53 protein-coding genes and 3 riboswitches (1 of these 56 cut by a window edge) are annotated in these 55,618 nt (G+C 73.0%); of the genes, 31 read left to right on the forward strand and 22 right to left on the reverse strand.

Features of this window, described 5'->3' with window-relative positions; genetic code table 11:
- Positions 1 to 120: 120 nt before the first annotated feature.
- Positions 121 to 819: a hypothetical protein gene (locus tag AC07AL_RS05025; RefSeq protein WP_363583018.1), complete on the reverse strand. Its 699-nt coding sequence runs from the start codon at positions 817 to 819 to the stop codon at positions 121 to 123.
- A gap of 124 nt (positions 820 to 943) precedes the next feature.
- On the reverse strand, positions 944 to 1,153 hold the full coding sequence (locus tag AC07AL_RS05030) for a hypothetical protein (RefSeq protein ID WP_350886337.1): 210 nt from the start codon (positions 1,151 to 1,153) through the stop codon (positions 944 to 946).
- Between the two features lie 280 nt (positions 1,154 to 1,433).
- Between AC07AL_RS05030 and AC07AL_RS05035 the strand changes: the two genes are divergently transcribed.
- Positions 1,434 to 2,411 carry a carbohydrate kinase family protein gene (locus AC07AL_RS05035; protein WP_363583016.1) on the forward strand — a complete coding sequence of 326 codons (978 nt, stop codon included), beginning with the start codon at positions 1,434 to 1,436 and terminating at the stop codon, positions 2,409 to 2,411.
- On the opposite strand, the gene AC07AL_RS05040 is transcribed toward AC07AL_RS05035, so the two are convergent.
- On the reverse strand, positions 2,404 to 3,804 hold the full coding sequence (locus AC07AL_RS05040; protein ID WP_363583014.1) for a cysteine desulfurase/sulfurtransferase TusA family protein: 1,401 nt from the start codon (positions 3,802 to 3,804) through the stop codon (positions 2,404 to 2,406). The genes AC07AL_RS05035 and AC07AL_RS05040 overlap by 8 nt on opposite strands.
- A gap of 368 nt (positions 3,805 to 4,172) precedes the next feature.
- On the opposite strand from AC07AL_RS05040, the gene ctaC reads away from it, so the two are divergent.
- The 4 genes from ctaC (at position 4,173) to AC07AL_RS05060 (ending at position 8,657) form a co-directional block, all read left to right on the forward strand.
- A complete protein-coding gene (gene ctaC / locus AC07AL_RS05045) occupies positions 4,173 to 5,027 on the forward strand; it encodes an aa3-type cytochrome oxidase subunit II (RefSeq protein WP_363583012.1) in 855 nt (284 codons plus the stop codon).
- Positions 5,024 to 6,799 (forward strand): aa3-type cytochrome oxidase subunit I, encoded by a 1,776-nt coding sequence (ctaD, locus tag AC07AL_RS05050; RefSeq protein ID WP_063347291.1) that lies wholly within the window; start codon positions 5,024 to 5,026, stop codon positions 6,797 to 6,799. The genes ctaC and ctaD overlap by 4 nt, the downstream gene beginning before the upstream one ends.
- A complete protein-coding gene (locus tag AC07AL_RS05055) occupies positions 6,799 to 7,215 on the forward strand; it encodes a cytochrome c oxidase subunit 4 (RefSeq protein ID WP_063347290.1) in 417 nt (138 codons plus the stop codon). The genes ctaD and AC07AL_RS05055 overlap by 1 nt, the downstream gene beginning before the upstream one ends.
- A gap of 179 nt (positions 7,216 to 7,394) precedes the next feature.
- Positions 7,395 to 8,657, forward strand: a complete 1,263-nt coding sequence (locus AC07AL_RS05060) for a L,D-transpeptidase (RefSeq protein ID WP_363583010.1) — start codon at positions 7,395 to 7,397, stop codon at positions 8,655 to 8,657.
- Between the two features lie 19 nt (positions 8,658 to 8,676).
- Here the strand turns inward: AC07AL_RS05060 and AC07AL_RS05065 are convergent, their stop codons facing one another.
- From AC07AL_RS05065 to ctaE, 5 genes are all read right to left on the reverse strand, one after another.
- Entirely contained in the window at positions 8,677 to 9,048 is a 372-nt protein-coding gene (locus tag AC07AL_RS05065) for a GntR family transcriptional regulator (RefSeq protein WP_063347288.1), read from the reverse strand.
- A gap of 106 nt (positions 9,049 to 9,154) precedes the next feature.
- Positions 9,155 to 10,807 carry a cytochrome bc1 complex cytochrome b subunit gene (gene qcrB, locus AC07AL_RS05070; protein WP_363628800.1) on the reverse strand — a complete coding sequence of 551 codons (1,653 nt, stop codon included), beginning with the start codon at positions 10,805 to 10,807 and terminating at the stop codon, positions 9,155 to 9,157.
- Positions 10,804 to 11,856, reverse strand: a complete 1,053-nt coding sequence (gene qcrA / locus AC07AL_RS05075; protein WP_363583006.1) for a cytochrome bc1 complex Rieske iron-sulfur subunit — start codon at positions 11,854 to 11,856, stop codon at positions 10,804 to 10,806. Before qcrA ends, qcrB begins: the two co-directional genes overlap by 4 nt.
- 8 nt (positions 11,857 to 11,864) lie before the next feature.
- Complete coding sequence (gene qcrC / locus AC07AL_RS05080) at positions 11,865 to 12,674, reverse strand: cytochrome bc1 complex diheme cytochrome c subunit (RefSeq protein WP_063347285.1); 810 nt, start codon at positions 12,672 to 12,674, stop codon at positions 11,865 to 11,867.
- A 187-nt stretch (positions 12,675 to 12,861) separates the two neighbouring features.
- Positions 12,862 to 13,482 (reverse strand): aa3-type cytochrome oxidase subunit III, encoded by a 621-nt coding sequence (ctaE, locus tag AC07AL_RS05085; RefSeq protein WP_063347284.1) that lies wholly within the window; start codon positions 13,480 to 13,482, stop codon positions 12,862 to 12,864.
- Positions 13,483 to 13,876: 394 nt separating this feature from the next.
- Here ctaE and AC07AL_RS05090 point away from each other — a divergent pair, with 394 nt between their 5' ends.
- The 3 genes from AC07AL_RS05090 (at position 13,877) to AC07AL_RS05100 (ending at position 17,157) form a co-directional block, all read left to right on the forward strand.
- Positions 13,877 to 14,302, forward strand: coding sequence for a response regulator (locus AC07AL_RS05090; RefSeq protein ID WP_350886353.1), 426 nt, complete (start codon positions 13,877 to 13,879; stop codon positions 14,300 to 14,302).
- A gap of 120 nt (positions 14,303 to 14,422) precedes the next feature.
- Positions 14,423 to 15,499, forward strand: coding sequence for an anthranilate phosphoribosyltransferase (gene trpD / locus AC07AL_RS05095; protein ID WP_363583004.1), 1,077 nt, complete (start codon positions 14,423 to 14,425; stop codon positions 15,497 to 15,499).
- Between the two features lie 107 nt (positions 15,500 to 15,606).
- Positions 15,607 to 15,724, forward strand: a riboswitch (SAM riboswitch).
- Between the two features lie 53 nt (positions 15,725 to 15,777).
- Entirely contained in the window at positions 15,778 to 17,157 is a 1,380-nt protein-coding gene (locus AC07AL_RS05100; protein WP_478316880.1) for an aminotransferase class V-fold PLP-dependent enzyme, read from the forward strand.
- Between the two features lie 27 nt (positions 17,158 to 17,184).
- Here AC07AL_RS05100 and AC07AL_RS05105 read toward each other — a convergent pair whose 3' ends face one another.
- Together AC07AL_RS05105 and AC07AL_RS05110 are read right to left on the reverse strand one after the other, a co-directional pair.
- Positions 17,185 to 17,466, reverse strand: coding sequence for an Lrp/AsnC ligand binding domain-containing protein (locus AC07AL_RS05105; protein ID WP_063347281.1), 282 nt, complete (start codon positions 17,464 to 17,466; stop codon positions 17,185 to 17,187).
- Between the two features lie 41 nt (positions 17,467 to 17,507).
- Positions 17,508 to 18,290, reverse strand: a complete 783-nt coding sequence (locus tag AC07AL_RS05110) for a rhomboid family intramembrane serine protease (protein ID WP_363618850.1) — start codon at positions 18,288 to 18,290, stop codon at positions 17,508 to 17,510.
- Positions 18,291 to 18,491: 201 nt separating this feature from the next.
- Here AC07AL_RS05110 and AC07AL_RS05115 point away from each other — a divergent pair, with 201 nt between their 5' ends.
- From AC07AL_RS05115 to AC07AL_RS05140, 6 genes are all read left to right on the forward strand, one after another.
- Complete coding sequence (locus AC07AL_RS05115) at positions 18,492 to 18,755, forward strand: hypothetical protein (protein WP_363582998.1); 264 nt, start codon at positions 18,492 to 18,494, stop codon at positions 18,753 to 18,755.
- Between the two features lie 194 nt (positions 18,756 to 18,949).
- Positions 18,950 to 20,350, forward strand: coding sequence for an NYN domain-containing protein (locus tag AC07AL_RS05120; RefSeq protein ID WP_478317019.1), 1,401 nt, complete (start codon positions 18,950 to 18,952; stop codon positions 20,348 to 20,350).
- A 200-nt stretch (positions 20,351 to 20,550) separates the two neighbouring features.
- The gene (locus tag AC07AL_RS05125; RefSeq protein ID WP_478316882.1) at positions 20,551 to 21,585 is read left to right on the forward strand and encodes a C40 family peptidase; all 1,035 of its coding nucleotides are present in this window, start codon (positions 20,551 to 20,553) and stop codon (positions 21,583 to 21,585) included.
- A 338-nt stretch (positions 21,586 to 21,923) separates the two neighbouring features.
- Positions 21,924 to 22,073: riboswitch (cyclic di-AMP (ydaO/yuaA leader) on the forward strand.
- A 10-nt stretch (positions 22,074 to 22,083) separates the two neighbouring features.
- Complete coding sequence (locus tag AC07AL_RS05130; protein ID WP_400987838.1) at positions 22,084 to 23,229, forward strand: C40 family peptidase; 1,146 nt, start codon at positions 22,084 to 22,086, stop codon at positions 23,227 to 23,229.
- Between the two features lie 226 nt (positions 23,230 to 23,455).
- Complete coding sequence (locus AC07AL_RS05135) at positions 23,456 to 24,502, forward strand: C40 family peptidase (RefSeq protein WP_363582992.1); 1,047 nt, start codon at positions 23,456 to 23,458, stop codon at positions 24,500 to 24,502.
- A gap of 188 nt (positions 24,503 to 24,690) precedes the next feature.
- Positions 24,691 to 25,722 (forward strand): hypothetical protein, encoded by a 1,032-nt coding sequence (locus AC07AL_RS05140; protein WP_478316884.1) that lies wholly within the window; start codon positions 24,691 to 24,693, stop codon positions 25,720 to 25,722.
- A gap of 64 nt (positions 25,723 to 25,786) precedes the next feature.
- Here the strand turns inward: AC07AL_RS05140 and AC07AL_RS05145 are convergent, their stop codons facing one another.
- The gene (locus AC07AL_RS05145) at positions 25,787 to 27,226 is read right to left on the reverse strand and encodes a glycosyltransferase 87 family protein (protein WP_400805624.1); all 1,440 of its coding nucleotides are present in this window, start codon (positions 27,224 to 27,226) and stop codon (positions 25,787 to 25,789) included.
- 244 nt (positions 27,227 to 27,470) lie between these two features.
- On the opposite strand from AC07AL_RS05145, the gene AC07AL_RS05150 reads away from it, so the two are divergent.
- Complete coding sequence (locus tag AC07AL_RS05150; protein ID WP_363582986.1) at positions 27,471 to 28,607, forward strand: glycosyltransferase family 4 protein; 1,137 nt, start codon at positions 27,471 to 27,473, stop codon at positions 28,605 to 28,607.
- 61 nt (positions 28,608 to 28,668) lie between these two features.
- Here AC07AL_RS05150 and AC07AL_RS05155 read toward each other — a convergent pair whose 3' ends face one another.
- Positions 28,669 to 30,462, reverse strand: coding sequence for an AMP-dependent synthetase/ligase (locus AC07AL_RS05155; RefSeq protein ID WP_363582984.1), 1,794 nt, complete (start codon positions 30,460 to 30,462; stop codon positions 28,669 to 28,671).
- Between the two features lie 325 nt (positions 30,463 to 30,787).
- Between AC07AL_RS05155 and AC07AL_RS05160 the strand changes: the two genes are divergently transcribed.
- From AC07AL_RS05160 to AC07AL_RS05180, 5 genes are all read left to right on the forward strand, one after another.
- A complete protein-coding gene (locus AC07AL_RS05160) occupies positions 30,788 to 31,249 on the forward strand; it encodes an SRPBCC family protein (protein ID WP_350884431.1) in 462 nt (153 codons plus the stop codon).
- Positions 31,250 to 31,273: 24 nt separating this feature from the next.
- Entirely contained in the window at positions 31,274 to 32,446 is a 1,173-nt protein-coding gene (locus tag AC07AL_RS05165) for an ArsA family ATPase (protein ID WP_363628796.1), read from the forward strand.
- 85 nt (positions 32,447 to 32,531) lie between these two features.
- The gene (locus tag AC07AL_RS05170) at positions 32,532 to 32,909 is read left to right on the forward strand and encodes a DUF5304 family protein (protein WP_363582980.1); all 378 of its coding nucleotides are present in this window, start codon (positions 32,532 to 32,534) and stop codon (positions 32,907 to 32,909) included.
- A 193-nt stretch (positions 32,910 to 33,102) separates the two neighbouring features.
- Positions 33,103 to 34,047, forward strand: coding sequence for an ROK family glucokinase (locus tag AC07AL_RS05175; RefSeq protein ID WP_478316887.1), 945 nt, complete (start codon positions 33,103 to 33,105; stop codon positions 34,045 to 34,047).
- A gap of 133 nt (positions 34,048 to 34,180) precedes the next feature.
- Positions 34,181 to 34,936: an endonuclease/exonuclease/phosphatase family protein gene (locus AC07AL_RS05180; protein WP_363582976.1), complete on the forward strand. Its 756-nt coding sequence runs from the start codon at positions 34,181 to 34,183 to the stop codon at positions 34,934 to 34,936.
- Here the strand turns inward: AC07AL_RS05180 and AC07AL_RS05185 are convergent.
- Both AC07AL_RS05185 and AC07AL_RS05190 read right to left on the reverse strand, forming a co-directional pair.
- Complete coding sequence (locus AC07AL_RS05185) at positions 34,933 to 35,691, reverse strand: hypothetical protein (protein ID WP_478316889.1); 759 nt, start codon at positions 35,689 to 35,691, stop codon at positions 34,933 to 34,935. The genes AC07AL_RS05180 and AC07AL_RS05185 overlap by 4 nt on opposite strands.
- A gap of 10 nt (positions 35,692 to 35,701) precedes the next feature.
- Positions 35,702 to 36,496: an alpha/beta hydrolase gene (locus AC07AL_RS05190; RefSeq protein WP_363582972.1), complete on the reverse strand. Its 795-nt coding sequence runs from the start codon at positions 36,494 to 36,496 to the stop codon at positions 35,702 to 35,704.
- A gap of 256 nt (positions 36,497 to 36,752) precedes the next feature.
- On the opposite strand from AC07AL_RS05190, the gene AC07AL_RS05195 reads away from it, so the two are divergent.
- The 3 genes from AC07AL_RS05195 to AC07AL_RS05205 are packed head-to-tail and all read left to right on the forward strand — an operon-like array spanning position 36,753 to position 39,539.
- Positions 36,753 to 37,586 carry a lysophospholipid acyltransferase family protein gene (locus tag AC07AL_RS05195; protein ID WP_363582970.1) on the forward strand — a complete coding sequence of 278 codons (834 nt, stop codon included), beginning with the start codon at positions 36,753 to 36,755 and terminating at the stop codon, positions 37,584 to 37,586.
- A 35-nt stretch (positions 37,587 to 37,621) separates the two neighbouring features.
- A complete protein-coding gene (gene macS / locus AC07AL_RS05200) occupies positions 37,622 to 38,881 on the forward strand; it encodes a MacS family sensor histidine kinase (protein ID WP_400805632.1) in 1,260 nt (419 codons plus the stop codon).
- Entirely contained in the window at positions 38,859 to 39,539 is a 681-nt protein-coding gene (locus AC07AL_RS05205; RefSeq protein ID WP_478316891.1) for a response regulator, read from the forward strand. Before macS ends, AC07AL_RS05205 begins: the two co-directional genes overlap by 23 nt.
- Positions 39,540 to 39,622: 83 nt before the next feature.
- On the opposite strand, the gene AC07AL_RS05210 is transcribed toward AC07AL_RS05205, so the two are convergent.
- A complete protein-coding gene (locus AC07AL_RS05210) occupies positions 39,623 to 41,557 on the reverse strand; it encodes an anthranilate synthase family protein (RefSeq protein WP_400805634.1) in 1,935 nt (644 codons plus the stop codon).
- Between the two features lie 241 nt (positions 41,558 to 41,798).
- Between AC07AL_RS05210 and AC07AL_RS05215 the strand changes: the two genes are divergently transcribed.
- A complete protein-coding gene (locus AC07AL_RS05215; RefSeq protein ID WP_380336515.1) occupies positions 41,799 to 43,208 on the forward strand; it encodes a class II 3-deoxy-7-phosphoheptulonate synthase in 1,410 nt (469 codons plus the stop codon).
- 209 nt (positions 43,209 to 43,417) lie between these two features.
- Positions 43,418 to 43,711: a (2Fe-2S)-binding protein gene (locus AC07AL_RS05220; protein ID WP_363582964.1), complete on the forward strand. Its 294-nt coding sequence runs from the start codon at positions 43,418 to 43,420 to the stop codon at positions 43,709 to 43,711.
- 4 nt (positions 43,712 to 43,715) lie between these two features.
- On the opposite strand, the gene bfr is transcribed toward AC07AL_RS05220, so the two are convergent.
- The gene (gene bfr / locus AC07AL_RS05225; protein ID WP_363582962.1) at positions 43,716 to 44,195 is read right to left on the reverse strand and encodes a bacterioferritin; all 480 of its coding nucleotides are present in this window, start codon (positions 44,193 to 44,195) and stop codon (positions 43,716 to 43,718) included.
- A 221-nt stretch (positions 44,196 to 44,416) separates the two neighbouring features.
- Here bfr and AC07AL_RS05230 point away from each other — a divergent pair, with 221 nt between their 5' ends.
- A complete protein-coding gene (locus AC07AL_RS05230; RefSeq protein ID WP_063347259.1) occupies positions 44,417 to 45,046 on the forward strand; it encodes a molybdopterin-dependent oxidoreductase in 630 nt (209 codons plus the stop codon).
- A 28-nt stretch (positions 45,047 to 45,074) separates the two neighbouring features.
- On the opposite strand, the gene pknB is transcribed toward AC07AL_RS05230, so the two are convergent.
- The 4 genes from pknB to thiO all read right to left on the reverse strand — a co-directional run bounded on the left by pknB (position 45,075) and on the right by thiO (position 49,207).
- Positions 45,075 to 46,862 carry a Stk1 family PASTA domain-containing Ser/Thr kinase gene (pknB, locus tag AC07AL_RS05235; protein WP_400805700.1) on the reverse strand — a complete coding sequence of 596 codons (1,788 nt, stop codon included), beginning with the start codon at positions 46,860 to 46,862 and terminating at the stop codon, positions 45,075 to 45,077.
- Between the two features lie 119 nt (positions 46,863 to 46,981).
- A complete protein-coding gene (locus tag AC07AL_RS05240) occupies positions 46,982 to 47,779 on the reverse strand; it encodes a thiazole synthase (protein ID WP_478316894.1) in 798 nt (265 codons plus the stop codon).
- Between the two features lies 1 nt (position 47,780).
- Positions 47,781 to 48,035 carry a sulfur carrier protein ThiS gene (gene thiS, locus AC07AL_RS05245; RefSeq protein WP_400805637.1) on the reverse strand — a complete coding sequence of 85 codons (255 nt, stop codon included), beginning with the start codon at positions 48,033 to 48,035 and terminating at the stop codon, positions 47,781 to 47,783.
- The gene (thiO, locus tag AC07AL_RS05250; RefSeq protein WP_400805639.1) at positions 48,032 to 49,207 is read right to left on the reverse strand and encodes a glycine oxidase ThiO; all 1,176 of its coding nucleotides are present in this window, start codon (positions 49,205 to 49,207) and stop codon (positions 48,032 to 48,034) included. The genes thiS and thiO overlap by 4 nt, the downstream gene beginning before the upstream one ends.
- 3 nt (positions 49,208 to 49,210) lie before the next feature.
- Positions 49,211 to 49,323: riboswitch (TPP riboswitch) on the reverse strand.
- A gap of 84 nt (positions 49,324 to 49,407) precedes the next feature.
- Between thiO and AC07AL_RS05255 the strand changes: the two genes are divergently transcribed.
- Genes AC07AL_RS05255 through thiE form a run of 3 tightly spaced genes read left to right on the forward strand, consistent with a single transcriptional unit; the run spans position 49,408 to position 51,674 of the window.
- Complete coding sequence (locus AC07AL_RS05255) at positions 49,408 to 50,616, forward strand: NAD(P)/FAD-dependent oxidoreductase (RefSeq protein WP_478316896.1); 1,209 nt, start codon at positions 49,408 to 49,410, stop codon at positions 50,614 to 50,616.
- Between the two features lie 42 nt (positions 50,617 to 50,658).
- Positions 50,659 to 51,024, forward strand: coding sequence for an Rv2175c family DNA-binding protein (locus AC07AL_RS05260; RefSeq protein ID WP_350884398.1), 366 nt, complete (start codon positions 50,659 to 50,661; stop codon positions 51,022 to 51,024).
- Positions 51,024 to 51,674, forward strand: a complete 651-nt coding sequence (gene thiE, locus AC07AL_RS05265; RefSeq protein WP_363628785.1) for a thiamine phosphate synthase — start codon at positions 51,024 to 51,026, stop codon at positions 51,672 to 51,674. The genes AC07AL_RS05260 and thiE overlap by 1 nt, the downstream gene beginning before the upstream one ends.
- 56 nt (positions 51,675 to 51,730) lie before the next feature.
- Here thiE and AC07AL_RS05270 read toward each other — a convergent pair whose 3' ends face one another.
- Positions 51,731 to 52,837, reverse strand: a complete 1,107-nt coding sequence (locus tag AC07AL_RS05270; protein ID WP_363582948.1) for a polyprenyl synthetase family protein — start codon at positions 52,835 to 52,837, stop codon at positions 51,731 to 51,733.
- A 220-nt stretch (positions 52,838 to 53,057) separates the two neighbouring features.
- On the opposite strand from AC07AL_RS05270, the gene metF reads away from it, so the two are divergent.
- On the forward strand, positions 53,058 to 53,978 hold the full coding sequence (gene metF / locus AC07AL_RS05275; protein WP_363582946.1) for a methylenetetrahydrofolate reductase [NAD(P)H]: 921 nt from the start codon (positions 53,058 to 53,060) through the stop codon (positions 53,976 to 53,978).
- A gap of 218 nt (positions 53,979 to 54,196) precedes the next feature.
- Positions 54,197 to 55,087: a hypothetical protein gene (locus AC07AL_RS05280; protein ID WP_478316900.1), complete on the forward strand. Its 891-nt coding sequence runs from the start codon at positions 54,197 to 54,199 to the stop codon at positions 55,085 to 55,087.
- 18 nt (positions 55,088 to 55,105) lie between these two features.
- Here AC07AL_RS05280 and AC07AL_RS05285 read toward each other — a convergent pair whose 3' ends face one another.
- A protein-coding gene (locus AC07AL_RS05285) for a phytoene desaturase family protein (RefSeq protein ID WP_478316902.1) crosses the window boundary here: on the reverse strand, positions 55,106 to 55,618 show its 3' end. The gene runs 984 nt beyond the window's last position; 513 of the gene's 1,497 nt are visible here — the last part of the coding sequence; its start codon lies beyond the right edge, outside the window; it ends in the stop codon at positions 55,106 to 55,108.

Here is a 55,618-nt window from a genome sequence, read left to right on the forward strand (position 1 = left end):
CCCCCCCCCCCCCCCTCCCCCCCCCCCCCCCCCCCCCCCCCCCCCCCCCCCCCCCCCCCCCCCCCCCCCCCCCCCCCCCCCCCCCCCCCCCCCCCTCCGCGTTCCGCACCGTTGTCGCGGCTACTGGCCGGCGACGTCCGGAGTGACCGGGTCCGGGCCCATGTGCGGATCGGCCTCCAGCGGCACGTTCTGGCCGCTCGACTGGTCGGTCACCGTCCGCCCGGCCAGCGGCGAGCGCAGATCGGCGGACACCGACTGCCGCTTGGCCAGCGCGTTGCAGACCTGCCCGGGCTGCACCGGCGCCGCCACCACGATCCTGACGTCCACCCGGCCGGGGTGCGACTCGTCCGCCTTCAGCGCGTACTTCTGGCAGACCCCGCCGAAGAAGTAGACGGTCAGCCCGTTGCTGCCGTCCACCCGGTAGGAGACCGCCGGGCGCGCCCCGGACCCGGCCGGGTCGGGCTCGCCCACCGCGATCCCGGGGCCCGGGGGAGTGCCCCCGGAACCGGCCGTCGACGGCTGCCCCGGGGCGGGCGAGGCCGCGGTGGGGGCCCACTTGGTCGGCGGCGTCTGGCCGGGCTGGTCCGACGTGGCCGACGGGCTCGCCGTCGGAGCCGGCGCGGACGGGGCGCCGGAGGACGCCGGGGCCTCCGGGGAGGCGCTCGCGCCCGCCGAGGTCGTGGCCGCACCGCCCGCCGCCGAGTCCGACGAGGTCTTGCCGTCCCCGTTGCACCCGGCCACCGTCACCACCGCCGCCAGCGCCAGGCCCGCCAGGGCCACCGCCCGCCGACCGCGCCGGGGCATCGTCTCCAGGTCCATCTGCACATCCTCCCGAGGGCTCAGCGGTGCCGCCCGCTCGGCCGCTCCGCGCGGATGTGACGTGACCCGGTCGGATCCGGTTCCACTTCGGTTCCACCCGCCCCGGGCCGGGGCGGGCGCCGGGTCACATGCCGTACTCGGCCATCCCGGCGACCAGCCGCTGCGCGTCGGACGGCACCCGGAACCCCTCCCGGGCGGGCGCGGCCGGCTCGGGACCGGTCGCCAGCAGCGGCCAGAACCGGCGCAGCCGCCGGGACGAACTCACCAGCGCGTCGAGGCTCTCGCCGTCGGCTTCGGTCCGGAGGGCGGGCAGCGGGGCGTGGCTGGGCATCATCGGGCATCGCTCCGATCCATGGCCGTGGCCGCACTGCCACGGTCGACGACGGGGCCCGCCCGGCTCGGCGGGGCCCCTGCTGCCGACCCTAGGCCGGGGTTCGGCCCACCCACCAGTGCTACCCGGAGGTAGTACACGTTCGACGGTGACGGGTGCCACGATGGCACTGCGGGCCGGCGGATTGCGGCGGTCTTGCTGCCGCCCGCCCCGAGCCCGGTACCGTGTGTGGGTTCACCCGTGCTTGCCCGTTGGCCCCGCAGCCATCCTGAGGAGACCTCCCGTGCGTATCGCCGTCGCCGGCTCGATCGCCACCGACCATCTGATGACGTTCCCCGGTCGGTTCGCCGACCAGCTCGTCGCCGAGCAGCTGCACACCGTGTCGCTGTCCTTCCTGGTCGACACCCTGGACATCCGCCGCGGCGGAGTCGCGCCGAACATCGCGTTCGGCATGGGCGTGCTCGGGCTGCGCCCGATCCTGGTCGGCGCGGCCGGCGCGGACTTCGCCGAGTACCGCAGCTGGCTGGAGCGCAACAACGTGGACTGCAACTCCGTCCACATCTCCGAGACCCGGCACACCGCCCGCTTCATGTGCACCACGGACGAGGACCACAACCAGATCGCCTCGTTCTACACCGGCGCCATGGCGGAGGCCCGCAACATCGAGCTCAAGCCGATCGCCGACCGCGTCGGCGGCCTCGACCTCGTCCTGATCGGCGCCGACGACCCGCAGGGCATGGTCCGCCACACCCAGGAGTGCCGCACCCGCGGCTTCGCCTTCGCCGCCGACCCCTCCCAGCAGCTGGCCCGCCTGGAGGGCGACGACATCCGCGACATCGTCGACGGCGCCGCGTACCTCTTCACCAACGAGTACGAGGCCGCGCTGATCGAGAGCAAGACCGGCTGGGACGCCGAGGAGATCCTCACCCGGGTCGGCACCCGGATCACCACCCTGGGCAGCAAGGGCGTGCGGATCGAGCGCAAGGGCGAGGCGGCGATCCTGGTCGGCTGCGCCGCCGAGGAGGCGAAGGTCGACCCGACCGGCGTCGGCGACGCCTTCCGGGCCGGCTTCCTGACCGGCCTGTCCTGGCAGCTCGACCTGGAGCGCGCCGCCCAGCTCGGCTGCATGCTCGCCACCCTGGTGATCGAGACCGTCGGCACCCAGGAGTACGAGCTGCGCCCGACCGCCTTCCTGAAGCGCTTCGAGGGCGCCTACGGCGCCGAGGCCGCCGCGGACATCCGCGCGCACCTGGTCAAGTAGTCCGCCGGACGACGAGGTAGGCCGAGCCCCGGTCGCCGCCGTAGTCGGCGGCCGGGGCCTCGCCCGCGTACTCCTGGCCGCGCATCCCGCACCAGGCCGGGATGTCCAGCCGGGCCGCCTCGTCGTCCGCGAGCACGGCGACCGTGCCGCCCTCCGGCACCTCGCCGATCCGCTTCGCCAGCTCGATGACCGGCAGCGGGCAGCGCTTGCCCAGCGCGTCGATCACCAGCAGGGGCCCGGCCGCCGGCTCCGGCTCCGGGGCCGACAGGTCCAGCCCGAACGGCGCCCGGACGCCCGCCACCAGCTCCGGCAGCACGGTGAGGAAGCGTTCGACGTCGGCCTCGGCCGTCCCGGGCGGCAGCGAGACCCGGACGTTCCCCTCGGTGAGCACCCCCATCGCGGCCAGCACATGGCTCGGCGTCAGGGTGGAGGAGGTGCAGGAGGAGCCGGAGGAGACCGCGAAGCCCGCCCGGTCCAGTTCGGTGAGCAGCACCTCGCCGTCCACGTACAGGCAGGAGAAGGTGACGATGTGCGGCAGCCGCCGCACCGGGTCGCCGACCACCTCCACCTCGGGCACCAGCTGCGGCACCCGGGCCCGGATGCGTTCCACCAGCGCGTGGAGCCGGGCGTTCTCCCGCGCGGCCTCGGCCCGGACGGCCCGCAGCGAGGCGGCCGCGGCGACGATCGCCGGGACGTTGACGTAGCCGGGCACCCGCCCGCCCTCGCGTTCGTCGGCCGGCAGCGGCGAGGCGTACCGGACGCCCTTGCGCACCGCCAGCACCCCGACGCCGGGCGGCCCGCCCCACTTGTGCGCGCTGGCGGTCAGCAGCGACCAGCCGGCCGGGACGTCCACCCGCCCGACGCTCTGCGCGGCGTCGACCAGCAGCGGGACACCGGCCTCGCGGCAGTGTCCGGCGACCTCGCCGACCGGCTGGACCGTCCCCACCTCGTGGTTGGCGCTCTGCAGGACGGCCAGCGCGGTGTCCGCGCGCAGCAGCGCGGCGAACACGTCCGGGTCGACCCGGCCGGCGCGGTCCACCGGCGCCACCGAGACGGTGCCGCCGCCCGCCTCCTGACGTTCGGCGACGTGCAGCACGCTGGAGTGCTCGACCGCCGAGTGCACCAGGTGGCCGCCGCGCCGCCGGTGGCCGGCCAGCGCGCCCAGCATGCCCAGGTGCACCGCCTGCGTCCCGCTCGCGGTGAAGGCGATCTCGTCCGCCCGGGCTCCCAGGGCCTCGGCCACCGTCTCGCGGGCGGCGTCCAGCAGCATCCGGGCCTGCCGGCCGGAGCGGTACAGCCGGGCCGGATCGGCCCAGCCCTCGTCCAGGGCGGCGGTCAGCGCCTGTCGTGCGACGGGGTGCAGAGGGGCCGTCGAGGCCGCATCGAAGTACACGGTCACATTTAACGACACACCCGGAGGCTTTCCGGTCCGACGACGTCGCTTACCGGCCGTCAGTCGATCACCCCGAATGTCCGCTTCGTCCGCGTCCGACGGACCGTCACCCGCGTGGTTCGAGGTCATCCCCCGATCGGGCGTAAGGACCTCGAATGCCTACGATGACCTGCGGCGCAGCCCCTGCCGGGCCTGATCGGGCGACCGGGCGGCGCGTTACCGGGGGCTGCCCGTCAGGAGCGCATAAGGCTGGAGTAGGGTTTGGCCCGCATAAGCATTCAAACCGTGCCCGTGGACGGGTCGCCGGGGAGGCTCACAATCCTCCGCGGGGCGACGCGAAGGCGGGCGAGACTTCGGGAAGGCGCTACGTGAGTCCCAACGGCTCCGACCGCTCGCCGCGGCGCACGATGCGGCGGAAGCTGCCTCAGGCGCTGGCACTGGGCCTCGTCATCGCGACCGCCACCGGCTGCTCGGCCAACGACCTCCCCAGGCTTGGCCTCCCGAGCCCCGTCACCAAGGAAGGGCCGATGGTCCTCCAGATGTGGCAGGGCTCCTGGATCGCGGCTCTGGTGGTCGGCGTACTGATGTGGGGTCTGATCATCTGGAGCGTGATCTTCCACCGGCGCAGCCGCACCGGCGTGGAGGTCCCCCCGCAGACCCGGTACAACGTGCCCATCGAGGCGCTCTACACCGCGGTCCCCATCATCATCGTGTCGGTGCTCTTCTACTTCGTCGCCCGCGACGAGTCGAAGCTGATCGCCGTCTCCGAGAAGCCGCAGCACACGGTCAACGTGGTCGGCTTCCAGTGGAGCTGGGCGTTCAACTACGAGAACACCGAGAACCCCGACCCGGCCAACAAGGACGCCGCGTACGACGTCGGTACGCCCAAGGAGGTTCCGACCCTCTGGCTGCCGGTCGACGAGTCGGTGCAGTTCCGGCTGACCTCGCGTGACGTCATCCACGACTTCTGGCCCGTCAACTTCATGATGAAGATGGACGTCGTGCCGGGCGTGGTGAACCGGTTCGAGGTCACCCCCACCGTCAAGGGCGAGTACATGGGCAAGTGCGCGGAGCTCTGCGGCACCGACCACTCGCGCATGCTGTTCAACGTCAAGGTCGTCGACCGCGCCGACTACGACAAGCACCTGGCGGACCTCCGGGCCAAGGGCCAGACCGGCGCGTTGCCCTCCGGCATCACGACCATGGGAAGTGAAGAGAAGTGACCATCCTCAACGAGCCCGCCGCGGCCGGCGGGGGCGCCGGGGCCGTCACGGTCGGGGCGCAGCGGACCCGCAAGCCGGGTTCGACCATCATCAAGTGGCTGACCACCACCGACCACAAGACGATCGGCACCCTGTACCTGGGCACGTCGTTCGCCTTCTTCCTGATCGGCGGCATCCTCGCGCTGGTCATGCGCGCCGAGCTGGCTCGTCCCGGGACCCAGATCCTGTCGAACGAGCAGTTCAACCAGGCGTTCACGATGCACGGCACGATCATGCTGCTGATGTTCGCGACGCCGCTGTTCGCCGGCTTCGCGAACTGGATCATGCCGCTCCAGATCGGCGCCCCGGACGTGGCGTTCCCGCGTCTGAACATGTTCGCGTACTGGCTGTACCTCTTCGGTTCGACCATCGCGGTGGCGGGCTTCCTGACCCCGAACGGCGCGGCCAACTTCGGCTGGTTCGCCTACTCCCCGCTGTCGGACGCGGTCCGTTCGCCGGGCGTCGGCGCCGACATGTGGATCATGGGTCTGGCCTTCTCCGGCTTCGGCACGATCCTCGGTGCGGTCAACTTCATCACCACGATCATCTGCATGCGCGCCCCCGGCATGACGATGTTCCGGATGTCGATCTTCGTCTGGAACGTCCTGCTGACCGCCGTGCTGGTCCTGCTGGCCTTCCCGGTCCTGGCCGCCGCGCTGTTCGCCCTGGAGGCGGACCGAAAATTCGGGGCCCACGTATTCGATCCCGCCAACGGCGGGGCGATGCTGTGGCAACACCTGTTCTGGTTCTTCGGCCACCCCGAGGTGTACATCATCGCGCTGCCGTTCTTCGGCATCGTGTCGGAGATCATCCCGGTCTTCAGCCGCAAGCCGATGTTCGGCTACTCCGGCCTGATCGCGGCCACCATCGCGATCGCCGGTCTGTCGGTGACGGTGTGGGCGCACCACATGTACGTCACCGGGCAGGTGCTGCTGCCGTTCTTCTCCTTCATGACCTTCCTGATCGCGGTCCCGACCGGTGTGAAGTTCTTCAACTGGGTCGGCACCATGTGGAAGGGCTCGCTGAGCTTCGAGACGCCGATGCTCTGGACGGTCGGCTTCCTGGTCACCTTCCTCTTCGGTGGTCTGACCGGTGTGCTGCTGGCCTCCCCGCCGATCGACTTCCACGTCTCGGACTCGTACTTCGTCGTCGCCCACTTCCACTACGTGGTCTTCGGCACCGTCGTCTTCGCGATGTTCGCCGGCTTCCACTTCTGGTGGCCGAAGATGACCGGCAAGATGCTGGACGAGCGCCTCGGCAAGATCACCTTCTGGACGCTGTTCTTCGGCTTCCACACCACCTTCCTGGTCCAGCACTGGCTCGGCGCGGAGGGCATGCCCCGCCGCTACGCCGACTACCTGGCCTCGGACGGCTTCACCACGCTGAACACCGTCTCGACCATCGGGTCGTTCGTGCTCGGCGCCTCGATGCTGCCGTTCCTCTACAACGTGTGGAAGACGGCCAAGTACGGCGAGAAGGTCGAGGTCGACGACCCGTGGGGTTACGGCCGTTCGCTGGAGTGGGCGACCTCCTGCCCGCCGCCGCGGCACAACTTCCTCACCCTGCCCCGGATCCGCTCCGAATCCCCGGCCTTCGACCTCCACCACCCGGAGATCGCCGCGCTGGACTACCTGGAGAACCACGGTGAGCCGGCCAAGCACCTCGCCGGCGTGACCCCGGCGAAGTACGACGCCCCGAAGCTGGACAAGGGCAAGAAGGAGGGCGACGTCTGATGAAGGAACAGGGAAAGATCTTCCTCGGCCTGGCCGTCTTCGTCCTCGCGATGGCCGTCACCTACGGCCTGTGGACCAACCACTCGGAGCACGGGATCGAGGCGGCCGGCACCACGGCGCTGTTCCTCGCCTTCGCGCTCTGCGCCTTCATCGGGTACTACCTCGCCTTCACCGCCCGCCGGGTGGACAGCGGCGCGGGGGACAACCCCGAGGCCGAGGTGGCGGACGACGCCGGCGAGCTGGGCTTCTTCGCCCCGCACAGCTGGCAGCCGCTCTCCCTGGCGATCGGCGGTTCGCTGGCGTTCCTCGGAGTGATCTTCGGCTGGTGGCTGCTGTTCTGGTCGATCCCGATCATCCTGATCGGCCTCTTCGGCTGGGTCTTCGAGTTCTACCGGGGCGAGAACCAGAACCAGTAGGTTCCCGGGTTCCGCCGACGACGACAGGGCCGGTCCTCCCGCACGGGGAGGACCGGCCCCGTTGCGTCTCCAGGGTGACGAAACCACTCACCCGGGTGAACGCGGGGTCGCTCCGATGTCGCTTCGGCCAGCCTCGTTCCTACGATCTGAGCAATCGTGCGGACCCTCGGAGGCGTTTCATGGCCGACAGGCGCGGAATCGCAGGTATCGGCGGCATCTCGCTGACCCTCGCAGTACTGGCCCCGCTGGCCGCCTGCTCGTCCGGCGGCGGCGAGGCGGTCGGCCCCCACCGGATCGACGCGGCCGCGTTCGTCCACCTCTCGGCCGAGGGCGGGGGCAAGGTCGACCCCTCCAAGCCGCTCACGGTGACGTCCGTGCCCGGCAGCCGGCTCACCGACGTCACCGTGACCGGCCCGGACGGCCGGGTGGTGGCCGGTCAGCTCGCCGAGGACCAGCACAGCTGGCAGACCACCGGCCGGCTGAAGGCCGACACCGACTACTCGGTGCGGATCGCCGCCGACGACGGCAAGGGCGGCCGCGGCGACACCACGGCGGACTTCAGCACCCTCGCCGCCCAACGCCTGCTCACCGCCAAGCTGGGCCCGGACTCCTCCGGCAGCGGCATCTACGGCGTCGGCCAGCCGCTCACCGTGCAGCTCTCCGAGGCGGTGCAGGACCCGCAGGCCCGCCAGGAGGTCGAGCGCGTCCTGACCGTCAGCTCCCAGCCCGCCGTCACCGGCGCCTGGTACTGGGTGGGCGACAAGGAACTGCACTTCCGCCCGCAGGAGTACTGGCCGGCCGGCACCACCGTCTCGCTGGCCTTCGACGGCACCGGCGTCCGGATCGAGGACGGCCTCTACGGCGGCGACCGCAGCACGCTGGGCCTGCGGATCGGTGCCCGGGTCGAGACGGTGGTCGACGCGGCCGCCCACGTGCTCACCCTCAGCCGTGACGGCGAGCTGGTGCGGAGCATCCCGGTGACCACCGGCAAGCCCGGCTTCGACACCCGCAACGGCGTCAAGGTGGTGCTCGGCCAGGAGCGGTCCGTCCGGATGAACGGCGAGACGATCGGGATAAAGGCCGGGAGCTCGGAGTTCTACGACCTCAACGTGGAGTGGGCCACCCGCGTCACCTGGAGCGGCGAGTACGTCCACGCGGCGCCCTGGTCGGTCCGCTCGCAGGGCCTGGAGAACGTCAGCCACGGCTGTACCGGCATGAGCACCGAGAACGCCAAGTGGTTCTTCCAGAACACCAGGGTGGGGGACCTGGTGACGGTGGTGAACAGCCGCGGCGCCACCATGGAGCCGTTCGGCAACGGCTTCGGGGACTGGAACATCTCCTGGACGGACTGGGTCAAGCACAGCGCCCTCGGAGAGCCCGTCAGCACCACCGCGCCGGCCTCCCAGGCCCACGCCTCGGGGATGATCCGCCCGGAGGCCTGAGGGCCCCTGGAGCGCCTTCTCAGGCCTCCTGGTAGGCCAGCCGCAGGGCGGCGTCCACCGCGGCCAGCGCGTCCGCCCGCGGGAGCCCGAGCCGGGTCGCCCGCTCGGCGTACTCGGCGGCGGCCGCGGCGGCCAGCCGGTGCGCGGTGTCGCCGGTGGCCGCGATCAGCGTGCCGCGCCGGCCGTGGGTCTCCACCACGCCGTCCGCCTCCAGCTCCCGGTACGCCCGGGCGACCGTCCCGGCGGCCAGCCCCAGCTCCTCGGCCAGGGCCCGGACGGTGGGCAGCCGCAGCCCGGTCGGCAGCTCGCCGGAACGGGCCCGCTCGGCGATCTGGGCCCGGATCTGCTCGTACGGGGGAGTGGCGGCGGCGGGGTCGACGGACAGCTGCACGGGAGCTCCTGGAGGGTGCGGACGGGGGACGGGAAAGCCCGAGGGCCGCTGACCAGAAGAACTCTGGTCAGCGGCCCTCGGGTGTGACGCTGCGGGGCGTACGGGATCAGTGGTGGCCGTGGCCGCTGGTGATCTCGTGGTGCTCCTCGGAGGTCGGCTTGGGGATCTGGGCGCCGCCGCCGTAGAAGCCGCGGGACAGCTTGGCCCGGGTGCGGCCGAGCAGGCCGGCCTTGCTGGCCACGCCGTTCTCGTCCGTCTGGGCCGGCAGCTCGACCGGCTGGACCTGCTCGTGCGCGGTGAGCTTGTACAGGTCCTTCTGCGGCAGCTGGGCGTGCACCTCGACGAACTCGCCGTGCGGCAGGCGCTTGATGACGCCCGTCTCGCGGCCGTGCAGCACCTTCTCCTTGTCCCGGCGCTGGAGGCCGAGGCACCAGCGCTTGGTGACGATGAAGGTGATGACCGGCACCGCGAAGAAGCCGACGCGGACGAAGTAGGTGATCGAGTTGATCGACAGGTGCAGGTGGGTGGCGAACAGGTCGTTGCCACCACCGACCAGCAGCACCAGGTACAGGCTGATCCAGGCGGCGCCGAGCGCGGTGCGGACGGGCGCGTTGCGCGGGCGGTCCAGGATGTGGTGCTCGCGCTTGTCGCCGGTGATCCAGCCCTCGATGAACGGGTAGACCGCGATCGAGACCAGGACCAGCGGGAAGATCATCAGCGGGATGAAGACACCCAGGTTCAGGGTGTGGCCCCACAGGCCGACCTCCCAGCCCGGCATGACGCGGATCAGGCCTTCGGAGAAGCCCATGTACCAGTCGGGCTGGGCGTCCGTGGACACCTGGTCCGGGCGGTACGGGCCGTACGCCCAGATCGGGTTGATGGTGGCGATCGCCGAGATGGCGGCGATCAGACCGAACACCAGGAAGAAGAAGCCACCGGCCTTGGCCATGTAGACCGGCATCAGCGGCATGCCGACGACGTTCTTCTCGGTCTTGCCCGGGCCGGCCCACTGGGTGTGCTTGTGGTAGAAGACCAGGATCAGGTGCGCCACCAGCAGGCCGAGCATGATGCCCGGGATCAGCAGCACGTGGATCGTGAAGAAGCGCGGCACGATGTCGTGGCCGGGGAACTCGCCCCCGAACAGGAACATCTGGATGTAGGTGCCGACCAGCGGGACGGCGAGGATCGCGCCTTCCATGAACCGGATACCGGTACCCGACAGCAGGTCGTCCGGCAGCGAGTAGCCGAAGAAGCCGTCGAACATGCCCAGGATCAGCAGCAGGAAGCCGAAGACCCAGTTGATCTCACGCGGCTTGCGGAACGCGCCGGTGAAGAACACGCGCATCATGTGCACGAGCATCGCGGCCACGAAGACCAGGGCGGCCCAGTGGTGGATCTGCCGGATCAGCAGACCGCCGCGGACCTCGAAGCTGATGTCCACCGTCGAGGCGTACGCCTCGGACATCCCGATGCCCTTGAGCGGCACGTACGAGCCGTTGTAGACGACCTCGGCCATCGACGGCTTGAAGAACAGCGTCAGGTAGACACCGGTCAGGATGATGATGACGAACGTGTAGAGGCAGATCTCGCCCAGCATGAAGGACCAGTGGTCCGGGAAGATCTTGCGCAGGTTGGCCTTGGCGAGGGAGTAGATCCCCACCCGGCCGTCCGTCCAGTCAGCAGCGGCCTCCCACTTGTTGGCGGGCTTGGCGCGCGTGCTGGCGGGCTTGGCGGCACCGGTGGTGCTGCTCGTACTCATCGAGCACGCTCCCAGTAGCTCGGGCCGACGGGCTCGTCGAAGTCGCCGGTGGCGACCAGGTAGCCCTTCTCGTCAGTGATGATCTTCAGCTGCGGCAGCGGGTGGCCGGCCGGGCCGAAGATCACGCGCGCGCCGTCCGCCAGGTCGAAGGTCGACTGGTGGCAGGGGCAGAGCGCGTGGTGGGTCTGCTGCTCGTACAGGCTGATCGGGCAGCCGACGTGGGTGCAGATCTTGGAGTAGGCGAGGATGCCCTCGAAGGCCTTCTCCCGCGACCGGTCGTCCTTGATGTCGTCCGGCGCGATGCGCACCAGCATCAGGGCGTCCTTGGCGATCGCCTGCTGGAAGTCCTCGTCGTGGACGTGCAGACCCTCGGGCATGGCGAAGGTCAGCGAGCCGATGACGATGTCCTCGGCCTTCATCGGCAGGTTGGTGCTCATGTTGATGAGCTGCAGGGGCTTGGCCGGGGTCGCCTCGTTCCAGCCCGTCTCCTTCAGCTTCTTCTCGGGCAGCGGCCCGAGGTCGCGGAGCAGGACCACGCCGGAGAGCGGGACCAGCGCCATGGAGCCGATGAGGGTGTTGCGGATCATCTTGCGGCGGCCGAAGCCGGACTCGGCGGCACCGGTCTTGAACTGCTCGATGACGTCCGCGCGGACCTCGTCGTCAGCCTCGATCGGGTGGCGCTCGGCCGGCAGCTCGACGTCCGACATCAGCGTGCGGGCCCAGTGGACCGCACCCGCGCCGATCATGAACAGCGCGACGCCCAGGGTCAGGCCGAGCGCGAAGTTCAGCGCGCTGACGTGACCGAGCGGGAAGATGTAGACGATCTTGTCCGGGTCGATGGCCACGTACGAGGCGATGAAGCCGATGGTGGCGAGCATCGAGACCACGAACATCAGCGAGACCTGGCGCTCGGCCCGCTGGGCGGCCCGCTCGTCGATGTCGGTGCGGCGGGGCTCGTGGGCCGGAAGGCCCGGGTCGGCGAACGGGTCACCGTGCGCGGCGACGTCACCGGCGGAGCCGTGTGACTCCGGAAGCTTCTCTTCTGACATGTCGTGGCTCATGACTTCTTGGCCTTGGTGGTGTGGGCGGCGACCCAGATCGCGACCGCGATGAGCGTGCCGAGACCGAAGATCCAGCCGAACAGACCCTCGGTCACCGGACCGAGGCTGCCGAGCGTGAGACCACCGGGGTTGGGCTCATCGGAGGTGGTGTGGCGGACGAAGGCCACGATCTGCTTCTTCTGCTCCTCGGGCATGGTGGTGTCCGGGAACGACGGCATGTTCTGCGGGCCGGTCTGCATGGCCTCGTAGATGTGCTTGGCGTCCACGCCCTCCAGCGACGGGGCGTACTTGCCCTTGGTCAGGGCACCGCCCTGGCCGGCGAAGTTGTGGCACTGGGCGCAGTTGGTGCGGAACAGCTCGCCACCCTTGGAGATGTCGTCCGGGTTGGTCGAGGTGTACTGCTCCGGGGTCGGCGTCACCGGGCCGGGGCCGAGCGAGGCGACGAAGGCGGCGAGCTGGTCGATCTCCGCCTGCGAGTAGATGTTCTTCTTGCGCGGCACCTGGGCGCCGGGCTGCTGGGCCGGCATGCGGCCGGTACCGACCTGGAAGTCGACAGAGGCGGAGCCGACGCCGACCAGGCTCGGACCGTCGCTGCTGCCCTGGCCGTTCAGGCCGTGGCACGAGGAGCAGCCCACGGCGAAGAGCTTCTTGCCCTCATCGATCGCGAGCGACTGCGCGGCGACGTCGGCCTGCGCCTTGTCGGCGGGCGCGAACGCGGCGTACAGCCCCCCGGTTGCCGCCAGGGCGAGAAGTAGGACGACCAGCGCCGCCAATGGGTGGCGCCGTCGTGCGGAGAGCTTTTTCACGGAATAACCCCGGTGTCAGGATCTGGTCGACTGGTGGGTGCACCCGGCGGCCGGTCTGGCCGGCACGAGGCTGCCTGTCTAGGGCTGCGCGCGCGGTCGGTCGGTGGGAGCGTCGCCACCGGCAGAATCGGCCCGACGCCGGTGAGGGCGGGGACCGAAGCCGGTGGCCAGCGACCTGATCAGCTGGTTACTTGATCAGGTAGATGGTCGCGAACAGGCCGATCCACACGACGTCGACGAAGTGCCAGTAGTACGACACGACGATCGCGGCGGTGGCCTGCTCGTGCGTGAAGCGCTTGGCTGCGTACGTCCGTCCCAGGACCAGCAGGAAGGCGATCAGACCACCCGTCACGTGCAGACCGTGGAAGCCGGTGGTCAGGTAGAACACCGTGCCGTACGGGTCGGAGGACAGCGAGAGGCCGTCCTTCTTGACCAGCTCGGTGTACTCGAAGATCTGGCCGCCGATGAAGATCGCGCCCATCACGAAGGTGATGACGAACCACGAGCGGAGCTTCTTCACGTCCCCGCGCTCGGCAGCGAACACGCCGAGCTGGCAGGTCAGCGAGGAGAGCACCAGGATCGTGGTGTTGACCGAGGAGAAGGGCACGTTGAGGGCGTGCGCCTTCTCGGTCCAGAACTCGGCTCCCTTGACGGAGCGGAGCGTGAAGTACATCGCGAAGAGGGCCGCGAAGAACATCAACTCGGAACTGAGCCAGACGATCGTTCCGACGCTGACCATGTTCGGCCGGTTGACCGATCCGTGCGCGTGCCCGGTTTCTACTGCTGTTGCTGTCGCCACGACGGACATTATGTCGGTCCCTTATTCCGTCTTCACGCCGGGGGGTGTCCCTCGGAGTGTCCGGTGCGTGCGGTATGCCCCCCTGGAGGGCGGTGGGGGGCCCCAATGGCGGCTGAGCAGCGGCGTGTCCCTTTTCTGACGGTTCCTCGAAGGGGCCCGCGACCCCGTTGCCCAGCGCGTCGTTGCACGCTTGGCGGAGCCTCCGGGGGTAATGCGCGGGCCCCTTATCGGCCGTACGGGTGGTCTGGACGGGTCCGGGTGACGGGCCGTCCTCCGGGCGGGTGAGTCGCGGGCGCGGCGGCTGAGGAGGAAGGTCCGCGAGGGGGACTCGGCGACGGGTGATCGGGAGTAGCATCCGGATCAGGCGAACGTGGTCCGGATCACACTTGAGGGAGCAGGGCCCATGGCGTACACGACCGACGAGACGCTCACCGTCCTCGTCTACAGCGATGACCGCAACACCCGCGAGCAGGTGCTGACGGCACTCGGCCGCCGGCCCGTCGAGGACCTTCCGGAACTGTCCTACCTGGAGTGCGCGACCACCCCCGCGGTGCTGAAGGCACTGGAGAAGGGCGGCGTGGACCTCTGCATCCTGGACGGCGAGGCGGTGCCGGCCGGCGGGCTCGGGCTCGGCCGCCAGCTCAAGGACGAGATCTACGGCTGCCCGCCGGTGCTGGTGCTGATCGGCCGGCCGCAGGACTCCTGGCTGGCCGCCTGGAGCCGGGCCGACGCCGCGATCTCGCGCCCGGTGGACCCGGTGGCGCTGGCCGAGGCGGTCGCCACCCTGCTGCGGGCGCGGCTGGCCAAGCGGGCGCCCGTCAGCCGCTGAGCGGTGCCGTCTCAGAACTAGAGAAGACGCCGCCGGGGGAACCCCGCCGGTCGATAGGCTGACTCCATCCGTACGGACGTCCCCCCGCCGCGGGGAACCCGACAACAGCTGGAGTCAGCCATGGTGAACGTGAACCCTGCGAACGGTGGTACCGCACCCGCGCAGGTGGTCCGCACCTGGCCGGACGTCCTGGCGGCGCTGTTGAAGGGGGAGGACCTCGACCGCTCGGCCACCGCGTGGGCGATGGACCGGATCATGAGCGGCGAGGCGTCCCCCGTCCAGGTGGCCGGGTTCATGGTGGCGCTGCGGGCCAAGGGTGAGACGGTCGACGAGATCACCGGCCTGGTGGACGCGATGTACGCGCACGCCGAGCCGCTGGACATCCCCGGCCCGGCCGTGGACATCGTCGGCACCGGCGGCGACCGGGCCAAGACCGTCAACATCTCCACCATGTCGGCGATCGTCGCGGCCGCGGCCGGCGCCAAGGTGGTCAAGCACGGCAACCGGGCCTCCTCCTCGGCCAGCGGCTCCTCGGACGTGCTGGAGAAGCTCGGCGTCCGCCTCGACCTGTCGGCCCGGCGGGTCGCCGAGATCGCCGAGGAGGTCGGGCTGACCTTCTGCTTCGCGGCCAAGTTCCACCCGTCGATGCGGCACGCCGCCACCGCCCGGCGCGACCTCGGGGTGCCGACCGCGTTCAACATCCTCGGCCCGCTGACCAACCCGGCCAAGGTCACCTCGCACGCGATCGGCTGCTTCGACACCCGGCTCGCCGGACTGATCGCCGGCGTGCTCGCCCGGCGCGGCTCGACCGGCCTGGTCTTCCGGGGCGACGACGGCCTGGACGAGCTGACCATCACCACCACCTCGCAGGTGTGGATCGTGCGGGACGGGACCGTCACCGAGACCGCCTTCGACCCGCGGGACGTCGGCGTCGAGCTGGTCGGCATCGAGGCGCTGCGCGGGGCGGACCCCTCGTACAACGCCGAGGTCGCGCGGCGGCTGCTGGCCGGCGAGCGCGGGGCGGTGAGGGACGCCGTCCTGATGAACACGGCGGCGGCGCTGGTCGCGCTCGACCTGGGTGAGGCGCCGCTCACCGAACAGCTCGCGGCGGGCATGGCGCGGGCCGAGCGGGCCATCGACTCGGGCGCGGCGCAGGAGCTGCTGCGGCGTTGGTCGGAGGCCACCAGCCGGGTGTGAGGCGGTACTTGGGAGCCCGTGCCGGAACGCCGGCGCGGGCTCCTCGGCTGTCCGGATGGTGGATGCCTGTTTGACCACTCGCTGGGCGCGACCTAGAGTCTTGGCCAGGTCATGAGTGACAGCGTCAAGCCCCAGCTTGCTGTCCGGCAACCCTCCGTCCGTGGCGGGGTGCCCTGGGTGAGGACCGGGTCGCTCGGCGAATCGTCCGTGCGGCAAGCGCGGACGCCCGACGACTTAGCACTCCCGGGGTCCCACACCCCCAGAAGGAGTGCATCCTCATGTCGATCGCCACCGAAATCTGCGCCCCCCTCGCCGTCCTCGGCCACGACGTCCAGGTCCCGCTCGCCAGCGGCGAGAAGGTCGGGTACGCGGCCCTCGACTACGCGGCCAGCTCCCCGGCGCTCCAGCGGGTCTGGGACGACGTCTCCGCCTACGCCCCCTACTACGGCAGCGTGCACCGCGGCGCGGGGTACCTCTCCCAGCTGTCCACCGACCTGTTCGAGCAGAGCCGCCGCACCGTCGCCGAGTTCCTCGACCTGCGCGAGGGCGACCAGGTGGTCTTCACCCGGGCCACCACCGACTCGCTGAACCTGCTCGCCTCGGCCGTCCCGGCCGGGACCCGGGTGTTCGCCTTCGAGACCGAGCACCACGCCTCGCTGCTGCCCTGGGCGCACGCCGGGCTCGACGTCCACTACCTGCGCGCGCCGCGCTCGCACGCCGAGGCGGTCGCCGCCCTGGACGCCGCGCTCGCCGAGGCGCCCGAGGGCCCCAAGCTGCTCTGCGTCACCGGAGCCTCCAACGTGACCGGCGAGCTGTGGCCGGTCGCCGAGCTGACCGGGACCGCGCACCGGCACGGCGCCCGGGTGGTGCTGGACGCCGCCCAGCTGGCTCCGCACCACCGGGTCTCGGTGCGCGAGCTGGACGTCGACTGGATCGCCTTCTCCGGCCACAAGATCTACGCGCCCTTCGGCGCCGGCGTGCTGGCCGGCCGGGCGGACTGGCTGGACGCGGCCGACCCGTACCTGGCCGGCGGCGGGGCGACCCGGACGGTGGCCCGGGAGACCGACGGCTCGGTGGCCGTCCAGTGGCACTCCGGTCCGGCCCGGCACGAGGCCGGCTCGCCGAACGTCATCGGCGCCTACGCGATCGCCTCGGCCTGCCGGGCGCTGAGCGAGGCGGGCTTCGACGCGCTGGAGGCCCGGGAGCGGCAGCTGATCGCCCGGCTGACCGCCGGGCTGGCGGAGATCCCGCAGGTCAAGGTGCTGACCCTGTTCGGCGCCGAGGCGGCCCGGGTGGGCGTGCTGTCCTTCGTCGTCCAGGGCTGGAACAGCTCGCACTTCTCGGCCGCGCTGTCCGCCGAGTACGGCATCGGGGTCCGCGACGGCCTGTTCTGCGCGCACCCGCTGCTGCGCACCCTGCTCGGGGACGAAGAGGTCTCCCCCTCCGAGTGCGGGGCGCCCGAGCCGTCGCTGCCCGGCGAGCGCAGCCTGAACGCGATCCGGGTGAGCTTCGGGGCCGGGACCCCGGACGAGCACGTCGACCGCTTCCTGACCGCCGTGCGCGAGCTGGTCACGGACGGTGCCGCGTGGAACTACCGCAACGAGGGCGGGCGCTGCGTCGCCACCGTGCAGGTCGACCGGGGGCGTCAGCAGGGCTGAGGGGCCCGGTCGGCGGGGCCGAGGGGCCTACTCGTCCAGGCCGAGGGCGAAGGCGGCCTCGAGGTCGTGCTGGGAGTAGGTGCGGAAGGCGATCTGGGTCTCGGTGTGGGCCACGCCCGGGACCTTGTTCAGCCGGCCCGGGATGACCGCGGCCAGATCGTCGTGCCGGCGCACCCGGACCATCGCCACCAGGTCGTAGCCACCGGTCACCGAGTACACCTCGCTGACGCCCTCGATGGCCGCGATGGCTTCGGCGATCTCCGGGATGCGGTCGACACTGGTCTTGATCAGGACGATGGCGGTGATCACTGTTCGGGCTCCTTTGTGGGGTGCCGCCAGCGTATCGGGCGTCAGCCGGGTCGTCTCGGGGGGTGGCTGACCGCCGTGCAGGCGTAGAGGAAGCCCGCCGAGAAGCCGATCACGTGAACCAGATAGGCCACCCCGGGCCCGGCCGAGTGGACCGACCACCACTGCAGGGCGAACCAGAGGCCGAGCACCAGCCAGGCCGGGAAGCGCAGCGGCAGGAACAGCAGCAGCGGGACGAGCGTCGTCACCCGGGCGCGCGGATGGAAGCGCAGGTAGGCGCCGAGGACGGCGGAGATCGCGCCGGAGGCGCCGATCAGCACCCGGGTGGAGCCCGGGGAGTGCGCCTCGGCGAGGGCGAAGCCGTACGTGGCCAGGCTGCCGGCGGCCAGGTAGAAGACGGCGAACCGGGCCCGGCCCAGCCGCCGTTCGACGGTGGGGCCGAAGACGTGGAGGAAGAGCAGGTTGCCCAGCAGGTGCAGCCAGCCGGCGTGCACGAAGAGCCCGGTGAGGACGGACAGCGCCGGGTGCTTGCCCGGGGTGGGCGCGGCCGGGCAGCCCGGGGCCGGGTCGGGGGCCTGGGCCAGCTGCTCGGCGGTCAGCGGGCGGCCGGCCAGCACCTCGGCGGGGATGACGCCCCAGCGCTGCTCGTACCGCTGCTCCGCGCAGAGCCGGGACTGGCCGGTGCCGTACAGCGGGTTGAGCCCGGCGGCCGGGCCCAGCAGGAACACCAGGGTGTTGACCGCGATCAGGGCGTAGGTGACCGCCGGGGCGGGCACGGACGGGTGCTCGCCCCGCGCGTCGGTGTGCCCGGGGGCCGTCAGTGCCATGGGGCCAAGCATCCCTCCGTGTCGGGCGTGTGACACGGCCTTGTACGGCAGGTGGACTAGCCCGCTCGTTCTCCTGACTGGTGGCCGGGATGGTTGCCTCAGGCAATAGGCTTGGGGCGGGCAATCCCGCCTCCCGCCGCCGACGCCGGGGCTCCGGGGGGAGCGCCTAGCCCACCCAGGGACCACCCGAGAGGACCCCCGATGACCGTCCCCGCCCTGACCGCCGAGACGCGCTGGCGCTGCACCCTGTGCGGAAACCTCACCCGCTTCGACGTGACCCGCACCGCGCGGGTCACCGAGTTCCTGCACTTCGACCTGGCCGGCGAGTCCAAGGTCGAGGAGACCGAGGTGCTGAGCGAGACGATCGAGTCGGTGCGCTGCCGCTGGTGCAACGCCGTGGACCAGGTTGAGCTGGTGGCCCGTCCGGGCGCCGAGAACGCGGAGGCCTCCGCCGACCAGGGCTGACGCCCGACGGCGCGGGGGCGGGTGCGCGGCGCGCCTGCCCGCCGCGCTGGGACAATACAGACAGGACGCACGGAGCGTGACGACAGGGCGGCGGCCGCGGGCCGTGACCCCGTAGGACCAGGATCGGAGCCGAGGACGTGGTGGACGCAGCGAGGGAGCCCGCCGAAGCGCAGGGGCTTCAGCCCGCTGCGGCCGTGCAGGCGCGGGCCGCCGACGCGGCTCCGTCCGAGCCCGCGGCCGTCGGCGGGGCGGCGGGTTCCGGCGAGGTGGCGCCGGAGCGTGGTGCCGAGAAGCTGGACCGGCCGCTGCCCGAGGGCGTGCGCCGGCGTGTGGTCGGCCTGGCCTCGGACGCGCTCGGCGGGCTGCCGCCCGGCGAGCTGCCGCAGAGCCTGCGCCAGTACGTCAAGTTCACCCCGGCCCGGCGGGCCAAGTACGCGGCCACGGCGCTGGCCGCGGCGCTGGAGTCGGAGCCGGCGTTCCGGGTGCGGATAGCGGAGCGGCTGAGGCTGGGCCAGCCGGACCTGGTGAAGGCGTTGGAGTCGGGCAGCGTTCCGGGCGCCGCCGATCCGATGGACGTCGCGGCCGCCGCCTACCTGGTGCGGTCGGCCGGCTGGAGCCGGCTGGTGGCCGAGGCCGGGGAGGAGGCCGAGCGGGCCGGCGCCGAGGGCGCGGCCGCCGAGGCCACCCGGCTGGCGGAGAAGTTGCAGGCGGAGCTCGCCGAGCTGCGGTCCGCCGCCCGGGCGGACCTGGAGCGGCAGCGCGCGGAGTCCGAGGACGTCCGCCGGGAGGCCGAGTCGCTGCGGAAGAAGGTGCGCTCGCTGGAGAGCGACACCCGCCGGGCGCAGGCCGAGACCAGGCGGCTGACCGCCGAGCTGGAGGCCGCGAGGGCGCAGGCGGCCGCCGAGCGTGGCGCCGCGGAGTCCGAGGCGCGGCGGCTGCGGCACCGGGTCGGCGAGCTGGAGACGGCGGCCGAGCAGGGCCGCCGGTCGGCCCGCGAGGGCCGCAGCGTCGAGGACATGCGGCTGCGGCTGCTGCTGGACACGGTGCTGCAGTCGGCGCAGGGGCTCCAGCGGGAGCTGGCGCTGCCGGTCTCCCAGATCCGGCCGGGGGACCTGGTGGAGGCGGTGGTGCCGGGTGCGGCCTCGCCGCACGACGTGGCCCGGCGCGGTCTGGCCGACGACGATCCGGCGCTGCTGGACCAGCTGCTGGCGATCCCGCAGGTGCACCTGGTGGTGGACGGCTACAACGTGACCAAGACGGGCTATCCGACGCTGCCGCTGGAGCAGCAGCGGATCCGGCTGCTGGGCGGGCTGGCGATGCTGGCCCAGCGCACGCAGGCGGAGGTCACCTGCGTGTTCGACGGGCAGGACCTGGACGTTCCGGTGATCATGGCGCCACCGCGCGGGGTGCGGGTGCGGTTCAGCCGGACCGGCGAGACCGCGGACGAGCTGATCCGCCGTCTGGTGCGGGCCGAGCCGCAGGGTCGTCCGGTGGTGGTGGTGTCCACCGACCGGGAGGTCGCGGAGGGCGTGCGGAAGGCCGGCGCGCGCCCCGTGGCTTCCGTTCTGCTGCTGAACCGGCTGGCGCGGCCCTGACGGCTGCCGCGGCGGGATGAGGCCTGGTCAGCGCCCGGTTTGCGGCGGTGTGCACATCCAGTGAAGCCTGCGGGGGAAGTGGAGTTCACGCCTTCGGGGGAGTGGCAAAACCCGTGGATCTTCCCTAGGGTGTGGCGTCAAACCTATTTTCCGGATTCTCACCTGATCGGGTGAGGCCGATGGAAGAAGGAGCAATTCCCTTGGCCTCCCACCGCCGTCCCAAGCAGCCGAGCCGCGCCCGGGTCTCCGTGCTCACCGCTGCCGCGGCGACCGCGGTCGCCCTCTCCGCGCAGGTCGCCGCGCACGCCGCGCCCCAGCCGAGCAAGACCGACGTCAAGGCGCAGATCGACCAGCTCCAGCAGGATCAGGAGCAGGCGGCGGAGAAGTACAACGGCGCCAAGGAGCGGGCCGACCAGCTCCGCAAGCAGTCCGACCAGCTGCAGGACAAGGTGGCCCGCAGCCAGGACGAGATGACCCAGCTCCAGACCGGCCTGGCCGGCGTGGCGGGCGAGCAGTACCGCACCGGCGGCATCGACCCGTCCGTCCAGCTGATGCTCTCCTCGGACCCGTCGGGCTACCTGGAGAAGGCGTCCAGCGCCCAGCAGGCCAGCGCCAGCGAGTCGGAGGCGCTCAAGGGACTGCTGGACCAGCAGCGCCGGCTGGACCAGGAGAAGTCCGAGGCCGCCGCCGTCCTGGCCTCGCTCGACTCCACCACCAAGGACCTGAACCAGGCCAAGACGGACGTCAACCAGAAGCTGAAGGCCGCGCAGGACCTGCTGAACTCGCTCAGCGCCTCCGACCGCGCCGCGCTGCGGGCCCAGCAGCAGCAGGACGACCGCGCCTCGCGCGGCAGTGACCGTGCCGACCTCGGCAGCCTCCCGCAGGCCGGCGGCTACGCGGGCGTGGCCGTGGCCAAGGCGATGAGCAAGCAGGGCTCGCCGTACGTGTGGGGCGCCACCGGCTCGACCACCTTCGACTGCTCGGGCCTGATGGTCTGGGCGTACGGCCAGGCCGGCGTCTCGCTGCCGCGCACCTCGCAGGAGCAGGGCAACGTCGGCACCAGGGTCTCGCTGGACCAGGCCCAGCCGGGCGACCTGGTCATCTACGGCGCCGACCGGCACCACGTCGGGATGTACATCGGCAACGGCATGGTGGTGCACGCGCCGCACACCGGCGACGTGGTGAAGGTGATGAAGGTCGACGCGATGCCGATCAACACGATCCGCCGGGTCTGACGGCCCGACACGCCCGAAGGGCCCCGTCCGGGCCTGTGATCCACGCCACCCTCCGACCGGGGGTGGCGTTCGGGTTTTGTCCGCAGCGCGAGTCCCCGGTGAAGAGTGATCAGCTTTGCGTACGACGGTGATCACTATGTGTCATATTCACAAAAGAACTTTGGTCTTCTTCCGTCTTTTTTCTGACAAGGATTTGAACGGATCACGGTTCAGTTACTAGGGTCGTGCCCCGAACCACCGCACTCCCGATCGCCCAGCCAGGGTGACGGCGGTGGTTTCCGTCGAGTTCGTGACGCAGCGGGGCGGGCCCAGTGCCTGCCCGACGGGGAACCCAGCAGTCGGGGGTGCTGTCGAACGGAGCCGGGGAACCACGTTCCTCCGGGGTGAATCGGCGCCAGGTCGGCCGGTGGAACGGCCGTGAGGCGTCGTAGGGCACGCTTCCGGCCCGAACCCGTCAGCTCACCCGGTAGACGGCGTAGGAAGAAGGAGTCCGCCTTCGTGGCGTCCCATCGTCGTCCCAAGCCCGCCAGTCGCACCCGGGTCTCGATCCTGACCGGCTTCGCCGCGGCGGCCGTCGCGCTGTCCGCGCAGTCCGGCGCCCACGCCGACCCGCAGCCGACCAAGGACCAGGTCAAGGAGCAGGTCGACCAGCTCAACGAGCAGGCCGAGGTCGCGACCGAGAAGCTCAACGCCGCCCAGGAGAAGCAGCAGCAGCTGCAGAAGCAGGTCACCGACCTGCAGGACCAGGTGGCGCGGCAGCAGGGGCAGGTGACCGACCTCCAGGGCGGCCTGGCCGAGATCGCCGGCGAGCAGTACCGCAACGGCGGCATATCCCAGACCGTCCAGCTGATGTTCTCCGCCAGCCCGGACACCTTCCTGAGCCAGGCCGACACGCTGAACCAGGCCGGCGGCACCCAGAAGGGCCAGCTCAAGCAGCTCCAGGACGAGCAGCGCAAGCTCGACCAGGTGCGCTCCGAGGCCCAGGGCAAGCTCGCCGAGATGGAGACCACCACCCAGCAGCTGAAGAGCGCCAAGGACGAGGTCCAGGGCAAGCTCAAGGCCGCGCAGGACCTCTTCAACACCCTGTCCGAGCAGGAGCGCCAGGCGATCCGCGCGGCCGAGGAGAAGGCCGCCGCCGAGGCCAAGTCGAAGGCCGACGCCGCCGCGAAGGCCGCCCAGCAGCAGGCGGCGGCCCAGCAGGCCGCCGACCGCTCCTCCCGCGACAACAGCCGCACCGACCTGAGCGCGTCGCAGGCCCCCGCCGCGCCGGTCACCAAGCCGAGCGCCGGCAGCTCGCGCGGCGCCGCGGCGCTGTCCATCGCCGCCTCCAAGATCGGCAGCCCGTACGTCTACGGCGCCTCCGGCCCCGGCTCCTTCGACTGCTCGGGCCTGATGGTCTGGGCGTTCAACCAGGTCGACGTCTCGCTGCCGCGCACCTCGCAGGAGCAGGCCCACGCCGGTACCCGGATCGGCACCGACCTCTCCCAGGCCCAGCCCGGCGACCTGCTGATCTTCTACGGGGACGCCCACCACGTCGGCATCTACGCGGGCAACGGCCAGGTGCTGCACGCGCCCAAGCCGGGCGCGTCGGTCCGCTACGAGGCCGTCGGCAACATGCCGCTGACCTCCATCGTGCGGGTCTGATCCCCGCTCAGGCCCTCCCAGGCCCGGCCTTCCACCACGGAAGGCCGGGCCTGCGGCTTTTCCGGCGCATCGGACTGATGTCCGATTGCGGGTCAAATATTCGGGTTGGCAGGGGTTTGGACTCGGTTGCCCGGACTCGCTAACGTCTGCCACCGGACTCCGCTTCCAGGGCCGCCCGCGTTGGGGCGGCGGCGGGGCCCACCGCCGGATCGGAGCCGCTGCCGCCATGCCCGTGCACCGTCGTTCCCAACTGCTCGCCCGTGCGCTGGTGCTGACCGCGGCCGCCGCCACCGCCCTGGGTGTGACGACGGGCGGCAGCGCCCAGGCCGCCCCCGCCGCGCCGGACACGCCCACCCGCAAGGACGTCAAGGCGCAGGTGGAGCAGCTCTACGGCGAGGCCGAGCAGGCGTCCGAGAAGTACAACGCCGCCCAGGAGGCGCAGCAGCGGCTCCAGGGCGAGACGACCGTCCTCCAGGGCGAGATCGCCGTCGCCCAGGACCAGCTCAACCAGCTGCGCGGCGACCTCGCCACCGTGGCCGGCGCCGAGTACCGCGGCGGCGGCATGGCCCAGACCGTCCAGCTGATGCTCTCCACCGACCCGGAGGGCTACCTGTCCCGGGCCCGCACTCTCGACCAGGCCGCCGAGCGGCAGCAGGAGACCCTGCACGAACTGGCCACCCGCCAGCGCCGGCTCGACCAGCGCCGCACCGAGACCGCCGGCAAGCTCGCCGAACTCGACCAGGCCCGTCGCTCGCTCGCCGACAGCAAGCAGCAGATCCAGCAGCGGCTCACCGAGGCCCAGCGGCTGCTCAACAGCCTGGGCGTCGCCGAGCGGGCCCGGATGGCCGCCCAGGACGCCCGGGAGGCCGAGCAGCGCGCCACCCGGGGCACCGACCGGCTGGACCTCGGCACGGCCCCGCCCGCCTCCGAGCGCGGGGCGGCCGCGCTGGCGGCCGCGGTGCGGATGATCGGCTCGCCCTACCTCTACGGATCCACCGGGCCCCGCGCCTTCGACTGCTCCGGTCTGATGTACTACAGCTGGCGGCAGGCCGGAGTGACCCTGCCGCGCACCTCGCAGGCCCAGGCGTACGCCGGGCAGCGGGTCAGCCTCTCCGAAGCGCGGCCGGGAGACCTGGTGATCTTCTACCGGGACATGCACCACGTCGGGATGTACGCCGGCGGCGGGGTGATCGTGCACGCCCCCTACCCGGGCGCCAAGGTCCGCTACGAGAGCGTCAACGCGATGCCGGTCGCGGGGGTGGTCCGGCTCTGAGCCCGGCACCGTCCGACCCCGACGCCCCCCACCCGATAGACGGCGCCCGCCGGACGCTGTCCCGGCGCGGTGCGCTGCTGCTCGCGGCCGGCGGGCTGGCCCAGCTGTCGCTGCCGCCGGCGGCCCCGGCGGACCCCTCCGCGGCCGGGCGGGCGTCGGACCGGTGGGCGTCGGACCGGCGGGCCGAGGTGGCCGCGCTGCTGGACGCGCGGGCCCGGGCGCTGCCCTCCTGGTCCGGACCGGCGGCGATCGAGGCCGGCTACCGCAACCTGGTGCTCGGCGCGGACGCCGGACCGGAGCGGCTCACGGCCGCCGCCGACCTGGCGGTCCGGATCACCGGGTACGACGACTACCCGGTGGTGTACCCGCGCCGGATCGACCTGGTCCTGGCCGGCGGCGGCTGGCGGGTCGACCGGGAGGAGAGCGCGAGCGGGCCCCCGGCGCTCTGGGACCTCGGCTCCGCCCGGTCCGCGGCGGGCGCGCACTGCCTGGTGCTCGGACTGGCCGACGGGCCCGACCCGGCCGGTCTGGTCGCGGTGGCCGACCGGGCCGCACCCGCCGTGAGCGAGGTCTGGGGCACCGGCTGGGCGGGCCGCCTGCTGCTCGAAGTACCCGCCACCGCCGAGCAGTTCGCCCGGCTGCTGGAGGTCGACCCGGCGGGCTGGGCGGGCATGGCGGCGGTCACCTCGGCCGCCCCCGGCGCGCCCTGGCACACCCCCGCCGACCGGGTGCTGGTCAACCCCGGCACGTTCGGGCGGCTCAGCGACTTCGGCCGGCAGGTGGTCGTCACCCACGAGGCCACCCACGTCGCGACCAGGGCCGACACCCGGGCCTGGACACCGCTCTGGCTCTCCGAGGGCGTCGCCGACTGGACCGCCTACCGGGGCTCCGGCCGGCGCCCGCAGCAGATCGCCCCCGAGCTGGCCCGGGACGTCGCCGCCGGCCGGCTGCCCACCGCGCTGCCCGCCGACCGGGACTTCACCGCGGGGGCCGACGGCATCGCCCAGGCGTACGAGCAGGCCTGGCTCGCCTGCGAGCTGCTCGCCCGGCGCTACGGGCCCGAGCGGCTCGTGGCGTTCTACCGGGCGGTCGGCGCGGCCGACGGGGAGGGGGCGGACCGGGACCGCCGGCTGGACCGGCTGCTCCGGGCCGGACCGGGCGTCGGCCTGGCCGAGTTCACCCGGCTCTGGCTGGACGAGGTGGCCGCGCTGCGCGATTAGGTCCTGTCCGGCGTCGCGGGCCCGGCAGGATCGGCCGGACAGGACCTGACGGCGCGCGCGGCGTTCAGCGCCGCTGCCTGGCCGGGGTGCCGGGCCGCTGCCTGGCCGGGGTGCCGGGCCGGTCGATGCCGTCCAGCAGGTCCTGCTCGTAGGCGATGCCGGGGCGCACCGGGTAGGCGCCGGCGGGCACCGGCTCGGGCTTGGCCAGCACCACCGTCGCCGGGAGCTGTGCCGGGCCGCGGGTGGCGCGCCAGAGCCGGACGCAGGAGAGCACGGTGGCGGCCAGCAGCAGCAGGTTGCGCAGGCTGAGCACGGTGACGCCCCAGGGCTCGCTGGCGAGGATCCGGCTGAACATCAGCGGGAACTCGGCCAGCGTCAGCGGGCAGGCGAACAGGATCAGCAGGGCCACCGGCCGCTGGCTGCTGTTGCGCACGGTCAGGCAGACGGCGGCGACGCCGATCAGCCAGACCAGGTACTGCGGGCTGATCACCCGGCTGGTGACGGTGAAGATGAGCAGCGCGCTGAGCGCCGCGTCGTACATGGTGGCCGCGTTGCGGCGCTTGGCGGTGAAGCGCCAGAGCAGCAGCCAGGCGAAGCCCAGCACGGTGCCGGCCATCATCACCTTGCTGATCACGGGGACCCACGGCCCGAGCATCTCCGGGGAGCCGTAGTTCATGGTGACCCTGCCGTCCCAGGCGTCCGCGAGCCGGGCGAAGTGCAGCGGCAGCGCGCCGAGCGACTCCACCTCGATGCCGCGCTCCTTCTGGAAGGCGAGGAAGCCGAAGGCGCCGTTCATCCCGGCCGCGAGCAGGAAGCCCACCGAGACGGCGGTGGCCGCGGCCAGCGTCCAGGCGCGGCGGGTGCGGCGGCCGGAGGGGGTGCCGATCAGGGCGAGCAGCGGCCAGATCTTGATGATCCCGCCCAGGCCGAGCAGCATCCCGCCGATCGCCGGGCGGCGGATCAGCGCCAGCAGGCCGGCCAGGGCGATCGCGGTGACGATGATGTCCAGCCGGTTGTAGACCATCGGGCCGAGCAGCGGCACGGCCACCACCCACATCCAGGCGCCGGTCAGTGCCCGGCCCCGGCGCAGTCCGGTGCGGACCAGCAGGGCGGTGGCGGCGACGTCGGCGATCCCGCAGATCACCCAGAAGGAGACCAGGTACGACCAGGGCAGCAGGCCGGGCAGCAGGATCACCAGGGCCGCGCCGGGCGGGTACTGCCAGGTCACGTCGTCGAACGGGAAGGTGCCGGTCTGCAGGACGCCGTACCAGGCGTGGTAGATCATCCAGACGTCGGCGGTGATGTCCCCGCCGAGCCCCTTGACCACGCCGGTCATCAGCAGCACCAGCACCGTCCGGGTGGCCACCCAGGTGGCGCCGAGTGCGGCGAGCGCCCCGAACGGCCGGCCGGGGGCACGGGCCGGCTCCTGCCGGGCGGCCGGCGTCGGGCCGGGGCCGGCCGCGCCGCTGGGTGTACCGGACTCGGTGGCCGGGGCCAACTCCACTGCGCTCCCTCGTTCGTCTCGGACGTCCCACCGGAGGCGCCGCGCGACGGACGCCCGGGCGGTCGGAGGGGCGGGCACGGCACGCTGGGCCGGGCCGCCACCGGCCGCCTAGGTTCTAGGACTGACCCGGGGGTGAAACGGTTGCCGTGCGCGGATCCGTTCCCGGCGGGTCATGGTGTTGACCTATCGTACGGATCACCCAGCGGTACACCGAGCACCCCCCGACAAGCGAGCCGTGGCCTGAATGCACCGAACCTTGATCGTCACCAACGACTTCCCGCCCCGCCCCGGCGGCATCCAGGCCTTCGTGCACAACATGGCTGTGCGTCAGCCCGCCGGGAGCATCGTGGTGTACGCCTCCACTTGGCGGGACGGCAGCGAGGTGGCCCGCTTCGACGCCGAGCAGCCGTTCCCGGTGATCCGGGACCGGACGAAGGTGATGGTTCCCACACCGCGGGTCACCCGGCGGGCCGCCGAGATCCTGCGGGCGGAGAAGTGCGACTCGGTCTGGTTCGGCGCCGCCGCCCCGCTCGGGCTGATGGCGCCCGCGCTGCGCCGGGCCGGTGCGGCGCGGCTGCTCGGCATGACCCACGGGCACGAGGCCGCCTGGGCCCAGCTGCCGGCCGCCCGGCAGCTGCTGCGGCGGATCGGCGCGGGCACCGACGTGCTGACCTACCTGGGGGAGTACACCCGGTCCCGGATCGCGGGCGCGGTCGGGCCGCAGGCCGCGGCCCGGATGGTGCAGCTGCCGCCGGGCGTGGACGAGACGACCTTCCACCCGGGCTCGGGGGGCGCCGAGGTGCGTCGCCGGCTCGGGCTGGCGGACCGGCCGGTGGTGGTCTGCGTCTCCCGGCTGGTGCCGCGCAAGGGCCAGGACACGCTGATCGAGGCGATGCCGCAGATCCTCGCCGACGTGCCGGACGCCGTGCTGCTGATCGTCGGCGGCGGCCCGTACCGGGCGGACCTGGAGAAGCTGGCCGACGCCAAGGGGGTCCGGGCCTCGGTGCGCTTCACCGGCTCGGTGCCGTGGGAGGAGCTGCCCGCCCACTACGGGGCCGGGGACGTCTTCGCGATGCCCTGCCGGACCAGGCGCGGGGGGCTGGACGTCGAGGGCCTGGGCATCGTCTACCTGGAGGCCTCGGCGACCGGTCTGCCGGTGGTCGCCGGCGACTCCGGCGGCGCGCCGGACGCGGTGCTGGAGGGCGAGACCGGGTACGTGGTGCCGGGCGGCTCGGCCGCCGCGGCCGCCGAGCGGATCGTCCGGCTGCTGGGCGACGAGGAGCTGCGGCGGCGGATGGGCGAGGCCGGGCGGCGCTGGGTGGAGCGCTCCTGGCGCTGGGACCTGCTGGCCGGGCGGCTGACCTCGCTGCTGGCGGCCTAGACCGGGCTCGGACCCGTGAGCGGGCCCCGTCTCCTTCGCCGGAGGCGGGGCCCGCACCCGGCTACTTCTGGTAGATCGCCTCGATGTCGGCGGCGAAGTCCTTCAGCACGAGGTTGCGCTTGAGCTTGAGGGAGGGCGTCAGGTGGCCGCTCTCCTCGGAGAACTCGGTGTCCAGCAGGCGGAACTTCTTGACCGCCTCGGCGTGCGAGACGGCCGCGTTGCCGTCGTCCACCGCGGCCTGGAGGGCGGCCAGCAGGTCCGGATCCTGGCTCAGCTCGGCCACCGTGGCGGTGGCGGGCTTGCCGTTGAGCTCCTTCCACTTGGGGAAGAAGTCCGGGTCGACGGTGACCAGGCAGGCCACGAAGGGCTTGCGGTCGCCGACCACCATGACCTCGCCGACCAGTGCGTGCGCCCGGATGCGGTCCTCGATCACGGCCGGGGCGACGTTCTTGCCGCCCGCGGTGACGATGATCTCCTTCTTGCGGCCGGTGATGGTCAGGTAGCCCTCGGAGTCGAGCGAGCCGAGGTCGCCGGTGGCGATCCAGCCGTCCTTGAGGGTGTCGGCGGTGGCCTGCGGGTTGTTCCAGTAGCCGGTGAAGACGTGCGGGCCCTTGAAGAAGACCTCGCCGTCCTCGGCGATCCGCACCGAGGCACCGGGGACCGGCTGGCCGACCGTGCCGATCTTCGGCTTGTCCCACGGGTTGAAGGCGGTGGCCGCGCAGGTCTCGGTCAGGCCGTAGCCCTCCAGGACGGTGAAGCCGATGCCCCGGTAGAAGTGGCCCAGCCGCTCGCCGAGCGGGGCGCCGCCAGAGATGGCGTGGGTGGCCCGGCCGCCGAGGGCCGCACGCAGCTTGCTGTAGACCAGCTTGTCGAAGACCGCGTGCTTGATCCGCAGGCCCAGGCCCGCGCCGCCGGCGTCCAGCGCCCGGCTGTAGGCGATCGCGGTGTCGGCGGCCTTGTCGAAGATCTTGCCCTTGCCGTCGGCCTGGGCCTTGGCGCGGGCGGTGTTGTAGACCTTCTCGAAGACTCTCGGCACGCCCAGGATCAGGCTCGGCTTGAAGGCGGCCAGCTCGGTGGTGACGTCCCTGACGTCGGAGACGTGGCCCAGCTTGATCGGCGCCATCGCGGTGGCGATCTCGGCGATCCGGCCGAGTACGTGGGCCAGCGGCAGGAACAGCAGGACGGAGCTGTCGCCGGTGCGGAACAGCGGGGCCAGGCGCTCCACCACGTTGCCGCACTCGGCGAGGAAGTTGGCGTGCGTCAGCTGACAGCCCTTCGGGCGGCCGGTGGTGCCCGAGGTGTAGACGATGGTGGCGATCGAGTCGGCGGTCGCGGTCGAGCGGCGCTCCTGCACCGTCTCGTCCGGGACGTCCTTCCCGGCCTCGGCCAGCGCGGCGATCGCGCCGCCCTCGATCTGCCAGGTGTGCTTCAGCCCGGTGAGCCGGCCGCGGACCTCGTCGACCACCTTGACGTGCTGGTCGGTCTCGGTGACGACGGCGACCGCGCCGGAGTCGCCGAGGATCCACTCGACCTGCTCGGCGGAGGAGGTCTCGTACACCGGGACGGTGATCGCGCCGGCCGTCCAGATCGCGAAGTCCAGCAGCGTCCACTCGTACCGGGTGCGGGACATGACGCCCACCCGGTCGCCCGGCTCGATGCCCGCGGCGATCAGGCCCTTGGCGGCGGCGTGCACCTCGGCCAGGAACTGCACCGCGGTCAACTCCTGCCAGCGGCCGTCCACCTTCCGGCTGAGCACCGCGACGTCCGGGTGCTCCGCCGCGTTCCGGTGCACAGGGTCGGAGAGATTACCGCCGCCGGGTACCTGATAGAGAGCCGGAAGGCTGAAGTCGAGCAAGACTGCTCCTCGTTCGCGACGCTGCGGGACGGCAGGACGTTACTGCCCGGTAGGCAGCTTCGACCAGGGGGGTCGGCTCCGGTGTTCGAAGTGTCACACCCGGCCGGGTCCGACCAGGCCGTGACCGGGTCGTTCGAATGGCACCCTACGACAGCCCCGAGGTGACCGGCCGGTAGCATGCCCCGCCGACCGGCGCCGGGCCCCCGCCGAGCCGCGGCCCGCGCGGCCGAGCCGATCGCTGGTCGCGGTAGCCTGCTCCGGGCGGACAAGGCCGAGCACGCTCGACCGGACCGGCAGGCAGAGGGACGACGCGGAGGGCCATTCCATGGCGGAGCACACCAGGTCGAGCATCACCATCGACGCGACCCCGGCCACGGTCATGGCCGTGATCGCCGACTTCGCCGCCTACCCGGCCTGGACCGGCGAGGTCAAGGAGGTCGAGGTCCTGGAAGCCGGCGAGGACGGCCGCGCCGCCCAGGTCCGCCTGCTGCTCGACGCCGGCGCCATCCGCGACGAGCACGTCCTCGCCTACACCTGGGACGGCGACCGCGAGGTCGGCTGGACCCTCGTGCGCAGCCAGATGCTCCGCTCGCTGGACGGCTCCTACTCCCTCGCCCCGCTCTCCGGCAGCCGCACCGAGGTGACGTACCAGCTCGCCGTGGACGTCAAGATCCCGATGCTCGGCATGATCAAGCGCAAGGCCGAGAAGGTCATCATCGACCGCGCCCTGGCCGGTCTGAAGAAGCGCGTCGAGGACGCCGACGGCAAGAAGCCCGTCCAGGGCTGACGCGGCGGAACGGGGGCCGACGGCATGACGGCGACACGCACCATCCTGGTCAGCGGCGACGCGGGCGCGCCCGTGGTGGCCGCCGCCACCGCCCTGCACGCCGCCCGGCGCGGCCACCGCACCTGGCTGCTGGCCGCCGACGACCCGCACCGCGCCCTGGACGGCGTCCTCGGCACCCGCCTGGAGCCCGAACCGGCCCGCTACGCACCCGGCCTGACCGTCTCCCGGATCGACGAGCAGGCCGCCTTCCGGTACGCCGCCGGCGAGCTCACCAGCCGGCTCAAGCCCGCCCTCGACCTGCTCGGCGCCGAGCAGCTCGACCCCGAGGAGCTGACGGCCCTCCCCGGCATCGCCCGGATCGCCCTGCTGCGTGCCCTGCCCGCCGCCGACCAGGACGTCCTGGTCGTGCTCGCCCCGCCGCCCGCCGAGCTGATCGCCACCCTCGCCCTGCCCGAGCAGCTGGAGCGCTACCTGGACCGGCTCGTCCCCGAGCAGCGGCAGGCCGCCCGGGCGCTGCGCCCGCTGCTGGCCGGCCTGGCCGGCGTGCCGATGCCCGCCGAGTGGCTGTACGAGGGGCGGACCAAGGCCGCCGCGGTGCTCGCCGAGTCCCGCGCCGCGATCGCAGCGCCCGGCACCAGCGTGCGCCTGGTCGTGCCCGCCGACGGCCACCCGTACCGGGAACTGGGCCGGATCCGGGCCGGGTTGGCCCTGCACGGCCACCGGCCGGACGCCGTCGTGGTGCACGGAGTGCTGCCCGAGGGCGCGGCCGACTCGCCGGACCCGTGGCTGGCCGCGCTGGCCCGCCGCCGCCGGGAGGAACTGGCCGAGCTCGCCGCCGAGACCGACGCCCCGGTGCTGGCCACCGGACTGGCCGAGGCCACCCTGGAGGCCGTCGCCGACCGCCTGTACGGGGGCGGGCCCGGCCCGGAGCGGCTGGCCCCCGAGCCCTGGCCGGTCGAGGACCGCCTCGCCGAGGATGGCCTGCTGGTCTGGCATCTCGCGCTGCCCGGCGCCGACCGGGCCGAGCTGGACCTCGTCCGGCGCGGCGACGAACTGGTCGTCGGCCTCGGCGCCCACCGCCGGGTGCTCACCCTGCCGTCCGCGCTGCGCCGCTGCACGGTGGCCGGCGCGAGCCTGCACGATGGGGCGCTCTCGGTACGGTTCGCGCCCGACCCGGCGCTCTGGCCCCGGGGCTGAAGCCCTTTCGGGGCCCCTACCGGCTGTCCGGTAGCGTCGGGCCCGAGGGCCGCGGGGTGCGGCCCCGGCTGAGGAGGCGCCCGCGATGACCAGCACCGACGACCGGACCGAGCCCACCGCCGAGCCGGGCGGCCCGCAGGCCCACCCGTTCGGGCCGGAGCTGGGCCCGCTGGTGGACGAGGTGCGCAAGCTCGCCTCCGCCGTCGGCCAGAAGGCGCAGGAGGCGAGCGCCGACACCCTGATCACCCTCTCCGGGCTGGCCGACCGGCTGCGCACCCAGCAGCCCGAGGTCTACTCCCACCTCGCCGCCGCCGGCTCCGGACTGGCCGCCGCGGGCACCGAACTGCTGGCCGCCTACCGGGCCGCGGTGGCCGGCCACGAGCACCGCTGGACGGCCGGCGAGGGCTCCCCCACCGAGCGGATCGACCTCGACACGCCTGACGAGGCGTCCGCCAAGCAGTGAATCCGTAACCTTCGAACCGTGATCGCGTTGCTCTGGTGCGTGACGAAGCGGGCGATTAGATACGACTTTTGAAGCATGGCGGCCCGGTTGGTCCATGATTGTCTTCGGTTAATGTATGCGAGGCTGTGTACGGGGGGCAGGGTTGGGCGGTACCGTTCCGCCCAGCGGGAACGAGTGAATAGCTGAGGGACACATGGCTCTGACCATCGGCGTCGATGTCGGCGGGACCAAGATCGCGGCAGGCGTGGTCGACGAGGCGGGCGCGATCCTGGCCCGGACCAGGGTGCCCACCCCGGCCGACCCGCAGTGGGCGGTCGATGCCATCGCGCAGGCCGTGCGCGAGCTCAAGGAGCAGCACCCCGACGTCACCGCCGTCGGCGTCGGCGCCCCCGGCTTCGTGGACAGCAACCGTTCCACGGTGATCTTCGCTCCCAACATCGACTGGGAGAACGAGCCGCTGCGCGGCCGCATCGAGGAGCTCGCCGGCCTGGACACCGTCGTCGAGAACGACGCCAACTGCGCCGCCTGGGCCGAGTTCCGCTTCGGCGCCGCCGCCGACCACCGGGACATGGTGCTGATCACCGTCGGCACCGGCATCGGCGGCGGCATCGTCCTCGACGGCCGGCTGCACCGCGGCCGGTTCGGCGTGGCCGGCGAGATCGGCCACCTCAACATGGTCCCCGACGGCCTGGCCTGCGGCTGCGGCGGCAAGGGCTGCTGGGAGCAGTACGGCTCCGGGCGGGCGCTGCGCCGCTACGGCCGGGAGAGGGCCGCCGCCGACCAGGTGCGCGGCCGGCGGATGCTGGAGCTCAACGACGGCGTCGCCGAGACCATCCGCGGCATCCACATCACCGAGGCGGCCGAGGAGGGCGACCCGCTCGCCCTGGAGTGCTACGCCGAACTGGCCGACTGGCTCGGCCGCGGCATGGCCGACCTCGCCGCGCTCTTCGACCCGGGCGTCTTCGTCCTCGGCGGCGGCGTCTCCGACTCCGGCCGCCTGCTGCTCGACCCGGTCGCCAAGGCCTTCGAGCACTACCTCACCGGCGGTATCCACCGCCCGCGCGCCGAGGTCGTGCTGGCCTCGATGGGCTCCGCCGCCGGCATCGTCGGCGCCGCCGACCTGGCCCGCACCGCGTAGCCACCCCCCGAACCCGCCGGCGGCGGTGCGACCGGACCCCGACCAACCCCGGACGCGCCGCCGCCGACGCACGCCCCCGGCCCTGCCGTACGGTCGTCCCACGCACCACGTACGTACGGGGAGGACCAGGACCATGACCACGGCACCCGCCGAACCGCCGCCGCCCGGCCCGCGCCGGCTGCGCCTGCTCAGCTACAACATCCGCTCGCTGCGGGACGACCGGCGGGCGCTGGCCCGGGTGATCCGGGCCTGCGCGCCCGACCTGGTCTGCATCCAGGAGTCGCCGCGCTACTGGCGGCCCGAGGGCCAGGCCGCCTGGCTGGCCCGGAGCACCGGGACGGCCGTCCTGGCCGGCGGCGGCCGGACCGCCGCCGGGCCGCTGCTGCTCGGCCGGCCCGGCGCGGCGCAACTGCTGGGCGTGCACGACCGGCTGCTGCCCAAGACCCGCGGCCTGCACGCCCGGGGCTTCGCCACCGCGCTGCTGCGACTGCCCGGAGCGGCGCCGTTCACCCTCACCAGCTGCCACCTCAGCCTGGACGCCGACGAGCGGTACGGCCAGTTCGAGCTGCTGCTCGACCAGCTCGGGATCGCCGAACACGGCATCGTGGCAGGGGACTTCAACGAGCACCCGGACGGCAGGGGCTGGCAGCTGCTGGCCGCGCGGCTCCAGGACGGGTACCCGACCGCGCCCTGGGGCGGCGAGTTCACGTCCGTCCCCGAGCGCCCCTACCAGCGGATCGACGCCGTGTTCGCCACGCCCGGGATCACCGTCCTCGGCTGCGGGGTGCCGCACGGGCTGCCCGGCGTCACCGAGGCCGACCTGCGCGCCGCGACCGACCACCTGCCGGTGCTCGCGGTGCTGGAGCTGCCGGAGGCTCCGGCAACCTAGACGACCGCGCCGTTGTCCGGGTCCTCGGGCTCGTCCTCGTCGCGGTCCTTCATCCGGGTCACCAGGGTGACGAAGCCGCCGAGGAAGGCGGTGATCCCGACCCAGGCCGGCCAGCCGGCGATCTCCCGCCACACTACCGCGTCGAACAGCAGCAGGGCGGGGCCGCCGAGCACCGCGAGCCAGGCGAACTTCGCGGTGACGTCGGCGGTCGGCAGCGGCGGGGGCTCCGGCGGGACGTAGTGGTCCTCGTCGGTCTCCTCGGCCAGCTCGAAGTCGCGCGGGCCCGAGCCCGCCGCCGGCATCACCGGCCGACCGGAGCGGGGGCGGGGCTGCGGGGCGAGGTCGGCGAGGTCGTCCGGGTCGGTCCGGGAGCCGGGGGCATCCTTGAGGCCGCCCTTCAGCTCGCTCTGCGCCCGGAGGTTCTCGACCTCCGGCCAGTTGGGATTGGTGAGGTCCACGGGGTCGTCGAACTGGGCGACCAGGGCGGCGAAGATCTCGTCCTGCTCGGCCTGGCTGCGCTCGGGGGCACGCCGGGTGCGGGGCTCCGCGGGCGCGGTGGCGTCCGGTTCGGCCGGGCGCCGGTCGGCGGCCGTCGCTTCGGGGGCCTCCGCGGCCGGGGCGGTGACGCCGTCCGCCCCCGGACGGTCCGCCGGGGCGCCGCTCTGCGCGGTGCCGTCCTTCGCCGTGCCGTCCTTCGTCGCGCCGTCCTCGCGGGGTGCCTCGTCCCCGCCGCCCGCCGTGCTGCTCTCGTGCACTTCCGGCCCTTCAGCCATGGTGATCGTCGGATTCGACCCCGGTGACGCCCACCGCGTGCGCGGGGGCCAGCCGTCGGATGAAGTCCTGGCTGGCCGCGAATATTTCCGCCGCGTCGTGGTCCAGCGTCGCGACGTGGAAGCTGCGCTGGCACAGCCGCTCCGTCACGTCGGTCGAGGATATCCGGGCCAGCACCAGTTCCGAGTTGGCCGGCGAGACGACGTGGTCCTGCGGACTGCGGAAGAGCAGCACCGGCTGGGTCACCTGCGGCAGCCGCCGTCGGACGTCCCGCCACAGCCGGCCCAGCGACCAGGCGGCGTTCAGCGGCGTCCGGTCGTAGCCCAGCTCGACCGCGCCGGGCTTGGCGATGTCGTCGGCGATCCCGGGCACGCTCGGCACGAGGTGCCGCAGCACCGGCAGCAGCACACTCGCGGGGTTGTCCGAGCGCACCGACGGGTTGACCAGCACCAGCCCGGACACCGCCGGACCGTGCAGCGCGGCCAGCCGCAGCGCCAGCGCGCCGCCCATCGACAGCGCGCAGACGAAGACCTGCTCGCACTCGGCGGACAGCGTCAGCAGTTCGTGCTCGACCTCGGCGTACCAGTCCTCCCAGCGGGTGACCTGCATGTCCCGCCACCGGGTGCCGTGCCCGGGCAGCAGCGGCAGCGACACGCTGAACCCGGCCGCGGCCAGTTCCTCCGCCCAGGGCCGCAGCGACTGCGGCGACCCGGTGAAGCCGTGGCACAGCAGCACCCCCACCGGTCCGCCGCGGTGGCGGTACGGTTCGGCACCGGGCAGCAACGGCATGGCGGACTCCTTCGCGGGCGGGTGGCGCTGGGGGAGGGACGCTGGAGGGGGAGGCTGCGGGAATCCGCATCGTCCCACGGCCCCGCCCGGGACGTACACCCCTCATGGCGGCTCCCGCGCGGGCCGCACACCCCTCGCGGCGGCCCCCGCGCGAGTGCTTGCGGGAGTCCGGCGGCGGCCCGCCGGGGCGGGGCGGGGCGCGGGCCGAGCCCACGGGGCATTAGGATCGACCGGTCCGCATAACAGGAGGCCCGGGTTGTTCTACCGACTGATGAAGATGATCGTCGCGCCACTGCTTCGGATCTTCTTCCGGCCGTGGATCGAGGGTGAGGAGAACATCCCCACCGAGGGCGCGGCCATCATCGCGAGCAACCACCTGTCCTTCTCGGACTCCTTCTTCTTCCCCGCGCTGATCAAACGCCGGGTGACCTTCATCGCGAAGGCCGAGTACTTCAACACCCCGGGCATCAAGGGCCGGCTGACCGCCGCGTTCTTCAAGGGCGTCGGCCAGCTGCCGGTGGACCGCTCGGGCGTGCGCGGCGCGGGCGAGGCCGCGATCCGCAGCGCCATCGCGGTGCTGGACGGCGGCGAGCTGTTCGGCGTCTACCCCGAGGGCACCCGCTCGCCGGACGGCAAGCTGTACCGCGGCAAGGTCGGCGGCCTGGCGCGCGTCGCGCTGGCCACCGGCGCGCCGGTCATCCCGGTCGCCATGATCGACACCGAGAAGGTCCAGCCGCCCGGTCAGGTGATCCCCAACTTCGGTACCCGCCCCGGCATCCGGATCGGCCGCCCGCTGGACTTCTCCCGCTACCACGGCATGGAGAACGACCGCTTCATCCTCCGTTCGGTGACGGACGAGGTGATGTACGAGATCATGCGGCTCTCCGGCCAGGAGTACGTGGACATCTACGCGACCGCGGCCAAGCGGCAGATCGCCGACGACAAGAAGAAGGCCGACGCCGAGCGCAAGGCCGCCGCCAAGGCGGAGAAGGCGGAGGCGGAGGCCGAGAAGGCCGCCGCCGACAAGGCCGCCGCGACGGAGAAGGCCGAGCAGTCCGGGCAGGAGCCGAAGGAGACCGGGTCGGCCTGACGACCGCGGGCGCGGCCCGGGGGAGGGGCGGAAGGATGACGGACGGCGAGAGAACCGGGGCAGTCGGCGGCGCGGTCGCGGCCGGGGGCATGTCCGTCGAACTGCCGTTGTGGAAGGCCATCTCCTACTTCCGGCTGCTAGCCCTCTGCTACGCCCTGCTGCGCTACCTCAATTCCTACCTGGACTTCCTGCACCCCGTCGCCGGCTGGATCTTCCTCGGTACGCTCACCCTCTGGACGCTCGCCAGCACCCGGGCCTTCGCCGGCCCGCAGCGCTGCACCTGGTACGTGCTCGGCACCGACCTCACCCTCGCCGTCACCGGCATCGTGATGAGCGGCCTGACCGACGACCCGGTGCGGATCAGCCACGGCGCGCCCACCCTGCCGACCATCTGGGCCGCCGGTACGGTGCTCGGCTTCGCCGGCAAGGGTGGCTGGCGCTGGGCGGCCGCCGCGGGCACGGTGATCGGCGTCGCCAACATCCTCGGCCACGGCGGCGCGACCGGCGACAACGTCCACAACATCATGCTGCTGATGGTGGCCGGCTGCGCCATCGGCTACGTCATCGAACTGGCCCGCGCCAGCGAGGCGACGCTCACCCGGGCACTCCAGGTCGAGGCGGCCACCCGGGAGCGCGAGCGGCTCTCCCGCGACATCCACGACGGCGTGCTCCAGGTGCTCGCCCTCGTCCAGCGCCACGGCGCGGAACTCACCGCGCGGCCGGCCGAGGGCGCTGCGGCCGCGGCCGGTGGACGCCCGGGCGGCGACGCCGACTTCGCCGAACTCGGCCGGCTGGCCGGCGAGCAGGAGCGCGCCCTGCGGGCGCTGATGACCGGCGGCCCGATCCCGGGGCAGCGCCCGCCGGAGTGCGGGGCCGGGGAGCCGCAGGACCTCACCGCGCTGCTGCGCCCGTACGCCGACGAGCGGATCACGCTGTCCGCCCCCGGCGGGCCGGTGCTGCTGTCCGCCGGGGCGGCCGGCGAACTGGCCGCGGCGGTCGGCGCCGCCGTCGACAACGTCCGCCGGCACGCCGGGGAGCGGGCCCGGGCCTGGATCCTGGTGGAGGACGAGCCGCAGGCCGTCACGGTCAGCATCCGCGACGACGGCCCCGGCTTCGCCCCCGGCCGCCTCGGCGAGGCGGAGCGGGCCGGGCGGCTGGGCGTCTCCCAGTCCATCCGCGGCCGGCTGCTGGACCTCGGCGGCACGGCCGAGCTGTACTCGGCGCCCGGGGAGGGCGTCGAGGTCGAACTCCGCGTCCCGAGGAAGGGGTCTGATGACCGATCAGCCGACGACTGACCGGCCGATACGGGTGATGGTCGTGGACGACCACCCGATGTGGCGCGACGCCGTCTCGCGGGACCTCGCCGAGGCCGGGCTGGACGTGGTGGCCACCGCGGGCGACGGCGAGGAGGCCGTGCGCCGGGCCCGCGCCTGCTCGCCGCAGGTCGTCGTGCTGGACCTCAACCTGCCCGGTCTGCCCGGCGCCGAGGTGTGCCGCCAGGTGGTCGCGCAGGACCCGGCGGTGCGGGTGCTGATGCTCTCGGCCAGCGGCGAGCACCAGGACGTGCTGGAGGCGGTGAAGTCCGGCGCGACCGGGTACCTGGTCAAGTCGGCCGGGCGGGAGGAGCTGCTGGACGCGGTGCGGCGCACGGCCGTGGGCGACGCCGTGTTCACCCCGGGCCTGGCCGGCCTGGTGCTGGGCGAGTTCCGCCGGCTGGCCGCCGAACCGGCCCCGGCCTCCGCGCCGGCCGTCCCACAGCTGACCGCCCGGGAGACCGAGGTCCTGCGCCTGGTGGCCAAGGGCCTGTCGTACCGGCAGATCGCCGACCGGCTGGTGCTGTCGCACCGGACGGTGCAGAACCACGTCCAGAACACGCTCGGCAAGCTGCAACTGCACAACCGGGTGGAACTGGTGCGGTACGCGATCGAGCAGGGGCTGGACGACGACATCTGACGGCTCCGGTGGGATCCGGCCGCCTCGGCGATCCCGCGTGCGGTGGGGGGCCGGTCTCCCGGGACCGGCCCCCCACCGGCTGCTCAGCCGCGGACGGCCGCCGCCTCGCGCAGCAGGCCCGCCACGATGCCGACGCCGTCGCGGGTCAGCACCGACTCGGGGTGGAACTGGAGGCCGGCGAAGCCGGGCCCGCGCAGCGCGTGGACGTCCCCGGTGGCGGCGTCCCGGGCGACCTCGACGCCCCGCGCGGCGAGCCGGGCCGCGTCGGCGTCCGAGCAGCGCGCGGTGAACGTGTTGTAGAAGCCGACGGTGTGCTTGGTGCCGAACAGATCGATGCTCTCCTGCGCGCCCTGGTACGGGACGTCCTTGCGGCCCAGCGCCAGCCCGAGCTCGCCGCAGAGCAGTTGGTGGCTGAGGCAGACCGCGAGCAGCGGCGCGGTGCGGGCTCCGGACCGGACGGCTGCCAGGGCGTCCGCGACGACCGGCCGCAGCAGGGCCATCTTGGGGTCGTCGGTGAGCGCCGGGTCGCCGGGCCCGGGGCCCAGCACCAGCGGCCCGCGGTGCGCCGCCAGCAGGGCGGGCAGCCCGGGCGCGTCGTAGCGGACGACGCTGACCTGGTGGCCGATCGAGGTGAGCAGGTGGGCGAGCATCGAGGTGAAGGTGTCCTCGCCGTCGACCACCAGGGTCGGCGCGGGCTCGGTGACCACGGTCGGTGTCTGCATCCGCAGCCAGAACGGGGCGAGGTCGGCCCGCCGGGCGTCCAGGGCGGCCTGGACGCGGTGGTCGTCGGCCAGCCGGGGGCCGGTGGGGCCGGGCAGCCGGGCGGGCGCGGGCCGGGCGCCGATCGCGGTGAGCACCCCGGCGGCCTTGGCGTGGGTCTCGGCGACCTCGGACTCGGGGACGGAGTGGCGGACCAGCGTGGCGCCGACCCGGACGACCAGGCGGCCGGTGGCCGGGTCGATGTCGGCGGTGCGGATGCAGATGGGCGAGTCCAGCAGCTGCCCGCCGCTGGCGGAGCGGCCGATCAGGGCGAGCGCGCCGGAGTAGTAGCCGCGCCCGCCGGGCTCGTACCGCTTGATGACCCGGGTGGCGTTCTGGACCGGGCTGCCGGTGACGGTGGCGGCGAACATCGTCTCGCGGAGCACCTCGCGGACGTCCAGCGAGGTGCGTCCGCGCAGCTCGTACTCGGTGTGGGCGAGATGGGACATCTCCTTGAGCCGGGGCCCGAGCACCTGGCCGCCGAGGTCGCCGACCGTGCACATCATCTTGAGCTCTTCGTCGACGACCATCGTCAGTTCCTCCAGTTCCTTGGGGTCGTGGAGGAACCGGAGCAGCGAGTCGATGTCCGAGCCGCCGGTCGGATAGCGGTAGGTGCCGGAGATCGGGTTCATCACGACGGTGCCGCCGCTCTGGCGGACGTGCACCTCGGGGGAGGCGCCGACCAGGACGCGTTCTCCGGTGTGCACCAGGAAGGTCCAGTAGGCGCCGCGCTCCTGCTCCAGCAGCCGCCGGAACAGGGTGAGCGCGAGTGCGGGCGAGAAGTTCTCCAGGGTGGCGCCGAAGTCGCGCCGGATCACGAAGTTGGCGCCCTCGCCGTTGCCGATCTCCTCCTCGATCACCCGGCGGACGATCGCGGCGTACGCCTCGTCGTCGATGTCGAACGAGCCGCCGGTGAGCGAGACCGGCGACTGCGGCAGGGCGGCGGTGAGTTCGGCCAGCGGCAGGGTGTGCTGTTCGGCCACCGAGAGGGCCTGCAGCGGGGTCCCGTCGTCGTGCGCCTCGAAGCCGCGCTCGCGGATCTGCCGGTACGGGACGAGCGCGAGCAGGTCGTGCACGGGGCCGTCGGCCGGGACGCCGGTGCGGACCGGCAGGTCGGCGAGGTTCCGGTAGCTGTCGACGGTGCCCATCAGCACCTCGACGGTGTCCGGGGCGAGCCGGGGGGTGCGGCGGTGCAGCAGGGCGAACGCGGGCGCGTCGGGAGCGGTGAGGCGGGCGAGCAGGTCGGCGGTGGCGGTCACGGAGCGGCTTCCTTCCGGGGGACTGGTGAGGTGCGGTGCTGGGATCCGCTCCCGGAGGGCCGTCTGCGCATACGCCGACGGCCGCCCCGAGGGGCGGCCGTCGTGTTCGTCTAGGAACGCGCGATCGGTGGGCCACCCTTGGGGGAGGCCCACCACCAGGAGTGGGTGTGGGGCGCGTGCATGGTTCGAGCGTAGCGGATCGTGCGGGGAGGGTGAGCCCGGTCACGTGTTTGTCCGAGTTATGTCTCACCCCTCGGGCAATGGTCACGAATCGCTCGGGTCACCCCGTAGCCTTGGTGGTGTGACCGTGACGACTGAGACATCGAGGACTGGCCACTCCTGGCAGTCCCTGCCCGCGGCGCAGCAGCCTGAATGGCCGGACCAAGAGGCTCTGCGCAAGACCCTTGCCGAGCTCGCCTCCTATCCGCCGCTCGTGTTCGCCGGCGAGTGCGACCAGCTGCGCGCCCGGCTCGGCGCCGTGGCGCGCGGGGAGGCCTTCCTGCTGCAGGGCGGTGACTGTGCCGAGGCCTTCGACGGCGTCTCGGCGGAGCACATCCGCAACAAGCTGAAGACCCTGCTGCAGATGGCCGCCGTGCTGACGTACGCGGCCTCGGTGCCGGTCGTGAAGGTGGGCCGGATCGCCGGCCAGTACTCCAAGCCGCGCTCCAAGTCGACCGAGACCCGCGACGGCGTGACGCTGCCGGTCTACCGCGGCGACTCGGTGAACGGCTTCGACTTCACCCCCGAGTCCCGCATCCCGGACCCGGAGCGCCTCAAGCGGATGTACAACGCGTCCGCCGCGACGCTGAACCTGGTGCGCGCGTTCACCACCGGTGGCTACGCGGACCTGCGCCAGGTGCACGCCTGGAACCAGGACTTCGTGCGCAACTCGCCGGCCGGCCAGCGCTACGAGCAGCTCGCCCGGGAGATCGACAACGCCCTGGCGTTCATGAACGCCTGCGGTGTGGCGCCGGAGGAGTTCAAGACCGTCGAGTTCTTCTCCTCGCACGAGGCGCTGATCCTCGACTACGAGACCGCGCTGACCCGCGTGGACTCGCGCACCGGCGAGCTGTACGACGTCTCCGGCCACATGGTGTGGATCGGCGAGCGCACCCGCCAGCTGGACCACGCGCACATCGAGTTCGCCTCGAAGGTCCGCAACCCGATCGGCGTCAAGCTCGGCCCGACCACCTCGGTCGACGAGGCGCTGACCCTGATCGAGAAGCTGGACCCGGAGCGCGAGCCCGGCCGCCTCACCTTCATCACCCGGATGGGTGCGGGCAAGGTCCGCGACCACCTGCCCACCCTGGTGGAGAAGGTCACCGCGTCCGGCGCCCAGCCGGTGTGGATCTGCGACCCGATGCACGGCAACACCTTCGAGGCCTCCAGCGGCCACAAGACCCGCAGCTTCGACGACGTGCTCGACGAGGTCAAGGGCTTCTTCGAGGTGCACCGCGCGCTGGGCACCCACCCGGGTGGCATCCACGTGGAGCTGACCGGCGACGACGTGACCGAGTGCGTTGGCGGTGGCGACGAGGTGCTGGTCGACGACCTGCACCAGCGCTACGAGACGGCCTGCGACCCGCGGCTCAACCGCAGCCAGTCGCTGGACCTGGCGTTCCTGGTGGCGGAGATGTACCGCGGCCAGTGAGCTGCCACGGGAGCTGCCACGGGTGAGCCGCCGCCGGCGGGTCACCGGTGAACGAATGTGACGAAAGCCCCTCCGGATTCGGGGTCCCCGAGCCCGGAGGGGCTTTTTCGTGCCCGGATCGCCGGGTAAGGTGAGGCTTAGTGAAGTAAGGCAAGCCTTAGTCAAGATCGTTCCGCCGGTCGGCGCCGCACCACCCTGGAGAGTCCGCGATGTACGTGTGCATGTGCCATGCGGTCACCGAGGACCAGGTGAAGAAGGCGATCGACGCCGGGGCCGGCACCCCGCGCCAGATCGCCCGGGGCTGCAAGGCCGGCACCGACTGCGGATCCTGCGTCCGCCGGATCCAGGCCCTGCTCGGCGAGCACGGCGCCCGGCCCTGCCCGACCGCCCGCCTCGCCGCGAAGCTCGGCCTGGCCGACCCGCAGGACCAGGCCGCGTCCGCGCCGGCGGCCACCGTGACTCAGGCCGCCCCGACCCCGGTCGCCCCGCTGCGCGCGGCCTGAGGGCTCAGGAGTCCGGCTGCTCGATCACCTGGGCGAGGTAGAGGGCTTCGCCGAGCTTCTCCAGGAGCTCCAGCTGGGTGTCGAGGTAGTCGATGTGGTGCTCCTCGTCGGCCAGGATGTCCTCGAAGATGTTCGCCGAGGTGACGTCGTTCTTGGCGCGCATCACCACGATCCCGCGCTTCAGCCGGTCGATCGCCTCGACCTCGATCTGGCGGTCCGCCTCGAACATCTCCTTGACCGTCTGGCCGATCCGGACGTGGAACAGCCGCTGGTAGTTCGGCAGCCCGTCCAGGAAGAGGATCCGGTCGGTGAGAGTCTCGGCGTGCTTCATCTCGTCGAAGGACTCGTGCCGGGTGTACTTGGCGAGCTTCGTCCAGCCGAAGTTCTCCTGCATCTTGGCGTGCAGGAAGTACTGGTTGATCGCGGTGAGCTCCGCGGTGAGCTGTTCGTTGAGGAACTCGATGACCTCTGGGTCGCCCTGCATGGCTGGTGCCTCCCTGCGCTACGGCCTGTTGTGACTCCTGCGCTGCGCATCCTGGCATCGAAATGGGAGAAAATTCCAGTAAGTTCACACTCACTAGGACATGTTTTGGAATATCCGATTTGAGCCGATACGGGCCCGATCACCGGTTCTTGGGGGCGGGGCGTGTGGTCGCGCGAAGGGGCGCGCACGGCGCGTCGGCCGCCGTCTGTCACCATGGAGTCATGGGTCAGTCCGAACAAGAACCGCTTCCGCCGTCTGACCCGAGGCTCCCCCCGGGGCAGCGCGTGCAGCGCGGCTGGCCCGCCCTGCACTACGGGCCCGTACCCCGCTTCAAGCCGCTGACCTGGGACCTCCAGGTGTTCGGCGCCACCGCCTCGGCGGAGAAGCACAGCTGGGACTTCGAGGCCTTCCACGCCCTGCCGCGCACCACCGTCGTCGCCGACCTGCACTGCGTCACCAAGTTCACGCTGCTCGGCAACGAGTGGTCGGGCGTGCCGGCCGCCGCCCTCCTCGACCTGGAGCCCCCCGCGCCCGGCGTCACCCACGTGATGGTCTGGGCCGAGTACGGCTACAGCGCCAACCTGCGGCTGGCCGACTTCGCCGACCCGCGGACGATCTTCGCCACCCACCGCAACGGCGAGCCGCTGACCGCCGAGCACGGTTTCCCCGTCCGGCTGATCGTCCCCGGGCTGTACGCCTGGAAGGGCCCCAAGTGGGTCCGCGCGGTGGAGTACATGCGGGCCGACCGCCGGGGCTTCTGGGAGGAGCGCGGCTACCACAACCTCGCCGACCCGTGGCGCGAGCAGCGTTACTCCCACCAGGAGGAGCCGGGCGACGGCCCGCTGCGCTGAGGGCGGGCCGACGTTCGGAGGAATCCCCTTAGAAGAAGGGGAAGTTGACCGTCACCGCGGTGTGCTGCGGGCGCCGCTCGCCGGCCGCCGGGGACTGACCGGACACCTTGCCGGTGCCGAACAGATTGACCCCGCTGGTCTGCATCGTGAAGCCGGCCGCCTGGAGCGCCTTCGCCGCGTCGTCCTTGCTCATCCCGGTGACGTCCGGGACGGGCACCATGCCCTTGCTGACCACCAGCGAGACCGCGGTGTTCTCCTGGAGCAGCTGCCCGGCCGCCGGCGAACTGCTGATCACCACGCCCTCCGGCACGGTGTCGTCGTACGTCCCGGTCACGCCGCCCCTGGTCAGCTGGGCCGCGGTCAGCGCGTCGGCGGCCTGGTCGGCGGTCTTCCCGGCCAGGTCCGGCACCGCGATCCGCTTGGGGCCCCTGGAGACGGTCACCGTCACGGTGTCGCTCTTGCGGGTCCGCGCGCCCACCCCGGGGTCGGTGGCGATCACCTGCCCGGCCGGGACGCTCTCGCTGAACGCCTCGACGAAGCGGCCGTGCATGCCGTCCTTGTCCAGGATCCGCTGCGCCTCGGCCCGGTCCTTGCCGAGCACGCCGGGCACCGGCCCGTACAGCCCTTCGGACAGCCCGTACGTCGCACCGCCGACCGCCAGCACCAGGGCGGTCAGCGCGGCGACCCAGATCAGCGGCTTGCGGGGGAGGCGGCGCAGCAGGCCGGGCCGGCGCCCGCGCACCGGGGTCGGCTCGTCGTACGGGCGCGGCTCGACCAGCAGCTGGTCCAGCAGCTCCGCCGGCACGTCCAGCACGCTGGTGGGCTCCGGCGCCCCGGCTGCGGGCCCCGCCGGCTGCTGGATCACCGAGGTCGGCTCGCTGGTCGGGTAGCGCGGGCTGGGCCGGGTGGAGGCCGGCGGCTCCGCGTCCAGCTCGGCCGGGGTGAGCGTGCGGCGGATCCGCTGGAGGGCGGCGAGCAGTTCGACCGCGTCGTACGGGCGGGCCTCGGCCGTCCGGGCGCAGGCGCCGGCCACTATGGCGTCCAGCCCGGGGCCGACGGCCGGGGCGATCAGCGAGGGGGCGGGGACGTCCTCGTGCAGGTGCTTGTACATCACCTGGACGGGGTTGTCGCCGGTGTGCGGGCGGCGGCCGGTGAGCATCTCGTAGAGCAGGATGCCGGCCGCGTAGACGTCGACCCGCTGGTCGGTGGGGGCGTCCGGGAGGATCTGCTCGGGGGCCAGGTAGGAGACGGTGCCGAGGACCGTGCCGCCGGTCGCGGTGCTGGTCGAGGTGCTGGTCGAGGTGGGCGCGCCGTCGGCGGTGCCGAGGACCCGGACCAGGCCGAAGTCGGCGACCTTGACCAGCCCGTCCTCGGTGATCAGCACGTTCTCCGGCTTGACGTCCCGGTGCACCAGCCCGGCCCGGTGGGCGGCGCCGAGGGCGGCCAGCACCGGCTCCAGCACGTCCAGCGCGGCCCGCACGGACAGCGCGCCGCGGTCGCGCAGCAGGTCCCGCAGGGTGCGGCCGGGCACGTACTCCATGGCGAGGAAGACGTTGGCGCCGTCCGCGCCCTGGTCGAAGACGTTCACCACGTTCGGGTGGGAGAGCCGGGCGACGGCCTTGGCCTCGCGGATGAACCGGGCGGTGAAGCCGTCGTCCCCGGCCAGCGCGGGGTGCATCACCTTGAGGGCGACGACCCGGTCCAGCCGGGTGTCGGTGCCCTTGTAGACGGTGGACATCCCGCCGGTCGCGATGCGCTGCTCGACCCGGTACCGGCCGTCGAGCAGGGTACCGATCAGGGGGTCGTGCAGTGCCATGTCCACCCGGAGAGTCTAGGGCCGCAGGCGGCAGCCGGACCCGGAGGACATCGCCTCCGGGCCCGGCTGTGCCCGGTTTGTGACACGGCACACGCGGGCGGGTGCCGTGCGCCAGGGCGTCAGAACGCCGGGTGCTCGCGGGTGTCCAGCTCCGCCCGGCCGGCCATCGCCGAGGAGGCCTCGGCGTGGAACCGGCGCGGGATGCGGCCGGCCCGGTGGGCGAACCGGCCCGCCTCGGCGGCGTGCCGCATCGCCTCGGCCATCAGCACCGGGTCCTGCGCCCTGGTCACCGCGGAGGCGAGCATCACCGCCGCGCAGCCCAGCTCCATCGCCAGCGCGACGTCCGAGGCGGTGCCGGCGCCCGCGTCCAGGATCACCGGGACGCCCGCGTCCTCCACGATCAGCTGGAAGTTGTGCGGGTTGCGGATGCCCAGGCCGGAGCCGATCGGCGAGCCCAGCGGCATGATCGCCGCGCAGCCGACGTCCTCCAGCTTGCGTGCCAGCACCGGGTCGTCGTTGGTGTACGGCAGCACCGTGAAGCCGTCGTCGACCAGGGTCTCGGCGGCGTCCAGCAGCTCGATCGGGTCCGGCAGGAGGGTCCGCTCGTCGGCGATCACCTCCAGCTTCACCCAGTCGGTGCCGAGCGCCTCGCGGGCCAGCCGGGCGGTCAGCACGGCCTCCCCGGCGGTGAAGCAGCCCGCCGTGTTGGGCAGCACCCGGATGTCGTTGCGGGTCAGCACGTCCAGGACGGAGCCCTGGGTGCCGGCGTCGACCCGGCGCATCGCCACGGTGGTCAGCTCGGTGCCGGAGGCCAGCAGCGCCCGTTCCAGGATCTCCAGGCTGGGTGCGCCGCCGGTGCCCATGATCAGCCGGGAGCCGAAGGACTCCCCGGCGATGGTCAGCAGGTCGTCAGCCATGTCAGCCTCCCTGGACGGCGGTGAGGATCTCGATCCGGTCGCCCGCCGACAGTTCCGTGGCCGGCCACGAACTGCGCGGCACCACGGCCTCGTTGAGGGCGGCGGCGACGCCGCTGTGGGCGGCGCTGAGGGTGGCCACCACCTCCGCGAGGGTGGTCGTGGCGGACACCCGGCGGGGCTCGCCGTTGACGGTCAGCCCGATCTCGGCCGGTGTGGTCTGGGGTGGTGTGGTCTGGGGTGGTGCGATCTCGGTCATGCGGAGGCCTTCGTGGTGGAGCGGTCGGGGGAGAACCGGGTGGGCGTGAACGGCTTTGCAAGCTCGGGGAGTTCGCCGGTCGCCAGGTACTCGGCGAGCAGGTCGGCGGTCACCGGGGTGAGCAGCACGCCGTTGCGGTAGTGGCCGGTGGCGGCGACCAGCCCGGGCAGCGCGGTCGGGCCCAGCAGCGGGGCGTTGTCCGGCGAACCGGGACGCAGCCCGGCCGAGGTCTCCAGCAGCGGGAGTTCGGTGATGCCCGGCACCAACTCGTGGGCGTCGCGCAGCAGTTCGTACACCCCGCCGGCGGTGACCGTGGTGTCGTAGCCCTGCTCCTCGGTGGTCGCGCCGATCACCAGCTCGCCGTTCTCCCGGGGCACCAGGTACAGGTGCTGTCCGCGCACCACCGCGCGGACGTTGCGGGACAGGAACGGCCGGTACGCCTCGGGGATCCGCAGCCGCAGGATCTGCCCCTTCACCGGGCGGACGGCCGGCAGCACGCCCTCCGGCAGCCCGGGCAGCCGGTGGCTGTGCGGGCCGGCCGCGAGCACCACCTGGTCGGCCCTCGGTGTCTCGCCGGTGCCGAGCCGGGCGCCGACCGCGCGGCCGTCCTCGACCAGCAGCCCGACGGCCTCGGCCCGGTGGAGCACGACCCCGGCGAGCTCGCAGGCGGCCACCAGGGCGGTCAGCAGCCGGCGGGGATCCACCTGGTGGTCGTCCGCGACGTGCAGGCCGCCGCGCACGCCGGGGGCGAGCATCGGCTCCAGCCTGCGGGCCTCCCGGCCGGTCAGCCAGGCCGAGTCCAGGCCGAGCCGCTGGTGGAAGGCGTGCAGCTCGCGCAGTTCCTCGCGGTCGTCGGAGTCCAGCGCGACGGCGATCGTGCCGCACCGGCGGTACCCGGTGTCCAGGCCGCCGCTCGCCTCGGTGAGCTCGGCGGCGAAGTCCCCGTACCGCTGGTTGGAGGCCATGCCGAGGCGCAGCAGCGGCTCCTCGCCGTACTGCAGCTCGGTGACCGGGGCGAGCATCCCGGCCGCGACCCCGGCCGCCCCGCCGCCGGGGGAGGGGTCGACCACGACGATGTTCCCCAGCCCGCGCTGCGCGGCGCGCCAGGCGACGGCGAGGCCGATGACGCCCCCGCCGATCACCAACACGTCGGCGTGGGTTTCCTCGGGCAAGCGTGACAAGGCTGCTCTTCTCCCTTCGCCGGAATGACCCGGATCAGGTTCGGACGGTCGCGGGCCGTGCCAGCCCGCCTCTCAGCCCGGTACGCCGGGCTCCCGTGATGGTGCCCCCACCATAACGCCGGGGGCGGGCCCGGCCGAAGGCCCGTACGCGGGGTGGACGGGCCGGTGGCCCCGGCAGGGCGCTGAGTACAGTGACGGGCGTGGCAGAGCTGAACGGAACGGATCAGGTGGTCGTCGTCGGGGCCGGGCTGGCCGGGGCGCAGTGCGCCCTGAAGCTGCGGCAGGGCGGCTGGCGGGGGCGGATCACGCTGGTCGGGGAGGAGCCGCACGCGCCGTACGACCGGCCGCCGCTCTCCAAGGACGTGCTGCTCGGCAAGGCCGACGCCACCACCCTGGACATCGACTACCCGCACCTGGGCATCGAACTGCTCACCGGCCGCCGCGCGACCGACCTCGCCCCCGGAGTGCTGCACACCGACGCCGGCGACCTCCCGTACGACGCCCTGGTGATCGCCACCGGCGCCACCCCGCGCGCCCTGCCCGGCGCCGAGCGCGCGCACCTGCTGCACACCCTGGACGACGCGCTGGCGCTGCGTGCCCTGCTGCGGCCCGGCCTGCGGCTGGTGCTGGTCGGCGCGGGCTGGATCGGCGCCGAGGTGTCCACCGCCGCCCGCGCGGCCGGCTGCGAGGTGACGGTGGTCGAGGCGGGCCCGGCGCCCGTCCCCGGCGCGCTGCCGGCCGAGGTCGGTTCGGCGATGGCCGCCTGGTACGCCGAGGCCGGTGTCGACCTGCGCTGCGGGGTCGGCGTGGCCGCCGTCGAGGAGGGCGCGGTGCTGCTGGCGGACGGCTCGCACCTGCCCGCCGACGAGGTCGTGGTCGGCGTCGGCGCCCGGCCCGCGACGGGCTGGCTGGCCGGTTCCGGCGTCGAGCTGGACGGCACCGGCGCCGTCCTGGTGGACGGGCGGCTGCGCACCGGCCTGCCCGGCGTCTTCGCGGCCGGGGACTGCGTCAGCTACCCGTCCGCCCGCTCCGGCGCCCGGCTGGCCGTCCAGCACTGGGACCACGCGTTGCAGTCCGGCGAGGCCGTGGCGGCCGCCGTCCTCGGCGCGGACGCGCCGCCGTACGACCCGGTGCCGTACTTCTGGTCGGAGCAGTTCGGGCGGATGGTCCAGTACGCCGGGCGGCACGCCGAGGGCGACGAACTGCTGTGGCGCGGCGGCCCGCAGGACGCCTCCTGGACGGCGCTCTGGCTGCGCGACGGGGTGCCGAGCGCGCTGCTGGCCGTCGACCGGCCGCGCGACCTCACCCAGGGCCGCCGGCTGATCGAGCGCGGCACCGCGCTGGACCGGGCCCGCGCGGCGGACCCCTCGGTGCCGCTGAAGTCGGCGGTCGCGGGGTAGCGGCTGGTGCGCGGGGGGCTGTGGAGGTGGCAGTCTGGTGGCGTGAGTGAGATTGAAAGCAAGATCGAAGCCCTGGTTTCCGAGTGGATGTACCTGCCCGACATCTCGGAGCAGTGGGGGGTGCGCGTCACCGAGGTGCGCGACCTGGTCCGCAGCGGCGGGCTGATCGCCGTCCGGCGGGGCCCCAACAAGTCGCTGCAGGTCCCTGCGGCGTTCATCGACGGCCAGGGGCTGGTCAAGCACCTGTCCGGCACCCTGACCGTGCTGCGCGACTGCGGGTACAACGACGTGGAGATCCTGGAGTGGCTCTTCACCGAGGACCCGTCGCTGCCCGGCAGCCCGATCCAGGCGCTGCAGGAGAACCGCGGCACCGAGGTCAAGCGGCGCGCCCAGGCGATGCTGATCTGATGGCGGCGGACGCACCGCGCCGGCGGCTGGCCGACGCCCGGCTGTACCTGTGCACCGACGCCCGCCGGGAGCAGGGCGACCTCGCCCAGTTCCTGGACGCGGCGCTGGCGGGCGGGGTGGACATCGTCCAGCTCCGAGACAAGGGCTTGGAGGCCAAGCAGGAGCTGGCGGCCCTGGAGGTCTTCGCGGACGCCTGCCGCCGCCACGGCAAGCTGCTGGCCGTCAACGACCGCGCCGACGTCGCGCACGCGGCCCGGCCGGACGTGCTGCACCTCGGGCAGGACGACCTGCCGGTGCCGGCCGCCCGGGCGATCCTCGGCGACGAGGTGCTGATCGGCCGGTCCTGCCACGCCGAGTCCGAGGTGGACGCGGCGCTCGCCGAGCCCGGCGTGGACTACTTCTGCACGGGCCCGGTCTGGCCGACCCCGACCAAGCCGGGCCGCCCGGCGCCGGGCCTCGGCCTGGTCTCGTACGCGGCGAAGCAGAGCACCGACCGGCCGTGGTTCGCCATCGGCGGCATCGACCTCGGAAACCTCGACGAGGTGCTGGCCGCCGGCGCCCGCCGGATCGTCGTGGTCCGTGCCATCACGGCCGCCGACGACCCGCAGGCCGCCGCCGCCGAGCTCGCCCGGCGGGTGCGCTCGGCCTGACGGCCCCGGGGGCCGTCACCGTTCCCCGTACCTGCGGATCCCCCTGCGTGCGGATCTCAGTACTTGCGGACGGTGGCGGCCTCGGCCAGGGCCAGCAGCACCGTGCGGGCCTGCTCGTCGGCCAGCGGCGCCGCCTCCAGCGCGGCCAGGGACTGCCGCATCAGCTCGTCGATCCGGCGCTCCACCCGCTCGGGCGCGCCGCTGCGGGCCACCAGGTCGCGCAGCCCGGCGACCTCCTCGGGCACCAGGTCCGGCGCGCCGAGCCGCTCGTCCAGGTGCCGGGCGTCGGCGGCCGGCAGGCCCCGCATCGCGTGCGCCACCAGCAGGGTGCGCTTGCCCTCGCGCAGGTCGTCCCCGGCCGGCTTGCCGGTGACCGCCGGATCACCGAAGACGCCGAGCAGGTCGTCCCGCAGCTGGAAGGCCTCGCCCAGCGGCAGCCCGAACGCCCCCAGCGCCGCCACCAGCTCCGGGCCGGCCCCGGCCAGCAGCGCGCCGACCTGGAGGGGCCGCTCGATCGTGTACTTCGCCGACTTGTAGTGCAGCACCGTCTGCGCCCGGTCGAGCGCGCCCTCGTCGGCGGAGTCGCCGGCCACCGGCTCCAGGACGTCCAGGTACTGGCCGACCATGACCTCGGTGCGCATCAGGTCGAACACCGGCTTGGCGGCCAGCACGGCGGCCGGCTCCAGGCCCGAGCGCAGGAACAGCTCGTCGCACCAGATCAGCAGCAGGTCGCCGAGCAGCACCGCCGCCGAGGCGCCGTACTGCTCGCGGTCGCCGCGCCAGCCGTTCGCCCGGTGCAGCGCCTCGAAGCGGCGGTGGATCGAGGGCAGGCCGCGGCGGGTGTCGCTGCGGTCCATCAGGTCGTCGTGCACCAGAGCGCTCGCCTGGAGCAGTTCCAGCGCGGCCGCCGCGTTCGCGATGCCCTCGCCGCCGGCCGGGCCGCCGGCACTGCGCCAGCCCCAGTAGCAGAAGGCCGGGCGCAGCCGCTTGCCGCCGTCCAGCAGGAAGTCGCGCAGGGCGTCGGCGGCGGGCACGAGCTGCGGGGAGATCTTGTCCAACAGGGCGGACTGGCCGTCCATGAACGCGGCGAGGGCGGCGTTGACGCGCGCGCGGACGTCCTCCACGTCTATGGGGTTGGCCGGCCGGTTGCTGGACGAGGTCACGATGAGGCTCCGCTGGTTCGCTGGGGTGCAGCAAGCGTAGCGGGGTAGCCGGGAACGAATGTGCGAGCGGGCGTGCGCGCGGGCGTGCGGGCACACCCGGCGCGGGCCCCGAACGCCGGTCGGAATTCGACGGACCACCGGACGGAGTATCGTCCACCGCTTGTCTCAATCCGTGGTACCGAGTTGTCCGGCCCCTTCGAACGCCGGATAACCTGCCAGCATGGCACTCGGCATCGCTTCCACCAGACCGGACCGCGCACTGACGGTCCGCGAACTCCTGGCAGCCGGAAAGCGGTCCTTCTCCTTCGAGTTCATGCCCCCGCGCACCGAGGTCGGCGAGCAGAGACTCTGGGACGCCATCCGTCGGCTCGAACCGCTGGACCCCAACTTCGTCTGCATGACGTACGGCGCCGGCGGCTCCTCGCGCGAGCGCACCGTCAACATGGTCGGCCGGATCGCCACCGAGACCACGCTGACCCCGGTCGCCCACCTGACCGCCGTCGACCACTCGATCGCCGAACTGCGCAACATCATCGGCCAGTACGCCGACCAGGGCGTGCGCAACGTCCTCGCGGTCCGGGGGGACCCGCCCGGCGACCCGATGGGCGAATGGGTCAGGCACCCCGATGGCGTCACGTACGCGTACGAGCTGGTCGAGCTGATCAAGGGCATCGGCGACTTCTGCGTCGGCGTCGCCGCCTCGCCGAACATGCACCCGCGCTCCACCGACTGGGACGAGGACATCCGGCACTTCGTCGGCAAGGTCCGGGCGGGCGCCGACTACGCGATCACCCAGATGTTCTTCGAGGTCGACGACTACCTGCGGCTGCGCGACCGGGTCACCGCCGCCGGCTGCGAGACGCCGATCATCCCGGAGATCATGCCGGTCACCAACGCCAAGCAGCTGGAACGCTTCCCCCAGCTGAGCGGCTCCGCCTTCCCCGCCGACCTGGAGGCCCGGCTGCGGGCCGCCGTCGACGACCCGGCGGCGCTGCGCGCGATCGGCATGGAACACGCCACCGCGATGGCCGAACGCCTCCTCGCCGAGGGTGCGCCCGGCCTGCACTTCATCACGCTCAACCACTCCACGGCGACGCTGGAGATCTACCAGAACCTCGGCCTGCACCAGCGCCACGCGTAGGCCCCGTCCGGCGCCCCGTCGGGGGTCCTGCGCCGGGCCGATCGGGCCCGCGGGCCCGGACGTTCACCGGCCCGTCACCGCCCCGACGGTGACGGGCTCGGTCGTGTGGGCCCCGGCCGCGACCGGCGGGAACGCGATGCGGTACCCCGGCCGTTGAACCGGTACAGTCGCCGCACACGCGCGGCGAGCGCGGGCACGCGACTGGAGGTAGCGGGCGGATGGGCATCGGATACCTGCTGCTGTACGTCGCGTTGGCGGTGGTGGCGCTCTGGCTGGTCGCCGAGGTCCTGCTGCAGAACCGGGCCCCGCTGCACTGGCGGGCCCTCGCCCTGGTCGGCTTCCTGGCAGTGGCCGCCGGCATGGTGCTCGGCTCCGTCCCGGTGATCGGCGCCGGCGCCGCCCTCTTCGCGGCCGGCCAGACCTTCGTCACCCTCTCCGTCAAGCGCGGCTACCGGGCCGGCTGGTCGCTGCGCAAGGCCGACGGCTCGCTGCCCGGCCCGCTCGCCAAGGTGCCCCTGCTCGGCGCCCTCACCGGCGGCGCGGCCGCCGTGGCCGCGGTCGAGGCCACCGACAAGCGGATCGGTGAGGTCAGCGCCGTCGAGGAGGCCCCGGTCGCCGCCCCCGCCCCGGTTGCCGAGGACGTCCCCGAGGTCGAGCAGACCGCCGCCTTCGAGATGCGGGAACTCGCCCAGGACGGCGTCTACGCGCCCGCCTACTACGAGCAGCAGCAGGCGCAGGCGCCGCACGACCCCTACGCCGAGGCCTACCAGTCCGGCTACGACAACGCCGCCCAGCCGCAGCCGGCCTACGAGCAGCAGCAGTGGCAGAGCCAGCAGCAGTCGGCCTTCGCCTACGACCAGGGCTACGGGGCCTACCCCCAGCAGTCCGACCCGTACAACGGCTACCCGCAGCAGGACCAGTACCAGTCCTACCCGCAGCAGCAGCCCGGCTGGGAGCAGCACCCCCAGCAGCAGTGGCAGACCCCGCAGCAGCACCCCGAGCAACACCTGGAGCAGCACCCCGGCCAGCACCCCCAGGGCATCCCGCAGCAGCAGTCCTACGACCACACCTACGGCTACCAGCAGCAGAACACCTGGCCCCAGGGCTGAGGTCCGGCGCCAGGGCCCCTACGCCGGGCCGATCAGGTTGGCGGCGATGCAGGCGGACATCCCGGCCCGGGCCAGTCCGCCGCCGGGGTGGGCCGCTCCGCCGATCAGGTAGAGGCCGGGGACGGGCGACTCGTTGGTGGGCTGGAGCCATCCGCCGCCGTCTCCGGCGAGCGCGGGGCGGGGGACCGACCCGCCGAGGGCGCCGGTCTCCCGGCGGGTGTCGTCCGGGGTGCGCACGACCCGCCACAGCACCCGTTCGCGCAGGCCCAGGCCGGCGGCGTCGGCGTGCGCCAGCAGCCGGTCCGCGTGGCGCTCGGCGACCCCGGGCGCCGTCCAGTCGACGTCGCCCTGGGCGGGGACGGTCGCGGTCAGCACCACGCTCTCGTGCGCGTCGTCGGGGCGCAGCGAGGGATCGTCCGGGCGCAGCACCTGGAGGGTGGGGCGCTCGCAGGGCGGGGCCGGGAGGGTCAGGGCGTTCTGCTCGGCCGCAGGGTCGGCGGCGTGCACCACCGTCCGGTGCGGGGTGCCGGC

This window comes from Kitasatospora sp. NPDC043949 (genome assembly GCF_056435365.1).

Coding starts and splice junctions, on each gene's coding strand:
- AC07AL_RS05025 (WP_363583018.1), bottom strand. CDS start 819: ATGGACCTGGAGACGATGCCCCGGCGCGGTCGGCGGGCGGTGGCCCTG.
- AC07AL_RS05030 (WP_350886337.1), bottom strand. CDS start 1,153: ATGATGCCCAGCCACGCCCCGCTGCCCGCCCTCCGGACCGAAGCCGAC.
- AC07AL_RS05055 (WP_063347290.1), top strand. CDS start 6,799: ATGAAGGAACAGGGAAAGATCTTCCTCGGCCTGGCCGTCTTCGTCCTC.
- AC07AL_RS05060 (WP_363583010.1), top strand. CDS start 7,395: ATGGCCGACAGGCGCGGAATCGCAGGTATCGGCGGCATCTCGCTGACC.
- qcrB (WP_363628800.1), bottom strand. CDS start 10,807: ATGAGTACGAGCAGCACCACCGGTGCCGCCAAGCCCGCCAGCACGCGC.
- qcrA (WP_363583006.1), bottom strand. CDS start 11,856: ATGTCAGAAGAGAAGCTTCCGGAGTCACACGGCTCCGCCGGTGACGTC.
- ctaE (WP_063347284.1), bottom strand. CDS start 13,482: ATGTCCGTCGTGGCGACAGCAACAGCAGTAGAAACCGGGCACGCGCAC.
- AC07AL_RS05090 (WP_350886353.1), top strand. CDS start 13,877: ATGGCGTACACGACCGACGAGACGCTCACCGTCCTCGTCTACAGCGAT.
- trpD (WP_363583004.1), top strand. CDS start 14,423: ATGGTGAACGTGAACCCTGCGAACGGTGGTACCGCACCCGCGCAGGTG.
- AC07AL_RS05100 (WP_478316880.1), top strand. CDS start 15,778: ATGTCGATCGCCACCGAAATCTGCGCCCCCCTCGCCGTCCTCGGCCAC.
- AC07AL_RS05110 (WP_363618850.1), bottom strand. CDS start 18,290: ATGGCACTGACGGCCCCCGGGCACACCGACGCGCGGGGCGAGCACCCG.
- AC07AL_RS05115 (WP_363582998.1), top strand. CDS start 18,492: ATGACCGTCCCCGCCCTGACCGCCGAGACGCGCTGGCGCTGCACCCTG.
- AC07AL_RS05135 (WP_363582992.1), top strand. CDS start 23,456: ATGCCCGTGCACCGTCGTTCCCAACTGCTCGCCCGTGCGCTGGTGCTG.
- AC07AL_RS05150 (WP_363582986.1), top strand. CDS start 27,471: ATGCACCGAACCTTGATCGTCACCAACGACTTCCCGCCCCGCCCCGGC.
- AC07AL_RS05160 (WP_350884431.1), top strand. CDS start 30,788: ATGGCGGAGCACACCAGGTCGAGCATCACCATCGACGCGACCCCGGCC.
- AC07AL_RS05165 (WP_363628796.1), top strand. CDS start 31,274: ATGACGGCGACACGCACCATCCTGGTCAGCGGCGACGCGGGCGCGCCC.
- AC07AL_RS05170 (WP_363582980.1), top strand. CDS start 32,532: ATGACCAGCACCGACGACCGGACCGAGCCCACCGCCGAGCCGGGCGGC.
- AC07AL_RS05175 (WP_478316887.1), top strand. CDS start 33,103: ATGGCTCTGACCATCGGCGTCGATGTCGGCGGGACCAAGATCGCGGCA.
- AC07AL_RS05180 (WP_363582976.1), top strand. CDS start 34,181: ATGACCACGGCACCCGCCGAACCGCCGCCGCCCGGCCCGCGCCGGCTG.
- AC07AL_RS05190 (WP_363582972.1), bottom strand. CDS start 36,496: ATGCCGTTGCTGCCCGGTGCCGAACCGTACCGCCACCGCGGCGGACCG.
- macS (WP_400805632.1), top strand. CDS start 37,622: ATGACGGACGGCGAGAGAACCGGGGCAGTCGGCGGCGCGGTCGCGGCC.
- AC07AL_RS05205 (WP_478316891.1), top strand. CDS start 38,859: ATGACCGATCAGCCGACGACTGACCGGCCGATACGGGTGATGGTCGTG.
- AC07AL_RS05215 (WP_380336515.1), top strand. CDS start 41,799: ATGTCTCACCCCTCGGGCAATGGTCACGAATCGCTCGGGTCACCCCGT.
- AC07AL_RS05220 (WP_363582964.1), top strand. CDS start 43,418: ATGTACGTGTGCATGTGCCATGCGGTCACCGAGGACCAGGTGAAGAAG.
- bfr (WP_363582962.1), bottom strand. CDS start 44,195: ATGCAGGGCGACCCAGAGGTCATCGAGTTCCTCAACGAACAGCTCACC.
- AC07AL_RS05230 (WP_063347259.1), top strand. CDS start 44,417: ATGGGTCAGTCCGAACAAGAACCGCTTCCGCCGTCTGACCCGAGGCTC.
- pknB (WP_400805700.1), bottom strand. CDS start 46,862: ATGGCACTGCACGACCCCCTGATCGGTACCCTGCTCGACGGCCGGTAC.
- AC07AL_RS05240 (WP_478316894.1), bottom strand. CDS start 47,779: ATGGCTGACGACCTGCTGACCATCGCCGGGGAGTCCTTCGGCTCCCGG.
- thiS (WP_400805637.1), bottom strand. CDS start 48,035: ATGACCGAGATCGCACCACCCCAGACCACACCACCCCAGACCACACCG.
- thiE (WP_363628785.1), top strand. CDS start 51,024: ATGGCGGCGGACGCACCGCGCCGGCGGCTGGCCGACGCCCGGCTGTAC.
- metF (WP_363582946.1), top strand. CDS start 53,058: ATGGCACTCGGCATCGCTTCCACCAGACCGGACCGCGCACTGACGGTC.
- AC07AL_RS05280 (WP_478316900.1), top strand. CDS start 54,197: ATGGGCATCGGATACCTGCTGCTGTACGTCGCGTTGGCGGTGGTGGCG.